The sequence below is a fragment of the Marinicrinis lubricantis genome (genome assembly GCF_042658665.1).
Lineage (GTDB): Bacteria > Bacillota > Bacilli > Paenibacillales > KCTC-33676 > Marinicrinis > Marinicrinis lubricantis.
Map to the genome: position 1 here is coordinate 1 of NZ_JBHSQV010000034.1, position 57,671 is coordinate 57,671.

Annotated in this window: 56 protein-coding genes, 1 tRNA gene, 2 riboswitches and 1 other annotated feature; of the genes, 39 read left to right on the forward strand and 18 right to left on the reverse strand. The window is 47.5% G+C overall.

Annotated elements, in window-relative coordinates:
- Positions 1-135: 135 nt before the first annotated feature.
- The 3 genes from ACFPXP_RS05615 to ACFPXP_RS05625 form a co-directional block, all read right to left on the reverse strand.
- On the reverse strand, positions 136-612 hold the full coding sequence (locus tag ACFPXP_RS05615) for an Hsp20/alpha crystallin family protein (RefSeq protein ID WP_379893204.1): 477 nt from the start codon (positions 610-612) through the stop codon (positions 136-138).
- Positions 613-870: 258 nt separating this feature from the next.
- The gene (locus ACFPXP_RS05620) at positions 871-1,113 is read right to left on the reverse strand and encodes a spore germination protein (RefSeq protein ID WP_379893205.1); all 243 of its coding nucleotides are present in this window, start codon (positions 1,111-1,113) and stop codon (positions 871-873) included.
- Positions 1,114-1,135: 22 nt separating this feature from the next.
- Positions 1,136-1,378 carry a spore germination protein gene (locus ACFPXP_RS05625; protein ID WP_379893206.1) on the reverse strand — a complete coding sequence of 81 codons (243 nt, stop codon included), beginning with the start codon at positions 1,376-1,378 and terminating at the stop codon, positions 1,136-1,138.
- 581 nt (positions 1,379-1,959) lie between these two features.
- Between ACFPXP_RS05625 and gltB the strand changes: the two genes are divergently transcribed.
- Both gltB and ACFPXP_RS05635 read left to right on the forward strand, forming a co-directional pair.
- Complete coding sequence (gltB, locus tag ACFPXP_RS05630) at positions 1,960-6,546, forward strand: glutamate synthase large subunit (RefSeq protein WP_379893208.1); 4,587 nt, start codon at positions 1,960-1,962, stop codon at positions 6,544-6,546.
- 20 nt (positions 6,547-6,566) lie between these two features.
- Positions 6,567-8,051: a glutamate synthase subunit beta gene (locus ACFPXP_RS05635; protein WP_379893209.1), complete on the forward strand. Its 1,485-nt coding sequence runs from the start codon at positions 6,567-6,569 to the stop codon at positions 8,049-8,051.
- 62 nt (positions 8,052-8,113) lie between these two features.
- Here the strand turns inward: ACFPXP_RS05635 and ACFPXP_RS05640 are convergent, their stop codons facing one another.
- Positions 8,114-8,947 (reverse strand): protein-glutamine gamma-glutamyltransferase, encoded by an 834-nt coding sequence (locus tag ACFPXP_RS05640; RefSeq protein WP_379893210.1) that lies wholly within the window; start codon positions 8,945-8,947, stop codon positions 8,114-8,116.
- Between the two features lie 36 nt (positions 8,948-8,983).
- Between ACFPXP_RS05640 and ACFPXP_RS05645 the strand changes: the two genes are divergently transcribed.
- Together ACFPXP_RS05645 and ACFPXP_RS05650 are read left to right on the forward strand one after the other, a co-directional pair.
- Entirely contained in the window at positions 8,984-9,166 is a 183-nt protein-coding gene (locus tag ACFPXP_RS05645) for a hypothetical protein (RefSeq protein WP_379893211.1), read from the forward strand.
- Positions 9,154-9,552: a hypothetical protein gene (locus ACFPXP_RS05650; RefSeq protein ID WP_379893212.1), complete on the forward strand. Its 399-nt coding sequence runs from the start codon at positions 9,154-9,156 to the stop codon at positions 9,550-9,552. Before ACFPXP_RS05645 ends, ACFPXP_RS05650 begins: the two co-directional genes overlap by 13 nt.
- 61 nt (positions 9,553-9,613) lie before the next feature.
- On the opposite strand, the gene ACFPXP_RS05655 is transcribed toward ACFPXP_RS05650, so the two are convergent.
- Entirely contained in the window at positions 9,614-10,303 is a 690-nt protein-coding gene (locus tag ACFPXP_RS05655; RefSeq protein WP_379893213.1) for an urease accessory protein UreF, read from the reverse strand.
- Positions 10,304-10,606: 303 nt separating this feature from the next.
- Between ACFPXP_RS05655 and pxpB the strand changes: the two genes are divergently transcribed.
- The 5 genes from pxpB to ACFPXP_RS05680 all read left to right on the forward strand — a co-directional run bounded on the left by pxpB (position 10,607) and on the right by ACFPXP_RS05680 (position 15,852).
- Positions 10,607-11,329, forward strand: a complete 723-nt coding sequence (pxpB, locus tag ACFPXP_RS05660) for a 5-oxoprolinase subunit PxpB (RefSeq protein ID WP_379893214.1) — start codon at positions 10,607-10,609, stop codon at positions 11,327-11,329.
- A gap of 1 nt (position 11,330) precedes the next feature.
- Positions 11,331-12,329 carry a 5-oxoprolinase subunit C family protein gene (locus tag ACFPXP_RS05665; RefSeq protein WP_379893215.1) on the forward strand — a complete coding sequence of 333 codons (999 nt, stop codon included), beginning with the start codon at positions 11,331-11,333 and terminating at the stop codon, positions 12,327-12,329.
- A complete protein-coding gene (locus tag ACFPXP_RS05670; RefSeq protein ID WP_379893280.1) occupies positions 12,329-13,102 on the forward strand; it encodes a LamB/YcsF family protein in 774 nt (257 codons plus the stop codon). Before ACFPXP_RS05665 ends, ACFPXP_RS05670 begins: the two co-directional genes overlap by 1 nt.
- A 49-nt stretch (positions 13,103-13,151) precedes the next feature.
- On the forward strand, positions 13,152-13,535 hold the full coding sequence (locus ACFPXP_RS05675; RefSeq protein ID WP_379893216.1) for a hypothetical protein: 384 nt from the start codon (positions 13,152-13,154) through the stop codon (positions 13,533-13,535).
- Between the two features lie 214 nt (positions 13,536-13,749).
- Positions 13,750-15,852 carry a HelD family protein gene (locus ACFPXP_RS05680; RefSeq protein ID WP_379893217.1) on the forward strand — a complete coding sequence of 701 codons (2,103 nt, stop codon included), beginning with the start codon at positions 13,750-13,752 and terminating at the stop codon, positions 15,850-15,852.
- A gap of 130 nt (positions 15,853-15,982) precedes the next feature.
- On the opposite strand, the gene metE is transcribed toward ACFPXP_RS05680, so the two are convergent.
- The gene (gene metE, locus ACFPXP_RS05685; protein WP_379893218.1) at positions 15,983-18,274 is read right to left on the reverse strand and encodes a 5-methyltetrahydropteroyltriglutamate--homocysteine S-methyltransferase; all 2,292 of its coding nucleotides are present in this window, start codon (positions 18,272-18,274) and stop codon (positions 15,983-15,985) included.
- Between the two features lie 146 nt (positions 18,275-18,420).
- Positions 18,421-18,663: riboswitch (cobalamin riboswitch) on the reverse strand.
- 200 nt (positions 18,664-18,863) lie between these two features.
- Here metE and ACFPXP_RS05690 point away from each other — a divergent pair.
- The 3 genes from ACFPXP_RS05690 to ACFPXP_RS05700 are packed head-to-tail and all read left to right on the forward strand — an operon-like array spanning position 18,864 to position 20,114.
- Positions 18,864-19,106 carry a hypothetical protein gene (locus ACFPXP_RS05690; RefSeq protein ID WP_379893219.1) on the forward strand — a complete coding sequence of 81 codons (243 nt, stop codon included), beginning with the start codon at positions 18,864-18,866 and terminating at the stop codon, positions 19,104-19,106.
- 20 nt (positions 19,107-19,126) lie between these two features.
- A complete protein-coding gene (locus ACFPXP_RS05695; RefSeq protein WP_379893220.1) occupies positions 19,127-19,525 on the forward strand; it encodes a DUF2203 domain-containing protein in 399 nt (132 codons plus the stop codon).
- Between the two features lie 19 nt (positions 19,526-19,544).
- Complete coding sequence (locus tag ACFPXP_RS05700; protein WP_379893221.1) at positions 19,545-20,114, forward strand: DNA-3-methyladenine glycosylase I; 570 nt, start codon at positions 19,545-19,547, stop codon at positions 20,112-20,114.
- A 54-nt stretch (positions 20,115-20,168) separates the two neighbouring features.
- Here the strand turns inward: ACFPXP_RS05700 and ACFPXP_RS05705 are convergent, their stop codons facing one another.
- Complete coding sequence (locus ACFPXP_RS05705) at positions 20,169-21,089, reverse strand: aldo/keto reductase (protein WP_379893222.1); 921 nt, start codon at positions 21,087-21,089, stop codon at positions 20,169-20,171.
- A gap of 108 nt (positions 21,090-21,197) precedes the next feature.
- On the opposite strand from ACFPXP_RS05705, the gene ACFPXP_RS05710 reads away from it, so the two are divergent.
- Positions 21,198-21,271 (forward strand) — tRNA-Gly (locus ACFPXP_RS05710).
- 266 nt (positions 21,272-21,537) lie between these two features.
- Here the strand turns inward: ACFPXP_RS05710 and ACFPXP_RS05715 are convergent.
- Positions 21,538-22,491: a hypothetical protein gene (locus ACFPXP_RS05715; RefSeq protein ID WP_379893223.1), complete on the reverse strand. Its 954-nt coding sequence runs from the start codon at positions 22,489-22,491 to the stop codon at positions 21,538-21,540.
- 287 nt (positions 22,492-22,778) lie between these two features.
- Here ACFPXP_RS05715 and ACFPXP_RS05720 point away from each other — a divergent pair, with 287 nt between their 5' ends.
- From ACFPXP_RS05720 to zapA, 7 genes are all read left to right on the forward strand, one after another.
- Positions 22,779-23,690: an ABC transporter ATP-binding protein gene (locus tag ACFPXP_RS05720; RefSeq protein WP_379893224.1), complete on the forward strand. Its 912-nt coding sequence runs from the start codon at positions 22,779-22,781 to the stop codon at positions 23,688-23,690.
- 1 nt (position 23,691) lies between these two features.
- A complete protein-coding gene (locus ACFPXP_RS05725; protein ID WP_379893225.1) occupies positions 23,692-24,435 on the forward strand; it encodes an ABC transporter permease in 744 nt (247 codons plus the stop codon).
- A 12-nt stretch (positions 24,436-24,447) separates the two neighbouring features.
- Entirely contained in the window at positions 24,448-25,578 is a 1,131-nt protein-coding gene (locus ACFPXP_RS05730) for a sensor histidine kinase (protein WP_379893226.1), read from the forward strand.
- Positions 25,575-26,177, forward strand: a complete 603-nt coding sequence (locus ACFPXP_RS05735; protein WP_379893227.1) for a response regulator transcription factor — start codon at positions 25,575-25,577, stop codon at positions 26,175-26,177. The genes ACFPXP_RS05730 and ACFPXP_RS05735 overlap by 4 nt, the downstream gene beginning before the upstream one ends.
- Before the next feature lie 73 nt (positions 26,178-26,250).
- Positions 26,251-26,509: a binding site (T-box leader), on the forward strand.
- A 74-nt stretch (positions 26,510-26,583) separates the two neighbouring features.
- Positions 26,584-27,618, forward strand: coding sequence for a phenylalanine--tRNA ligase subunit alpha (gene pheS, locus ACFPXP_RS05740; protein WP_379893228.1), 1,035 nt, complete (start codon positions 26,584-26,586; stop codon positions 27,616-27,618).
- Positions 27,619-27,645: 27 nt separating this feature from the next.
- The gene (gene pheT, locus ACFPXP_RS05745) at positions 27,646-30,084 is read left to right on the forward strand and encodes a phenylalanine--tRNA ligase subunit beta (RefSeq protein WP_379893229.1); all 2,439 of its coding nucleotides are present in this window, start codon (positions 27,646-27,648) and stop codon (positions 30,082-30,084) included.
- 164 nt (positions 30,085-30,248) lie between these two features.
- Entirely contained in the window at positions 30,249-30,830 is a 582-nt protein-coding gene (zapA, locus tag ACFPXP_RS05750; protein ID WP_379893230.1) for a cell division protein ZapA, read from the forward strand.
- Positions 30,831-31,018: 188 nt separating this feature from the next.
- On the opposite strand, the gene ACFPXP_RS05755 is transcribed toward zapA, so the two are convergent.
- Positions 31,019-31,396, reverse strand: a complete 378-nt coding sequence (locus ACFPXP_RS05755) for a cytochrome C oxidase subunit II (protein ID WP_379893231.1) — start codon at positions 31,394-31,396, stop codon at positions 31,019-31,021.
- 248 nt (positions 31,397-31,644) lie between these two features.
- Here ACFPXP_RS05755 and ACFPXP_RS05760 point away from each other — a divergent pair, with 248 nt between their 5' ends.
- A complete protein-coding gene (locus ACFPXP_RS05760) occupies positions 31,645-32,754 on the forward strand; it encodes a hypothetical protein (RefSeq protein ID WP_379893232.1) in 1,110 nt (369 codons plus the stop codon).
- Between the two features lie 64 nt (positions 32,755-32,818).
- On the opposite strand, the gene ACFPXP_RS05765 is transcribed toward ACFPXP_RS05760, so the two are convergent.
- Positions 32,819-33,184, reverse strand: coding sequence for a phage holin family protein (locus tag ACFPXP_RS05765; protein WP_379893233.1), 366 nt, complete (start codon positions 33,182-33,184; stop codon positions 32,819-32,821).
- Positions 33,185-33,341: 157 nt separating this feature from the next.
- Here ACFPXP_RS05765 and ACFPXP_RS05770 point away from each other — a divergent pair, with 157 nt between their 5' ends.
- From ACFPXP_RS05770 to ACFPXP_RS05845, 16 genes are all read left to right on the forward strand, one after another.
- Complete coding sequence (locus ACFPXP_RS05770) at positions 33,342-35,702, forward strand: endonuclease MutS2 (protein WP_379893234.1); 2,361 nt, start codon at positions 33,342-33,344, stop codon at positions 35,700-35,702.
- A gap of 55 nt (positions 35,703-35,757) precedes the next feature.
- Entirely contained in the window at positions 35,758-36,195 is a 438-nt protein-coding gene (locus ACFPXP_RS05775) for a DUF350 domain-containing protein (protein ID WP_379893235.1), read from the forward strand.
- A gap of 122 nt (positions 36,196-36,317) precedes the next feature.
- Positions 36,318-36,806: a hypothetical protein gene (locus tag ACFPXP_RS05780; RefSeq protein ID WP_379893236.1), complete on the forward strand. Its 489-nt coding sequence runs from the start codon at positions 36,318-36,320 to the stop codon at positions 36,804-36,806.
- 87 nt (positions 36,807-36,893) lie between these two features.
- Complete coding sequence (locus ACFPXP_RS05785; RefSeq protein ID WP_379893237.1) at positions 36,894-38,240, forward strand: MFS transporter; 1,347 nt, start codon at positions 36,894-36,896, stop codon at positions 38,238-38,240.
- 157 nt (positions 38,241-38,397) lie between these two features.
- On the forward strand, positions 38,398-38,889 hold the full coding sequence (locus ACFPXP_RS05790) for an Lrp/AsnC family transcriptional regulator (RefSeq protein WP_379893238.1): 492 nt from the start codon (positions 38,398-38,400) through the stop codon (positions 38,887-38,889).
- Between the two features lie 9 nt (positions 38,890-38,898).
- Positions 38,899-40,095 (forward strand): aminotransferase class I/II-fold pyridoxal phosphate-dependent enzyme, encoded by a 1,197-nt coding sequence (locus ACFPXP_RS05795; RefSeq protein WP_379893239.1) that lies wholly within the window; start codon positions 38,899-38,901, stop codon positions 40,093-40,095.
- Between the two features lie 307 nt (positions 40,096-40,402).
- Positions 40,403-40,519, forward strand: a complete 117-nt coding sequence (locus ACFPXP_RS05800; protein ID WP_379893240.1) for an aspartyl-phosphate phosphatase Spo0E family protein — start codon at positions 40,403-40,405, stop codon at positions 40,517-40,519.
- Between the two features lie 124 nt (positions 40,520-40,643).
- Positions 40,644-41,204: a hypothetical protein gene (locus ACFPXP_RS05805; protein WP_379893241.1), complete on the forward strand. Its 561-nt coding sequence runs from the start codon at positions 40,644-40,646 to the stop codon at positions 41,202-41,204.
- Positions 41,205-41,260: 56 nt separating this feature from the next.
- Positions 41,261-41,830 (forward strand): cob(I)yrinic acid a,c-diamide adenosyltransferase, encoded by a 570-nt coding sequence (locus ACFPXP_RS05810; RefSeq protein ID WP_379893242.1) that lies wholly within the window; start codon positions 41,261-41,263, stop codon positions 41,828-41,830.
- Positions 41,827-42,747 carry an RluA family pseudouridine synthase gene (locus ACFPXP_RS05815; RefSeq protein ID WP_379893243.1) on the forward strand — a complete coding sequence of 307 codons (921 nt, stop codon included), beginning with the start codon at positions 41,827-41,829 and terminating at the stop codon, positions 42,745-42,747. Before ACFPXP_RS05810 ends, ACFPXP_RS05815 begins: the two co-directional genes overlap by 4 nt.
- A gap of 20 nt (positions 42,748-42,767) precedes the next feature.
- Positions 42,768-43,124: an arsenate reductase family protein gene (locus tag ACFPXP_RS05820; protein ID WP_379893244.1), complete on the forward strand. Its 357-nt coding sequence runs from the start codon at positions 42,768-42,770 to the stop codon at positions 43,122-43,124.
- A gap of 20 nt (positions 43,125-43,144) precedes the next feature.
- The gene (locus ACFPXP_RS05825) at positions 43,145-44,218 is read left to right on the forward strand and encodes a site-2 protease family protein (RefSeq protein WP_379893245.1); all 1,074 of its coding nucleotides are present in this window, start codon (positions 43,145-43,147) and stop codon (positions 44,216-44,218) included.
- Positions 44,219-44,412: 194 nt separating this feature from the next.
- Complete coding sequence (locus ACFPXP_RS05830; protein WP_379893246.1) at positions 44,413-45,042, forward strand: chromate transporter; 630 nt, start codon at positions 44,413-44,415, stop codon at positions 45,040-45,042.
- A gap of 8 nt (positions 45,043-45,050) precedes the next feature.
- The gene (locus ACFPXP_RS05835) at positions 45,051-45,593 is read left to right on the forward strand and encodes a chromate transporter (protein ID WP_379893247.1); all 543 of its coding nucleotides are present in this window, start codon (positions 45,051-45,053) and stop codon (positions 45,591-45,593) included.
- Positions 45,594-45,674: 81 nt separating this feature from the next.
- Positions 45,675-46,877 carry an ROK family protein gene (locus ACFPXP_RS05840; protein ID WP_379893248.1) on the forward strand — a complete coding sequence of 401 codons (1,203 nt, stop codon included), beginning with the start codon at positions 45,675-45,677 and terminating at the stop codon, positions 46,875-46,877.
- A gap of 141 nt (positions 46,878-47,018) precedes the next feature.
- Complete coding sequence (locus ACFPXP_RS05845; RefSeq protein ID WP_379893249.1) at positions 47,019-47,921, forward strand: 5'-3' exonuclease; 903 nt, start codon at positions 47,019-47,021, stop codon at positions 47,919-47,921.
- A gap of 52 nt (positions 47,922-47,973) precedes the next feature.
- Here the strand turns inward: ACFPXP_RS05845 and ACFPXP_RS05850 are convergent, their stop codons facing one another.
- The gene (locus ACFPXP_RS05850; RefSeq protein WP_379893250.1) at positions 47,974-48,258 is read right to left on the reverse strand and encodes a hypothetical protein; all 285 of its coding nucleotides are present in this window, start codon (positions 48,256-48,258) and stop codon (positions 47,974-47,976) included.
- Positions 48,259-48,474: 216 nt separating this feature from the next.
- On the opposite strand from ACFPXP_RS05850, the gene ACFPXP_RS05855 reads away from it, so the two are divergent.
- Entirely contained in the window at positions 48,475-49,524 is a 1,050-nt protein-coding gene (locus ACFPXP_RS05855; RefSeq protein WP_379893251.1) for an AbrB family transcriptional regulator, read from the forward strand.
- A 75-nt stretch (positions 49,525-49,599) separates the two neighbouring features.
- On the opposite strand, the gene ACFPXP_RS05860 is transcribed toward ACFPXP_RS05855, so the two are convergent.
- Positions 49,600-49,896, reverse strand: coding sequence for a DUF3055 domain-containing protein (locus tag ACFPXP_RS05860; RefSeq protein ID WP_379893252.1), 297 nt, complete (start codon positions 49,894-49,896; stop codon positions 49,600-49,602).
- 310 nt (positions 49,897-50,206) lie between these two features.
- Here ACFPXP_RS05860 and ACFPXP_RS05865 point away from each other — a divergent pair, with 310 nt between their 5' ends.
- Positions 50,207-51,214, forward strand: coding sequence for an HRDC domain-containing protein (locus ACFPXP_RS05865; protein ID WP_379893253.1), 1,008 nt, complete (start codon positions 50,207-50,209; stop codon positions 51,212-51,214).
- 68 nt (positions 51,215-51,282) lie between these two features.
- On the opposite strand, the gene ehuA is transcribed toward ACFPXP_RS05865, so the two are convergent.
- The 6 genes from ehuA to mgtE form a co-directional block, all read right to left on the reverse strand.
- Complete coding sequence (gene ehuA / locus ACFPXP_RS05870; protein WP_379893254.1) at positions 51,283-52,086, reverse strand: ectoine/hydroxyectoine ABC transporter ATP-binding protein EhuA; 804 nt, start codon at positions 52,084-52,086, stop codon at positions 51,283-51,285.
- Positions 52,087-52,129: 43 nt separating this feature from the next.
- A complete protein-coding gene (ehuD, locus tag ACFPXP_RS05875) occupies positions 52,130-52,786 on the reverse strand; it encodes an ectoine/hydroxyectoine ABC transporter permease subunit EhuD (protein WP_379893255.1) in 657 nt (218 codons plus the stop codon).
- Between the two features lie 2 nt (positions 52,787-52,788).
- Positions 52,789-53,445 carry an ectoine/hydroxyectoine ABC transporter permease subunit EhuC gene (gene ehuC / locus ACFPXP_RS05880; protein WP_379893256.1) on the reverse strand — a complete coding sequence of 219 codons (657 nt, stop codon included), beginning with the start codon at positions 53,443-53,445 and terminating at the stop codon, positions 52,789-52,791.
- Positions 53,446-53,514: 69 nt separating this feature from the next.
- Positions 53,515-54,414, reverse strand: coding sequence for an ectoine/hydroxyectoine ABC transporter substrate-binding protein EhuB (gene ehuB / locus ACFPXP_RS05885; protein WP_379893257.1), 900 nt, complete (start codon positions 54,412-54,414; stop codon positions 53,515-53,517).
- A gap of 319 nt (positions 54,415-54,733) precedes the next feature.
- The gene (corA, locus tag ACFPXP_RS05890; protein ID WP_379893258.1) at positions 54,734-55,672 is read right to left on the reverse strand and encodes a magnesium/cobalt transporter CorA; all 939 of its coding nucleotides are present in this window, start codon (positions 55,670-55,672) and stop codon (positions 54,734-54,736) included.
- 253 nt (positions 55,673-55,925) lie between these two features.
- On the reverse strand, positions 55,926-57,290 hold the full coding sequence (gene mgtE / locus ACFPXP_RS05895; protein WP_379893259.1) for a magnesium transporter: 1,365 nt from the start codon (positions 57,288-57,290) through the stop codon (positions 55,926-55,928).
- A 142-nt stretch (positions 57,291-57,432) separates the two neighbouring features.
- A riboswitch (SAM riboswitch) is annotated at positions 57,433-57,556 on the forward strand.
- Positions 57,557-57,671 lie beyond the last annotated feature (115 nt).

Consider the following 57,671-nt stretch of genomic DNA (forward strand, 5'->3'; position numbering starts at 1 on the left):
TCGCCCTTGTTAAACAATCCTCAAACCATTGGCGTGTTTGTCAAGAGCGATTGCGGCGCATCTCCTTCCAGTAAATAGGAGAGAAGCTAACCCTTTAGGTAGTTTTCATAAATCTTTTGACACTACCGGAACAGCTTAGTCAATTGGAATGACAGCCGATTCCTGCTTAGCCCTCGGGTACTGGATCTCTAATAACCCATTATGATACCGGGCGGTAAATGTGTGCGCATTTGCGGGCTCAGGCAGCCGTATACTTCGTTCGAACGAGCCGTACTTTCTTTCTTCATGAATTTTGGTCATATTTCGAACATTAGAAGGCAGCGTCCCTTTAATGATCAACATATCGCCTTTTAAATAGATTTCCAGATCCTCTTTGTTTAGTCCCGGGACTTCAACGATGATGTAGATGTGGCTTTCGTTTTGATACAGATCAATCGGCGGAAAAACCTTGCTCTCACTGGTTTGTTCCGTTGAAGCTTTATTCTCAAATGGGAAAGAGGAATCGTCCATAAACGCTTTACCGTATTCTCCGTTAAAAACACTGTTCCAGAAATCGCCGCCCTGTACTTTCTGAGCAAACTCCATCCATTGTTTTAGTTTATCCATATCCATAAGGGGCCCCCCTTCCCGAAGAAACTCATTTTTCGTACAGGACTAATCAGATCCAATCCATTATGTTTATTTCGCATATGGATAAAACATACCCTCATGCGCTGCTTTGATGAGAGATCTTTATTACATAAATATTTATATCTCGTGGATTCATTCCTTATAAATGACCGTGCTGACATGAACAGTCACGGTCAGTGGAGGCAGAAGGGCGGCCAGCAAAGGGCCGCTTTTTTGCCGTATTTCACTGAAAAGGCGCAATTAAAACTGCAGGGGAGCTGGTGCAGAAGGGTTGGCGATTTGGTCTTGGTCACTGACATCGGTGTCAAGATTATTGTTCAGCATCAATGAATTCACCGCAGTAATGTCACCCCATGCCATATTGTTTCCGACGATTTTCGTATTAGCGGTATGCGAGTTTTGCACGCTCGCGCCGACGTCGATATTTCCATTCTGTGTAACTCCATTCGTTTTCATTTGCGTGATATTAATGATAAAAGGCATCTTGTGCAGACCCTCCATTTCATCAGGATTGTTTCGCGTTAACAGGAGCAGGGTTCGCAATTTCACCCATATCATTGAAATCGGGATCCACGAAAGTATTGTTCATCAGGGAACGAGGAGGGGAACTATCACCATAGGAAGAGTTGGAACCTTGAGCCTTCGTATTCGAGGTATGGGAGGTGTGGACTGCTTCCCCTATGTTAACAGAACCGTTATTGGAGATGCTGTTAATCTTGAGGTTATAAATGTTGATTACATGCGGCATATCATTCTCCTCCTCATGCAACGGATAGTCTACTATATGTAGGGATTCGCCTAGTCGTTCATAGGAGTTTTCGTTTTATCAAACAAGGAATTGTATAATTTGGAACATGCGGAAGAGAACTCGACTAGGGTATAATAGAATACGAACATTTATAAATTAATATATGTTTATCATTCGTATTTTTTGGATCATTGTGGTAACGATGAGCAGGCAGCTGTAAGGGTGTAAGAACGCAGCGGGCTAAAATGCAGTACGGATGGTTATCTGTATAAGATGATGAAGGATCGTATTTTTAAACTTAATTAATGTATTTTTATACGAACTCACGCTGTTTTTCGGTGCAAATATAATAACCCTTGATGAGTCGATAAACAAATGCTTTCACTTGGTATATCCACATGATTTGAAGTTAAGAACCTGATGGCCAATCGATTCCACGTACATCAAAGTGCAAATTATCAACAGTATAATGCATTCAAATGAAGGATCGCAGAATGCTACAATTTTTGAATAATAGGACATTAATCTCTAACGGGTCAGGTGCCATCTGCAACAAATTAATCATGAAAGGTGAATACAGGATGAATCATACGGGTTTACCTCCAAAGCAGGGCTTATACGATCCGCAGTTTGAACGCGATGCTTGCGGAATCGGTTTTGTTGCGAATTTAAAGGGGACAACGTCGCATGAAATTATTAAACAGGCGTTGACGATTCTTTGTAATATTGATCACCGCGGCGGCCAAGGTGCGGAAAGTAATACGGGCGACGGCGCAGGGATTTTAATGCAAATTCCACATACGTTTTTCAAAAGTGAACTGTCCAAGGAAGGCTTTACGCTGCCGCAGCAGGGCGATTATGGTGTCGGTATGCTGTTCCTGCCGCAGGACGATGCGCTTCGCAGTCAAAGTGAAGCAGCGATTGAGGCGGCGATCCGCGAAGCGGGGCAAAAGCTGATTGCCTGGAGAACACTCGATACGGACAACTCCACATTGGGCAAATCCGCGGTCAGCAGTCAGCCTTACGTGCGTCAAGTGTTTATTGAGCGCAGCGGCGTTCAGCAAGGGATTGATTTCGAACGGAAGCTGTACGTGATTCGAAAGATCGCGGAGAACAAGGCTCGTGAGCTGGCTGTGGACGGAAAGGATGCTTTCTATTTTGCCAGCATGTCCAGCCGTACGATTGTATACAAAGGGATGCTTACGCCGGAGCAGGTGGACACGTTCTATAAAGAACTGCAAAATCCGGAGATGGAAACGGCCATGGCGCTCGTTCACTCCCGTTTCAGTACGAATACGTTCCCAAGCTGGGAAAGAGCGCATCCTTACCGCTACATGATTCACAATGGGGAAATCAACACACTCCGCGGAAACGTGAACTGGATCAAAGCGCGTCAAGCGATGTGCGACACTGATGTATTCGGTGACGACTTCTCTAAAGTGCTTCCGATTGTCGACGAGAACGGCAGTGACTCACAAATTTTCGACAATACGCTGGAGTTTCTGATGCTTTCCGGACGTTCTTTGCCGCATGCCGCGATGATGATGATTCCTGAGCCGTGGCAGAAGCACGAGAACATGGATCCGGAAAGAAAAGCGTTCTACGAATACCACAGCTCTTTAATGGAGCCATGGGATGGACCGGCTGCGGTCTGCTTTACAGACGGATCGGTCATCGGCGCTTATCTGGACCGAAACGGACTTCGTCCTGCACGATACTATGTGACGAATGACGATATGGTGATTCTCTCGTCCGAAGTAGGCGTTCTAGAAGTACCTGCAGAACGCATTGTGAAGAAAGACCGTCTTCGTCCTGGTAAAATGCTGATGGTCGATACGGTCCAAGGTCGAATCATTAGTGATGAAGAGCTGAAAGGACAGATTGTAAGCGAACAGCCTTACAGCCAATGGTTGAAGGAGAATCTTCGTACGATTGACGAACTTCCGGAGGCGGGAGCGGAGCCAGCTCAGACAGAGGACCTGCTTCGTGCGCAAATGGCATTCGGTTATACCTTCGAGCATTTAACGAAGATTCTGCAGCCGATGGGATTGACGGCGATGGAGCCTACCGCTTCCATGGGGATTGACGTGCCGCCTGCTGTACTATCGGAGCGTCCACAGATGCTCTACAACTATTTCAAGCAGCTGTTCGCGCAGGTCACGAACCCGCCGATTGATGCGATTCGCGAAGAAATTATCACATCAACTTATACGAATATCGGACCGGAAAGAAACTTGATTCAGCCGGAAGCACTAAGCTGTAAGCAAATCAAGCTGGATACGCCCATTTTGAGTGGCAAGCAGCTCGCTAAGATTCGCGCTTACGGAGAGCAGGATGCTTACTTCAAATCGGCCGCGCTGTCTTTACTGTTCAAAGCTTCCGAGGGAAGCAAGGGCTTAGAGGACGCGCTGGATCGCATCTTTGCTGAGGCAGACCAAGCGATCGCGGACGGAGCAAGCTTGATTATCTTGTCTGATCGCGGCTTGAATAAAGAGTACGCGGCGATTCCTGCACTGCTGGCTACATCCGGACTGCATCACCACCTCATTCGAGAAGGTTCGCGAATGAAAGTCAGCATTCTGGTGGAGTCTGGCGAACCGAGAGAGGTTCATCATTTCGCTGTGCTTCTAGGATACGGAGCCAATGCGATCTACCCTTATCTTGCTTACGAGACGCTGCAGGACATGATCGGGCAGGGCATATTGAACAACGATTATGCTGAGGCGGAGAAAAATTATATCAAAGCGGCAACTAAAGGGATTGTTAAAATTTTATCCAAGATGGGAATTTCCACGATCCAAAGCTATCGCGGCGCGCAAATCTTCGAAGCGCTGGGGATTGCTCAGGACGTAATCGATAAATACTTTACTTGGACGCCGTCTCGTATTGGCGGAATTAATTTAGAAGCGATTGCCGAGGAACTGTTGACGAAGCATCGTCATGCATTCGCAGACCAGAAATACGATTCACTTGACGCCGGCGGAGAGCACATTTGGAGAAAAGAAGGCGAGAAGCATCTATTCACGCCGGAAACGATCCACTCTCTCCAGCAGTCTACGAAAACGAATAACTATGAGCTGTATAAGAAGTTCGCCAGCTTGGTGAATGAGCAGACGAAGCAGCAAATTACACTGCGCAGCATGCTCGAATTCAAATCCGGGCTCACACCAGTTCCTATTGAAGAGGTAGAGCCGGTAGAATCGATCGTGAAACGTTTTAAAACCGGCGCCATATCCTTCGGTGCGATCAGTAAAGAGACCCATGAGAGCATGGCTATTGCGATGAACCGCATTGGCGGTAAAAGCAATACGGGTGAGGGCGGCGAAGATCCGGAGCGCTTTACCCCGGATGAGAACGGCGACTTGCGCCGCAGTGCGATCAAGCAGGTTGCATCTGGACGCTTCGGTGTTACAGCGCAGTACTTGGTCAATGCGGATGAAATTCAAATTAAAATGGCTCAAGGCGCAAAGCCTGGTGAGGGCGGTCAGCTTCCTAGCAAGAAGGTTTATCCGTGGATTGCGGAAGTTCGGGGAACAACGGCCGGAGTTGGACTTATCTCGCCTCCGCCGCACCATGATATTTACTCCATTGAGGACTTAGCTGAGCTCATTCACGATTTGAAGAACGTTAATCCGACGGCACGCATTAACGTCAAGCTGGTGTCGGAAGTCGGCGTCGGGACGATTGCCGCAGGGGTTGCAAAAGGACGTGCAGATGTCATTCTGATCAGCGGCTATGACGGCGGTACCGGTGCTTCACCAAGAACCAGTCTGCAGCATGCTGGGCTGCCTTGGGAGCTTGGACTTGCGGAGACGCATCAGACGCTGCTGCTTAATAACCTTCGTGATCGCGTGAAGCTGGAGACAGACGGCAAGCTGCTGACAGGACGCGATGTGGTCATCGCTGCACTGCTCGGGGCTGAAGAATACGGATTCTCTACTTCACCAATGGTCGTGCTGGGCTGTGTGATGATGAGGGTTTGCCACTTGGATACGTGTCCGGTCGGTGTAGCGACCCAAAATCCAGAGCTGCGCAAAAACTTTACAGGCGATCCGGATCACCTCGTCAATTATATGCTGTTCATTGCCCGTCACGTTCGCGAAATTATGGCGGAATTGGGCTTCAGAACCATCGATGAAATGATCGGACGGACCGATGTACTGGAAGTGAAGAAAGCACGCGAGCATTTCAAGACGAAAGGTCTTGATCTAAGTCCTCTTCTGCACCAACCGGAGGTGCCGGAGGAAGTAGGCAGATACCACCGTATCATGCAGGATCATAAGCTGGACCAGTCACTTGATATGCAGAAGCTGCTTGATATTTGTAAGCCTGCGATTGACAACCAGGAGCATGTACACGCGATTTTGCCGATCCATAATACGAACCGCGTCGTCGGTACGATTGTCGGCGGTGAAATTACGAAGAAGTACGGTGCAGAGGGCTTGCCTCACGATACGATTCGACTTCACTTTAATGGATCTGCCGGTCAAAGCTTCGGTGCTTTCATTCCGAAAGGAATGACGCTTTCACTCGAAGGGGATGCCAATGACTATGTGGGGAAAGGATTGTCCGGAGGTAAGATCATTGTATTCCCGCCGTCACAGTCCACTTTCGTCCCAGAAGAAAATGTCATTCTCGGAAACGTGGCACTTTACGGTGCTACGAGCGGGGAAGCTTATTTCCGCGGCATTGCCGGTGAACGATTCGCGGTCAGAAACAGCGGCGTGAAGGCGGTTGTTGAGGGTGTGGGAGACCACGCATGCGAGTATATGACGGGAGGACGAGTCGTCATTCTCGGATCAACGGGCCGCAACTTTGCTGCAGGTATGTCCGGCGGTATCGCCTATGTGTATGATCAAGACGGTACATTTAAGAGCAAGGTGAATACCGAAATGGTGCTGCTCGAGCAGCTAGATGAAGAATACGAAGTGAACGAAGTCAAACAATTGATTCGCAACCATGTGAAGTTTACCGGCAGTGATGTAGGTCAACGTATTTTGAATGGTTGGGATGAGAATCAGTATAAATTTGTGAAAGTCATTCCGAGCGATTATAAGAGAATGTTTGAATCGATCGAAAGAGGAAAGAAGAATGGGCTGAGCAATGATGAAGCGATCATGGCAGCCTTCGTGGAAAATACAGCATCCCGTGTGGGCGGGAATCAATAAGCAGGATAGGAGGAACGAGGATGTCAACACCAACTGGATTTATGGAATACCGGCGAGAGCTTCCTGCGGACCGAGACCCGGCAGAACGGATTAAGGATTGGCAAGAGTTCCACCTTCACTTCAACGAAGAAAAGCTGCAGATTCAAGGTGCTCGCTGTATGGATTGCGGTATTCCTTTCTGCCATACGGGCGTTACCTTGAACGGGACGACATCAGGCTGTCCGGTGAACAATTTGATCCCGGAGTGGAATAACCTAGTCTATCGCGGTAAATGGAAGGAAGCGTTGGACCGCTTGCATATGACGAACAATTTTCCTGAATTTACGGGACGGGTTTGCCCCGCACCTTGCGAAGGCTCATGTACCGTAGGATTGCATGGAGATCCGGTTACAATCAAATCGATTGAACAGGCGATTATTGATAAAGGATTCGAAGAGGGCTGGGTTGTACCTAACCCGCCTCAATTCCGTACAGGCAAAAAGATTGCCGTGATCGGTTCTGGTCCGGCAGGACTTGCTTGCGCTGCACAATTGAACAAAGCGGGACATCTGGTGACGGTGTTCGAGAAATCGGATCGTCCCGGCGGTCTGTTGATGTACGGTATTCCGAATATGAAGCTGGATAAGAAAGTCGTAGAACGCCGCATTAACTTGTTGAAGGAAGAAGGCGTTGAATTTGTAACCAACTGTGAGGTCGGAAAGGATTACCCTGTCGATCAAATGAAAGCAGAATTCGATGCGATTGTACTATGCGGCGGTGCGCTTAAGGGCCGTGACGTGGAAGTGGAAGGCCGTAATTTAAAAGGCGTTCACTTCGCGATGGAATACCTGCATTTGAATCAAAAAAGCTTGCTGGATTCTAATCTGCAGGATGGAAAATTCATCAATGCCGAAGGCAAGGATGTTATCGTGATCGGCGGGGGAGACACAGGTACCGACTGTGTTGCGACGGCGCTGCGTCACAAATGCAACAGCGTGACCCAGTTCGTTATTTATCCTGAGGCGCTGCCGACACGTTCCAGCAGCAATCCTTGGCCGGAATTCCCGAACGTCTACAAACTAGACTACGGGCAGGAAGAAGCGCGAGCAATCTACGGAACGGACCCTAGAGCTTACAAAATCATGACGACAAAATTTGTAGGCGATGAGCATGGCAACGTGAAAGAAGTTCATACGGTAGAAGTTATGCGCACAAAGGATGAGCACGGTAATCGTCACAATCAAATTATCGAAGGTACAGAAAAAGTATGGAAAGCCGATCTTGTATTTCTTGCTTTGGGCTTTACGGGTCCAGAAGGAGATGTAATCGATCAGCTAGGCGTCGAAAGAGATCGTTGGACAGGTGCGAAGGCGAAATACGGCGAATACAAAACCAATGTTGAAGGCGTATTTGCAGCTGGAGATATGCGCAGAGGCGCGAGCCTTGTCGTGTGGGCGATTAATGAAGGTCGAGAAGCCGCCCGAGAGGTTGATAAATATTTAATGGGGCATTCCGAATTGCCTTAATACGAAGCGGCTGATATGGAAGCGGGAGAGAATCATTCATTCTCCCGCTTTTTCTCATGCCGTTATAAAATGGAGAGGCTTTGACCTACCTTGGCGGTAATATACTTTTCTATGAATGGCTGCAGTCTGGTGCTTTGATCCGGATGGGGCTTATAAAACTGAGATAAATATCTGTAACCAGGCCGTGTCGCTTGATCAAGCAAATAGGCGCTCTGTGTTGCGCCTGGATAGCGCAGCCGATTCAACATCTCAATCATTTCATCCAATCCGCGTATGCCGATGCCATGGCCATAATACATGTCAAATCCGAGATCTACAATGTTTTCTCCTTGCCATTCCGGCTTGCTGGGATCATGGTCGGGATTTTTAATATAATGAACGTCGCCTGGAAGGTAGAGCATATACTTGCGAGTCGTCAACCTTAAATCCTTATCATGCTGCCAATCTCGAAGGTACAGTCCAGCGAATAAGGTATCAAAAACGTTGTCTCCCAAAACAGTCTGGCAAGCCCGATAAAAAACGATCACGATCGCGGTGGCGCATTCGAAGCCATAGCTGTGTCCATTCATAAAAATATCAGCGATGGCAGCCGAAGGGGAAGCGCCGGGATTCAATTGAAATCCTCCGTTGGGCGTCCGTGTCCAGTAGACGGGATTGCAGCGGGAGTCAGCGAATACAGTGAAAGCAGCCCCGCTGCGATTTAGTTCATGGCTGGCTGAGACAATGGCATTTCTTAACAGAAGCTCGAATACAAGTTCGTCCATGTGGTTATAAATGACTATTTCCTGACTGTGCGTCATGCGCTCCAATATGTGAGCCTCGACCGGTGACAATGGTTTCAGAGCAGCTACATCAGCAGTTTGGATTGGCCGATCCGCCCCAAAAATTCTAATCATGCATAAACCTCCTTCAGTCCATAGGCGTTGATACTGATGACAGCATATTCATGGGCTGGCTGGAGAGTGCTTTGTATTATGGCGGATGAAGCTGCGAGAGAGGCGAAATGGGATGATATCTATAAAAAATGGTTCTATTTGTCTTTAAAAATACATATTCGTTACGAAAGCTATAGTGTACATGCGGTTTCGGAGGCGAGCCAAAGATGGAGCGGATGAAAGCCATATTCGGATTCAGGCATAAAGCGAAAAAGGGCGTATTCCGATCGCCCAAATATAGACTGAAGTATACGATGCTGTGGTTGTGGCTGTTGTTTGGTTTCGTTATTGCTGTATGGGTGTATCGTTTGAATGGCGGAGCATGGACAGGAGGAGGGATGATCGTTCATGATGTGGCTTTGGAAGACGGGCCAAGAACGCTGAAAATACAGACTGAAACGAGCGGTGACGAAACGGCCGTTAGTTTCGATATTCCTTACTTAGGATATTTCCTAGCGATGAGCCGTTCCAATGCAGGGTTTATGGTATTCGTAGTGCTGCCTCTAGTTATTATTTTTTGGTGCTTAGTCGTCCGATTGATTCGCCTCCTTCGAGTCAAGGATTGAAAGGCATGTTATTGAACCCATGCCTCTCATGATCCATAGCATTTCAGCAATCACTTGAGGGTCAAGATAAGAGTCGAGTGTATGCTTGGTGATTCATCGTCTCAGCAGCATAACGCTGCACCTGTGCAGAGCTGAATAATTGCTCAGGTTTCCGAGTCTCTGCTTTTTCCATCGTTTCCAATATGGATGGCATGAGCTTGCTCATGATTTTATTTTCTTCAGCAAGCATGACGGGTATTTGTCTTAGGGCACTGTTCACCATCATGTGAGCTAATGTATACAAGTAGCTTCTCATGGCTTGATTAGAGGAAATGCCAAGACGGTGAGCGGTAAAAGCATGAACGGCGGGAAGTGTGCCAGCGGAATACATGCGGGTGAACTGCTCCATTTCTTTTAAATCCATCCAAGGATAAATGGTTTTGGCGAGCTTTATATACTTTTTCCCCATTTGGTGTTCAGGCTCGTCAGAATGAAAAGACATTCGTTGTAAGTAAATCCATTCTCCATATCGGTAAAACCTCTTCATATCCGAGTCATTTAACGCTTCAAGCATCCCCTTTACGACAAGCCCTTCCGTGAAAAACAAGGAGGAACGAATCCAAGCATCGATGCTGCGAATCAGTTCATCCTCCTCCGAAATGCGCCTTCCTTTTATAAATTCGTTCAAACCGAAGGTGAATGAGAAAGTCCCTGCGGGAAGAGCTGAATCCAGCAGCTGAACGTAATACAAAAATTTGCTTTCCTTTTTCAAAGTATACACCTCATTTTCAATTCATATTTTATGTCACATATTTTAACATAAATATACTGATAAAAGAATGGTATATACGAAAAATTGTTTATTTTCAATGAAATAGCGAATTTTATGTTATATAAACTAACATATAGTTAACTGATAATTTGTTTTGTAGCGAATATGTGAGATCACCATGAATACGTGCTTTTCTGTACTCGGCTTTGTCCGTTGGGTATAATTTTCAGAAGAAGGCAGCAAAAGGAACGAAAATGGTGAAGTGCATTCTGTCTAATGAACGTCAAGATGGGAGAGAACCTGATGAAAAGCTTGAGTATTGAGCTGTTCCCGCTGGCGGAGAATGCTGCAGTCATCTATTTCAATTCGCAGCAGCAAGTGAATCTATTGCCGATGATGCAGCAGTTTCAAGCCAGGATCGAGCGCGAACCGTTCTATGGGTACGAGGAAATGACGACAGCCTATATGTCCGCTGCGTTATATTATGACCCGATGAAGGTATGGGATATTTCCAGAGGAGAGCTCCCATCTACATGGGTGATGAAATGGATCGATGAACGGTTTCGTTCGATGCACTTTCATGAAGGCGGTTCATCTAGTCGATTGATCGAGATTCCTGTATGCTATGGCGGAACATGGGGACCGGATTTGGAGGAAGCAGCGAATGGGCTCAGAATAGGCAGGCAGGAGCTCATTGAACGTCATTGCGGACCGACTTATACGGTGCAGATGATCGGCTTTGCGCCGGGGTTCCCATATTTGCAGGGGTTGGATCCGAGTCTGGCTGTTCCTCGTAAATCTGTGCCCCGTAAGACCGTTGCGGCAGGCAGTGTTGGCATCGGAGGCGGGCAGACTGGCATTTACCCGCTGGAACTGCCGGGCGGTTGGAATGTGATCGGTCGGACGCCATTGCGATTGTTCATGCCGGAGATGAATCCCCCTGTTTTGATTCAGGCCGGAGACCAAATTCGCTTCGTACCTATCGATGAAGCGCAATATTGGAAGCTGAAGCAGGGAGGCGAATGAATTGCAGATTGATGTAATGAAAGCCGGATTGTTCACAACCGTTCAAGATCGAGGCAGAGTCGGATGGATGAAATATGGCGTGCCTCGCGGTGGTGCCATGGACGATTGGTCTTATCGGATTGCAAACGAATTGGTCGGCAACGATCCTGCCGCGCCTGCACTCGAGGTCATCTCGCTGGGACCGCAGCTGCGGTTCAATTACGGCTGCTGGATTAGCCTGTGCGGCGGTGACATATCGGCATCTGCCGACGGAGTGCCGATTCCTTCTTGGCGACCGGTATGGATTCCAGAAGGCAGCGTACTAACGATGGGCGCCTTTCGTGAGGGCGCGATTGCATATTTGGCGATAAGAGGCGGAATAAAGTCGGAACCGTATATGGGAAGCAGCAGCACATACGTCCGGGGGAAGCTCCCGGGCTTGCTGGGTAGAAGCTTACAGGCAGGCGATCAGCTCGAAACGGGGGATTGGGCGATCGAATCCGTACCTGGGGCAGCGGTAAATCATGCTCTAGGCTGCAAGCTTTATTATCCACGATGGAGTGTGTCCCCACTTTCTATTTCTAAGCCTCAACAGGTGAGAGCCGTTCCCGGAAGAGAGTACGCCCACTTTGGAGAAGAAAGCGGGGAACGTTTTGCTCATTCGGTTTATCAGGTGACTTCTCGTTCAGACAGGATGGGCTATCGGTTAGAGGGATATACGTTATCTGTTATGCAGCCGCTGGAGATGCGCTCCGAGAGCGTTCTAAAGGGCACTGTGCAGGTCCCGCCGGATGGAAGACCGATTGTACTCATGTCCGATAGCCAGACGACGGGGGGATATCCGAGAATCGCTCAAGTCATCTCGGCAGACCTGCATTTGCTGTCGCAAGTTCCTCCCGGAGGAGAAGTGCGGTTTACTTTCATCACGCACGAGGAGGCGGAATATGCCTTATATAAGCGGGAGCAGGAGCTTCGGATGCTTAAGCGATTCATTCGCATGAAAGGGGAGCGGGACGGGTGATGAAGATTGATATCAATTGTGATATGGGAGAGAGCTTTGGTGTATATCGGCTAGGTGAGGATGAACAGATCGTGCAATGGATCAGCTCGGCAAATATCGCTTGCGGGTTTCACGCAGGAGATCCAAGCGTGATGAGAGCTGCGGTGGAGCTGTGCCTGCGGCACGATGTGGCCGTTGGAGCACACCCGGGACTGCCGGACAGGATGGGATTCGGGCGCAGAGAAATAAAAGTGTCGCCGGAGGAAGTATATGATCTAATGGTTTATCAGATCGGCGCCTTAACCGGCTTCGTACGGGCGATGGGAGGCCGGCTTCATCATGTTAAGCCGCACGGTGCGCTCTACAATATGGCTGCCAGAGACCGCGGCTTGGCCGATGCTATCGTCTGTTCCGTCATCGATTGTGATGACAGTTTGATTCTTTATGGGTTAGCTGGAAGCGAGCTGATTCGGGCTAGCGAGGAACGTGGGCTATCCTATGCAGAAGAAGTATTTGCCGATCGTACATATCAGAAGGATGGCAGTTTGACACCGCGCAGTCATCCGCAGGCGGTCATTGTGAGCGAGGTGGATGCGATCAAGCAGAGCTTGCACATGGCATCTGAGGGGGCGGTACAAGCCTTAACTGGAGAGAGGATTTTGCTGCGTGCAGATACGATTTGTGTACATGGCGATGGAGAACATGCGCTGAGCTTTGCGAAGAAGCTTCATCAAGCGCTGGTTCAAGCGGATATCGAGGTGAAAGCCGTTGGAGGAGATTCGGACAAAGAATAATCGAATTGAAGTCGGGCATGGAACCTGTGAAGTGTGAGTTTACGGCACATTGCTGCGCGGTGAAATCAATCATCATGTTGTGGAGCCCTATGTGAAAAGGCGGATGCCCGGTTCAGTCAAAGGGTGGCTATATGATGTTGGACCATATCGTGCGTTCGTTCCAAGCTTGGATGGGAAGCTTATCTATGGCGAATGTCCTTCATTGTTGCTGGGTCAGCGGGAGGAGCTTCGATTCGGCGAGAAAGCAGGAGGGCGGCTGGCAAAAGCCTTGTTCGTCTTGCTTGTAGGCAAGCTTCGCAGGTATCGTCCGATCACCGCACAGAACGCGGCAGCATCGATGGTGGCCTCTGCACAACGAAAGAAGCAGGGGGTTCACGTATATGAATCGGACGAGATGACAAGGATGGGACAAGGCAGTAGGCTTCATCGCTAAGCTGCATCAAGAAGGAATGAAAATGATAAAACAAAACAAAACAAAGCCTCGCTTCACAGCGAGGTCATTTTTATATCAATATGTAAAATATTGTTAAATTTAAAATAGGTAATCCTTAATCTACATCATACCAAAATGAAAAATTGCAGTCTACTATTTTTGTGAAGATTATGCCAAAATATTGAAGCGGTCACATGAGAAGGAGGAGAAGTTGATGCTGGATGCGGCGTTCTCGGATGAGCAGGAACGTTTAGAGCAGACGAGAAAGGAAATTGACAAGCAGCTTAGTTCGATAGGCCCGAGATATTTTGGCGATGATTATACGGAACAAGTGTTGGATGCCATCAGAGAAGAGCAGCGGATGCGGTTAACGGCATTATCGGCAGAACCTTATTTTGGAAGGATTGACTTTCAGGAGCCTGATCAGGATCAGCCGAAGCGGCTGTACATCGGAAAGCATGGACTGGAGGACACGGAAACCGGTGATCCTCGCATTATCGATTGGAGAGCGCCGGTAGCCAGCTTGTTTTACTCGTTTACCGGCGGGGATCAGCCGGTCATCTATGATTCCCCGGATGGAGAGATCGAGGGTACGATACATCTAAAACGAAATTTGGCAGTACGTCAGGGTGAACTGCTGCGAGTGGTGGACAGCTACGTCCGCGGCGGAGAGAATCTGGATGTTCGGGATGAGTTTCTGCTCTATAAGTTGGGGGAGAAGAAGGACAATCGGCTGCGGGATATTGTATCTACGATCCAAGCTGAACAGGATCGAATCATTCGTGCGCCCCGCAACAAAGCACTCATTATTCAAGGGGTGGCGGGGAGCGGGAAAACGACGGTAGCACTGCATCGGCTAGCCTATTTGATTTACCAATACCAAGAGCAGGTGCGAGCCGAACGTATGGTAATTTTTGCACCGAACACGATGTTTTTGGATTATATTTCGGATGTGCTTCCTGAACTGGGTGTAGGCGGGATTCAGCAGACGACGTTTACTGCATGGGCACTTGAACAGATCCAAGATGAGATTCACCTGACGAAGGAAGAGACGCAGCTCAGCCATTGGTTCAAGCCGGATCGGATCAGGCCGATCAGCAATCAGGTGCCCGGGCGTTTCAAAGGCTCGCTTCGTTACAAGAGGTGGCTGGACAGCTGTTTAAAAGTGTACGAGAAAAATAGCACGCCTATGGAGAATTTGGAGATTTGGGACGGAAAGGTGCTCGCTGCTTCGGAAATTCGCCGCTGGTATGACGAGGAATATCGTCATTATCCTTTGGCGAAAAGGAGGGAGCGGGTTATTGCCCGGATCAAACGATGGATGGAGATGGAATTGAGTTCACAGACACTCACCAATCCGAAGGAAAAAAGGAAGCTGGCGAGGCAGCGCTTCAGCTCCTATGTGAAAAAGTGGCCTGAACCGACACCGCTAAGCGTTTACGGGTGGTGCTATGGTTATGGCATGGGGAAGGTGCGTATCAGTGAATCGGAACCGATGTATCAGAAGCTGCCGGAAAAGCTCGTCAGCTGGACGAGAAAAAGATTGGAACGCGGAAAGGCCGATGCGGAGGATTTGACGGCACTTGCATATATCAGCCTTAAACTGTATGGAAGAAAGGGCAACATGCTGGATCATATCGTGATCGATGAGGCGCAGGATGTTTCTCCTTTCCAGATTGCACTGCTGAAGCAGTTCATGAGGGAGCCGTCGTTTACGATTCTTGGGGATGTGGCGCAGGGTATCCATGAATATAAGGGAATTCGGGGTTGGGGTGAATTCACAGAGCTGTTCGAACCGGAGCAGCTTTCATTTCACCAGCTGCTGCAGAGCTATCGTTCCACAACCGAAATTATTGAGTTTGCCAATCGGGTGTTAAAGCATGCCGGGGATGAGATGCCTGCGGCTGTTCCTGTATTTCGCAGCGGAGAACCGGTTCGTGTGACCGAATATGCAGCCCATCCAGAAAGGCTGGAGCAGATCATAGAGTTTCTCGAAGCATGCAGGGCATTTGATTCGATTGCTGTCATGGGAAGGACGTTGGAGGAGTGCAGAGAAATTCACGCAGAACTTACAGCAGGCGGCTGGGAACCGGTACTGATCGACGGAAATGAAACGAAATATCGAGGCGGTTTGTCAGTGCTGCCAGTTTATTTGTCTAAAGGCTTGGAGTTCGATGCGGCCTTGCTGCTGGACGTAGACGAAGCGCATTACCCTGCTACGACTCAAAACGCCAAGCTGCTTTATGTAGGATGTACGAGAGCGCTGCACAAGCTGCACCTCTTGTACGCCGGCACGCCTTCAACGCTTCTGCAGTAATCGAATGAATCCCGAAAAAATACAGCCATTTCCGTGAAAGGAAAGGCTGTATTTTTTGTGATGCTATTTTCTTCTTATGCTGGTGATAGATTCAATCTTCGCCATTGGATATGGTCGATTGCTTAAGTCATTACACCTTTACAGATAATTGCTTTCTTGCTTCTTTCGCCGCCTGCACCATGTTCGAGAGAGCGGCGGCGGTTTCTTCTTTGTTCCGTGTTTTCAACCCGCAATCTGGATTGACCCAGAATCGGTCTGGGGGCAGCACCTTTAAAGATTCCTCAATGATGTTCAGCATTTCCTGAACTTCAGGCACTCTCGGGCTGTGAATGTCATATACGCCAAGCCCAATGCCTTTTTCATACGGCTGCTCCTGGAAGGCATGGATCAGTTCCCCGTGGCTTCGAGACGTCTCAATGGAGATGACATCGGCGTCGAGTGCTTTAATGACATCGATGATTTGGTGGAATTCTGCATAACACATATGGGTATGAATCTGGGTTTCATCCTTCACATGGGAAGTGCACAGCTTGAACGCTTTGACCGCCCACTCGAAATAATCGTCCCATTCACTTCGCTTGAGCGGCGTCAATTCTCGAATGGCCGGTTCATCCACTTGAATAATATGAATTCCGCTCTGCTCCAGCAAAGAAACTTCCTCTCTAAGAGCGAGTGCAATTTGATAGGCGACGTCTCGTTCTGGAATGTCGTTGCGGACGAACGACCAAGCAAGTATCGTGACGGGACCGGTCAACATTCCTTTGATCGGCTTGTGTGTCAGCGACCTTGCGAATAGCGTTTCCTGCAGGGTCATCGCAGCGTCGTGCGAGACATCTCCATAAATGATAGGCGGTTTAGTGCACCTTGACCCGTAAGATTGCACCCATCCGTTCTGGGTAAAGGTAAATCCGGAAAGCCGCTCTCCGAAAAACTCAACCATGTCGTTACGTTCAAATTCGCCATGGACAAGGACGTCCAGTCCAAGGTTCTCCTGAATGTCGACCCATTCCCGTATCTGCTCCTGAATGAACGTTTGATACTGCGCCTCAGTCCATTGTCCATTCTTCCATTGCCGTCTCGCTTTCCGAACCTCCGCGGTTTGAGGAAAGCTGCCGATCGTCGTCGTTGGCAGAGGAGGAAGCTGCAGTTTTTTTAACTGCTTTTGGTAGCGCTCTTCGAAGGTGGTGGTTCGAGCCGTACTCAACTGATCAATGGCTTCCATCTGGTTGACTACTTCAGCGACGCGCCTGGAAGGGGATTGATTTAATCGAAGAAGTGCCGCGCGACTTGCGAAAGCAGCTTCCTCTGCGCTGGCATTTCCTGTATAGGCGCGTGACAGTACTACGACTTCCGCCAGTTTCTCATCGGCAAAGGCTAAAGCTTGCTGAATGATTGGATCCGGCAGTTGTTCGTATTTTACAGTGACAGGGACATGCAACAGACTGCAAGAAGGCTGTATGATCCAGCGATCTGGAGTGATGTATCCGGAGATTTCACGCAGCAGCTCTAGATCCGCCGCAAGATCGCTGCGCCATATGTTGCGCCCATCGATGATGCCGATCGCGAGCTTTTTGTCTTGTGGAAACAGTCTGGAGCGGAGCACCGCCATGTTTCCTTGACGGCCATGGACGAAATCAAGGCCGAATGCTTGAACGGGAAGCTCAAATACTTGTTCCGGCATATGAACCGAGTCGAAATACGTTTGCAGAATCAAATTCAAACCAGGCGCGGCTTCCGCCATTCGCTCATACGCGGCTTTGACCCAAACCAGCTCTTCTCGTTCCATCTCCAGAACTAAGGCCGGTTCATCCAGCTGTACCCATACAACGCCTGCCTGCTCCAGCTGCTTCAGCACTTCTCCATACAGCTCGGCAAAGGTCATGAGAAGAGACTGCAGCTCGGAAGAGGCGTAGCCTTTGGCGCATTTAAGAAACGTATACGGGCCAACCATGACCGGCTTACCTTCCAGACTAAGCTCCTCTTTCGCTTCCAAATAAGCTTCAAGTGGTCGATTGTGCGTGAGTTTAGGCTCTCTCTGCCCGATTTCAGGAACAATATAGTGATAATTCGTATTAAACCATTTGGTCATTTCACAAGCTGCGGCTTCCTTCGTTCCTCTGGCCATAGCGAAATAGGTGGCAAGATCTACTTTCCCTCCCGCATAGGGAAAACGTCCTGGCACAAGACCGAACATCGCGCTGAGATCAAGCATATGATCATAAGCGGTGAAATCACCTACAGGAACCAAGTCGATGCCGGCATCCCTTTGTTTTCTATAATAGGATAGCCGCATCTCTTTTAACTGCTTGTACAGCTCCTCCTCCGCTATTTGTCCTTTCCAGAAAGCCTCCAGCGCCTTTTTCCACTCTCGGTTTTCGCCGATGCGCGGATATCCTAGATTACTGGTTTGAATGGTTGTCATGGTTTCGTACCTCCTTCAAAATGGTTGTCAATCGAATCATCTGCACATAAAAAACGGCTTCTTCCCGAAAAAAAGAATAGGGAAAAAGCCGCTTCATGATCGTATTGAAACGCTGCTTTCACACCTCCCTATCTCCCGTAGGTTCACAGTGTATTTAGAAACAGGCAGGTCTCCTGACTCCAGAATCCTCATATCCGTCCGCCTTCCCAGTCCGGGGACCAGTGGCTGTTTCATTCTGACTGCGCTGAAAACCTTAATGCGTTCAACGCTGGACGGATACTCCTCTGTTACAGTGGCGGGACCGTGCCGGATTTTCACCGGACTTCCCTTTTCATCTTGAGTTCCCCTTCATACAGTGGGAATCAAGAACCTGCTTCCATATATGGTATTGAGTTGTACCGTATCATCATACGATATTTTGAAAAAGAATGTAAACTACAATTTACAAAAAGAGGACGTGATTTCATAGAATCCCCCTCTTTCATTGATCCAGATCAAATCATAAATTCATAGATTAGCCGAAGCACTTCGCTTTTGGAATGGGTGCACAAGGTGTTGTATACTAGAGCTATTCATGAGCAGGAGGGTTATGATGATTGTCATATTATTTAGATTGTTAGTGGTTATCGCGTTCATCTTGCTGGCGATTGGCATTTATAACGTGATGAAAGGTTATAAGCATATTGTGAAAACAGCGAAGCAGGGAGTTGAACGCTGTCCTGCCTGCGACCAGATCATCTCAGTGCCCCAGTCCGTTACGAATTGTCCGAAATGCAATGTGAAGCTCGGTCGGGGAGCGAATGGAAGTCTATTAATTCGAATTAATGATTAAGATGATGGTGGTGATACTTCGTGGATAAATATTTCACTTTAGAAGAAGCAGGCAAGCTGCTGCCTATACTGGAACAGGAATTAGACAAGCTTCAAGCACTCAAGAACCGGTTTGATGAACTGTACGCCTTTTTGAAAGAAATGCGGTATGAAGGGGCAGAGGAGCGGGCGCTGTTTCAAGTGGAGAGCGAATTGGAATTTTTACAGATTGAAGCAAAGCTGCATATTCAAAATATATTTAAGCAAGGCGTCCAATTAAAGAGCATTGAACTGGGTCTGCTGGATTTTCCTTCGAGGCTGGAAGGGGAGGAAGTGCTGCTTTGCTGGAAGCAGGGAGAGGACGGGATTACTCATTATCACGGAGTGAACGAGGGATTTATGGGTCGAAAAGTCATTCAAGACGAGGATCGATTTTATTGATGAGATGGAGGATGTCCGGATGGAAAAACAAAGGTGCGGATGGGTCAACCAAGAGTCGCTCTACATAGCGTATCACGATCAAGAGTGGGGCGTTCCGGTGCACGATGATCAGAAGCTGTTTGAAATGCTGATTCTCGAAGGGGCCCAGGCGGGATTAAGCTGGTGGACGATTTTGCAGAAGAGGGAGCATTATCGGCGTGTATTTGATGGGTTTCAGCCGGAGCGGGTAGCGGCGTATGACGAAGCGAAGCTTGAGGCTTTGTTGGAGGATCCGGGGATCGTGAGAAATCGATTGAAAATTGCAGCGGCTGTTCAAAACGCGAAGGCCTTCTTAGCTGTACAGCAGGAGTTTGGGAGTTTTGATGCATATATTTGGCAGTTCGTAGGCGGCGCTCCCCGTGTGAACGCTTGGAAGGAACTGAAGGATGTGCCGGTGACGACCGCGGAATCGGACGCGATGAGTAAGGATTTGAAGAAAAGAGGGTTTAAATTCGTCGGCTCGACGATTTGTTACTCGTTTATGCAGGCAGTAGGAATGGTGAATGATCATGTGTCAGATTGCTTTCGCCACAAGGAACTGATCGAATAAGGAAGGCGGGTCTCTTCACTTCGAAGGCCCGCCTTAAATATGTTGATGGCCTCTTTATTCCTTCCAAGCTTGCGGATGGCCGTCGCCAATATATTCAGCTGCTTTGGCATTCGCTTCAACTTGCTCTGGATTTTTGCATCCAGGAATGACACAAGTAACGGCATCATGTTTCAGACACCAGGTGAGTGCCCATGTAGCCATATTCATTCCCTGAGGAACTTCCTGTTCACGAATGTGCTGAACTTCTTCCAGTTTTCTTTTGACATCTTCCGCGTCTCTGCGTGAACGGACATCGTTGCCGGCAAAGGTTGCACCCGGCTTATATTTTCCGCTGAGGAAACCGCTGGCTAGGGGAACGCGAGCAAGTACGCCTAAATCCTGTTCAATACAGGATGGGAAAACTTCCTTCTCTGGTTGACGTTCAAGGCGGTTATAGACGACTTGAATGACATCCGCGCCGACTTTGCTTGCGGCAGACGTTTGATGGATGTTGTCATTCGCACCGATCGAGATGCCAAGGTATCTAACTTTTCCAGCCTGCTTGAGTTTATCCAGGGCAGTCCAAAGAGCATCATTGTCAAAATGTTCATTGGAGCCGGAATGGAACTGCAGCAGGTCTACATAGTCGGTCTGCAGTGCTTTCAGAGAAGCGTCCAATTGCTGAGCGACGCCATCGGGTGAATAATCGTTCGTCCGGTCGAACAAGCTGTTGAAGCGGTGGCCGAATTTCGTAGCGATCACCCAGTCGTCCCGCTTCTGGTTCTTCATATATTGTCCGATCAGTTGCTCCGATAGATGATCACCATAGCATTCAGCGGTATCGATTAGATTGATGCCCAGTTCCTTGGAGCGGTCTAAAATATCGGCTGCCTCTTGCGCAGTATATTCTTGACCCCATTCTCCGCCGAACTGCCATGTGCCTACGCCGATGACAGATACCTTGAGATTCGTGCGTCCTAATCTGCGATACTTCATTCTAAGTCACCCTCCTCAATATCATCTCCTGTCCAGTATAGAACCAACAAATGACAATTGCAATTTCCGAAAAAGGATGCTATACTACTTTTTGTCACTATTTCATATGCGGGTGTAGTTCAATGGTAGAACTCCAGCCTTCCAAGCTGGTAGCGTGGGTTCGATTCCCATCACCCGCTCCATACATAAAAAAGTAGAGCCGCAAGGCTCTTTTTTGTTGGGTGACGGGATGAGAAGCCACAAAGGGTTCGACCGTCCGTGAAGGCATCGAAGGGGAAGCGAAGTAGGACGCGCGTCAGCGTTAACCATAGTCGAGCCGTAAGGCTCCATTTCCAATAAAGGAACGCTGAGTATTCCCATCACCCGCTCCATACATAAAAAAAGAGCCGCCGGGCTCTTCTTTTAGAATATATTGTAATGGCGCCTACCGAGAATCATTCAACCATTATTACTCCAGCTCCGATTGTTCGATCCATGCTGTTCGTTTGGATTTCAATCCTTGAAGTGCGGATTCTGTGGAAGTATGCTCGGCTTGCAGTTTGAGAACGACGGTGCGAATTTGATCCAATGCTTCGAGGACTTGTTCTTGAGCATTCTTAATTCGTCCTTGAACGACCCAATCCGTAATCAGTCCATCAAACCAATAATCGGCCATTTTCAGCAGGCCATCGATTTCGACTTGAATGTGAAAGGAACGCTTTAAATCCTCTAATTCATCTTGGAAGGATTGAAGCAGGTGGTTGGCGTTATGGATATATTGCTTGGCGTCGTCGATGTGGTTATGCTTCAGATGTGTGCTGATCATTCCTCCACCGCCCCACATATCCCAATTCCCCCAATTCTCAGCCTTTTCCAAGCTGGCAGAAGCATCTTCAAGCGAGGCCATGACACGTTTGCCGGCAGACACCGCCTCGGCTAGCTCTTTGAGCATCACCGCATGATCTGCAATTTGCTCATCCATGTCTAACAAAAGATTGTTGGAGGCAGGGGCACTGCGCAGATATGCTTCCTTCTCGGCCAGCCATTCGCTGTATTCGTGCTCTGCATTCCGATAATTGAGCAGGTCGTCTCCGATGCTCTTCAAGTCATCGTTAAGATCCTCGAGCTCCTGTTTCGCTTCTTGAAGCTTGAGTGCAGCGGCCAAAGCCTGCTGGCGTTCCAGCTCCAGCTGTTCATCTTTACTGCGAAGGATCGTATGAAACAGGTTTGTCAGGGAAAGCCTCATCAGCTTCTCGACGTCGGCCTGTTCTGATTCGAGTTCCAGTTCCAAACGCATGACGACACGTTCCTGTTCCCTCAGTCTTTTCTGAAGACTTTCTCTGCGGGACTCCGCCCGGTGCAGCCGATGCATACGTTCCTTCGCATCCATCAAGCGGTGCTGCAGTTCTTCTAATGTCTTCACACTATTCTCCCCCCATGTTCGAAAACTGAAACACTGTCTTTAGTATTGTTTAACTACGAGAGAAGGAGTAGGACGGTTCCGTAATCACAAGATCCTCCCTCTGATTAAAATATTCCTTTTAATCCTAGTATATCCGATAATAGATAGCCTTGCTTGTAAAAAATGATGAGTGAACTGCATGTATTCGGAACATATGACATTTGTCATTAGAAAGTAATGACTCCTTAGACTTCAGTGACCGAGTCCTTCTGTTTTACGATAAAGCTATCAATTGCGGAGGTGAACGTATGAATGCAGTTACGGTTCGTCATGTAACCAAAACCTTCAAAGGTAAAAAAGCGGTGAACGACATTTCTTTTACGATAAAGGAAGGGTCTATCGTCTCGATCTTAGGACCGAACGGAGCTGGAAAGACGACGACGATGATGATGATGCTCGGCTTAATCCAGTGCACAGAAGGGATCATCCAAGTATTCGGCAAAGAACCGGGCCGTAAGGAAGTGCGTGAACGAATTGGCGCTATGCTGCAGGAGGTGAGCGTCCCGGACGGACTTACCGTCGGTGAAATCATTGACTTGTTTCGCAGCTATTATGTCAAGCCTTTGCCGAAGCAAGAACTGCTTAAGCTCGCTGGGCTTCAGGATGTAGTGAAGAAAAAAGCGGATAAGCTGTCCGGGGGGTTGAAGCGCAGGCTTAATTTTGCACTGGCGATCGTGGGAAATCCGGATCTTATTTTTCTAGACGAACCGACGGTCGGAATGGATATAGCAGCTCGGCGGCTGTTCTGGGACAGTATTCGCGCCATGGCGAAGCAGGGGAAGACCATCCTGTTCTCAACGCACTACTTGAAGGAAGCGGACGATATTTCAGATCGGATCATTCTGTTTCATCGAGGGACGATTGTTGCGGATGGAAGTCCTGAGGAAATGAAATCGATGCTTACAAGCCAAACTTTATCATTCATTCCGGAAGACTCGGCGCTTCTGGCGGAATTATCTCAATTAAACGGCATTATGGGATCCCGTGCAGAGGGGCAGCGGTTGTTTATCGAGACGAGGCAGGTAGAAGAAGTGCTGGCTTTCATATTTCAGAATGGATATAAAATAAAAGGACTGCGGATCGACCAAGGAAGTCTGGATGACGCATTTGAACAACTGACTGCGGATGATGCGGAAGAGTCCGAACAGGAGGCGGTGTAGCATGAACATGCTGTGGATGCAAAGTGTAATGGACGTAAGGCGTATACTGCGGAATAAGTATTATGTGATTTCTTCATTGACGATGCCGATTCTGTTTTACGTAATCTTCACGAGGCTGGTACAGGGCGGAAGTGAAGGGATGGATGCGGGGGAATGGCAGGCGCGTTATCTCATGTCCATGACGACTTTCAGCATCATGGGAACGGCGATTCTGCAGCTAGGCATTCGAAATGTAGAAGAACGTTCCAAGGGCTGGGCATTGTTTATGCGTATTACCCCATTGCCGGCGAGCATCTATTTTTTGTCCAAAATGATTGCACAATCGGTCATTCATCTGTTGTCGATCGTTGTTATTTTCATCGCAGGTATGCTCATCAATGATATACAGCTGTCTTGGGCGACTTGGCTGTTCAGCGGATGCTGGATATTTCTAGCTGCATTTCCGTTCTTGGCACTCGGCACGCTGCTGGGTACGATGAAACGGGTCGATACGGCGGCGGGTGTTGGCAATCTGTTTTATTTTGCGTTAGCTATCACGGGGGGCATGTGGATGCCGATCGAAATGTTCCCCGATATTATGCAGGCTATCGGCAAATGGCTTCCATCTTACAGCTTCGGATCAGGTGCTTGGGATTTAGTAAGCGGTGAAGCGCCGAAGTGGCGGGATGCGGCCATTCTGATCGGTTATATGGTCCTGTTTATGGTATTATCAAGCTATATTCGAAAAAAACAGGAAGCGGTGTAAGCGGTTTTGAAGGTGCGATCATTCAAGTTCCAGGTTTTTCCTGAACGGTTTGGATTTTTCCCTTTTATTTTTACGGTCTATCTGCTGATGCCAATCTATTACGTTCATCAAACCAGCGGGTGGAAAATGGCTTTCGGTTACGGACTTATTCTACTTTTCGCTGTGACCTATAGGCAGCTTTATTGGACGATGGACAGAAAGAGCTACTCGATATGGCTCGCCGTTCAGATGGGGATTATTGTGCTGATGTCCTTATTTTATGGTTTATATCATGTTTTCATGGGCTTCTTTCCTGCTCATTTTATCGGATGGTATAAGGAGAAAAAGTCGTTCTACCTAGCTCTTGGGGCATTCTTTTTGGTCATAGCCGTTCCATTGGCGTTCAGCCTAAATCAGATCGAGGCGTCAGACTTGTTCTTTACGTTTCCGTTTATCGTAATTATGCTGATGTCGCCGTTCGGCATTCGTTCGATGAACAGCCGGATGGAGCTGGAGCAAAAGCTGGAGGAAGCGAATGAGCATATTAAACAGCTGGTGAAACGGGAAGAGCGGATGCGGATTGCTAGGGATCTTCACGATACATTAGGCCATACGCTTTCGCTGATTACATTGAAAAGCCAATTGATAGGAAAGCTGGCAGTCAAAGACCCAGACCGAGCCGTGATGGAAGCCAAAGAAATCGAGAATACGTCACGGGCGGCATTAAAGCAGGTGAGGGAGCTTGTCTCCGATATGCGTGCGTTAAAATTGAACGATGCGATTCATGAGGCGAGAAGTATTCTGGAAGCCGCGGGGATCCGGTTTTATTTTGACGGCGATACCCGGTATACGAATATTTCCGATTTGAACCAAAATATTTTAAGCCTCTGCATAAAAGAAGCAGTGACGAACGTCGTCAAGCACAGCGGCGCTTCCCAGTGTGGGATTCGAATACGTTGCGACAGCAGCGAGCTGCACATTACGGTTCATGATAATGGACGCTGGAGCAAGAATTCCAGCGCTCAGCAAGGCAACGGCTTGAAGGGCATTTCCGAACGCTTGTCCCTGATTGAAGGCTTCGCTGAAGTAACGCATCAGGATGGAACGTTCGTACGGATGACCGCACCTGTTATCGTGAGGCAAAGTCAGGAAGGTGTTATATGATCAGAATCATCATAGCGGAGGATCAACGGATGCTGCGAGGGGCGCTGGGTCAGCTGCTTGATTTGGAGGACGACATGGAGGTTGTTGGGCAGGCATCGGACGGTATCGAAGCGCTTCGATTAATTGAAAGCGAAGTGCCCGACGTTTGCCTGCTTGATATCGAGATGCCTCGCAAGAGCGGCTTAGAGGTGGCAGAAGAGCTGAAGAGATCCGGATCGAAGTGTCGGGTCGTCATTTTAACGACCTTCGCTCGTCCAGGCTATTTCGAACGGGCCGTTGATGCCGGAGTATACGGCTATTTGCTGAAGGACGGCCCGATTGAGGAGCTGGCCGAAGCTATTCGCGATGTCATGACAGGCAAGCGCAGAGTTGCCGAAGAATTGATATTTGAAGTGAGAAAAGAAACAAATCCGCTGTCGGAACGGGAACGTGAAGTACTGAGGCTGGTCGCAGGCGGCAAGAGCATTAAGGAGATCGCAGCCGATCTGTATTTAAGTACGGGCACCGTACGCAATTATATGTCTGACATGATTTCCAAGCTTGAAGTGAAAAACCGAATTGAAGCGATCAATAAGGCGCAAAAGCATGGGTGGATATAATTTTTAACGATTGTACCTTGATCCGACTTGCATCGACGAGCGGAATTCAATATAATACACAGTAATCAATGTATCAAATGCATAGATGGAGAAAAGTAGACAGTGCTTCCCTACAGGGATCGGCCGCCGGAGACTGAGAGCGGCTGAAGCGGAATCAGGCTGTTGAAGTTCACTCCGGAGCAGTCCTCTGAAACCGTGGAATTAGACAACCGGCAAGTAGGAGGTACCGGCTGCAGACCGTTATCTGAATGAGTGAGAATGCGAAGCGCTGCTGCAGGCTGCGAACTTAGTATTCTAATTAGGGTGGTACCACGAGCTCCCACGTCCCTATGATGGACTTGGGAGTTTTTTTATTGTAAAGAACATGTGAAAACAGGAAACAGACCATGAACGAGGAGGTTCTTCCATGAAGGATAAACTGCTGGCATTACAAGACGAAGCGCTGAAGCTGCTGGAGCAGGCGGATTCTCTGAGTGCGTTGAATGATTTGCGAGTGAAATATTTAGGAAAGAAAGGTCCTTTGACCGAAATTTTAAGAGGTATGGGTGCACTCAGTGCGGAGGAAAGACCGGTGATCGGTCAGGTTGCGAATGAAGTACGGTCCGCGATTGAGAATGCCGTACAGAGCAAACAGGAAGCTTTGGAAGCAGCGGAAACGCAAAAACGGTTGATGTCTGAAACGATTGATGTCACGCTTCCTGGGCGTGCGCCAGGAAAAGGCGCGGTGCATCCGCTGAATAAGGTAATCGAGGAGATCGAAGATATTTTCCTGGGCATGGGCTTCAAGGTCGCGGAAGGTCCTGAGGTAGAACAGGACTATTACAATTTCGAAGCATTGAATTTGCCGCAAAATCACCCTGCGCGGGATATGCAGGATTCCTTCTATGTCACGGAGGAAATCTTGATGCGGACACATACGTCACCGGTACAGGTTCGTACGATGGAGTCCATGAAGGGCGAGGTGCCGGTCAAAATTATTTGTCCTGGCCGGGTATATCGTAGAGACGATGACGATGCGACCCACTCTCACATGTTTACCCAAATCGAAGGACTCGTCATCGACAAGCATATTCGCATGAGCGATTTAAAAGGGACTCTGCTCCAATTCGTACAGGAGATGTTCGGACCGGAAACGCGCATTCGGATGCGTCCAAGTTTCTTCCCGTTTACCGAGCCAAGCGCCGAGGTTGATGTGTCCTGCATGATGTGTAAAGGCAGCGGCTGCAGAGTATGCAAGCAGACGGGATGGCTTGAGATTCTAGGAAGCGGCATGGTGCATCCTCGCGTGCTGGAGATGTCCGGCTACGATCCGAAAGTATACAGCGGATTCGCTTTCGGTATGGGTGTCGAACGGATTGCGATGCTGAAGTATGGGATTGACGATATTCGTCATTTCTATACGAACGATATTCGTTTTCTCAAGCAGTTCGTGCATATTTAATGACAGGAATAAAGGAGTGAGACATAGATGAAGGTTTCCTACGAATGGTTATCTCAGTATATTGATTTGTCCGGCTACACCGCTGAGGAGCTTGCCGAGAAGCTCACTCGCAGCGGGATCGAGGTAGATATTGTTGAGCATCGGAATAAAGGCATCAGCGGCGTAACGGTAGGATATGTGAAATCAAAGGAGAAGCATCCCGATGCGGATAAACTGAATGTCTGTACGGTGGATGCAGGACAAGGACAAGATTTGCAAATTGTGTGCGGGGCGAAAAATGTGGACGCCGGCCAAAAGGTGCCTGTGGCACTTATCGGCGCAGTGCTTCCCGGTGATTTCAAAATTAAAAAGGCGAAGCTGAGAGGCGTTGAATCGCAGGGAATGATCTGCTCTGCCAAAGAGCTGGGCATGAACGACAAATTGCTGCCGAAAGAACAGCAGGAAGGCATCCTGGTGCTGCCGGAACAAACGGAAATCGGACAAGACATTTTGCCGGTGTTGGGTTTATCCGACGCTGTCATGGAGCTGGACTTAACGCCGAACCGCTCCGATTGCTTGAGCATGATCGGGACAGCTTACGAGATCGGTGCCATTCTAGGCAGAGAAGTGAAGCTGCCGGATAACGATGTTCCTGAGCAGGACGTTGCTGCATCACAGTACGTTAAGGTAAAGATCGATGCGCCTGGGCAATGCACTCATTATGCGGCCAGATACGTTGAAGAAGTGAAAATCGGCCCTTCGCCTTTATGGCTTCAAAATCGGCTCATGGGAGCAGGCATTCGACCCATTAATAATGTTGTCGACATTACGAACTATGTCATGTTGGAATACGGACAGCCGCTTCATGCGTTCGATGCGGATAAACTCGACAACGGTCAGATCGTTGTTCGTCAGGCGGAGCCAGGCGAGCAGATCGTTACATTGGACGGCCAGACCCGTTCTCTCGATGAGGAGATGCTTCTCATTACGGACGGCGTCAAGCCTATCGCGATTGCAGGTGTGATGGGTGGTGCCAATTCGGAAGTGACCGAAGCAACAACACGGATCGTTCTTGAATCGGCCAAATTCGCAGGAAGCTCCGTTCGCAAAACGTCCAGAAAGCTGGGACTTCGTTCGGAAGCAAGCCTTCGCTTCGAGAAAGAAGTGGATCCAGCCGGTGTTGTTCCGGCATTGAACAGAGCAGCTCAATTGCTTGCAGCCTATGCAAGCGGCCAGGTAGCCGGCGGGATCGTCGAGGAGATGAAGCTGGCTCCGGAGCCGGTGAAGATCGCTTTAAGTCTGGAGCGGGTGAACCACTATCTGGGAACGGAAATGAGCATGGATGATTTGAAGGAAGTATTCAGCCGGCTGCAGTTTGCTTTCGAAGCGGAAGGAACGACCTTGTTCATTACCGCTCCGACTCGCAGAGGAGATATTACGCGTGACGTTGATCTCATCGAGGAGGCAGCTCGTCTATATGGGTATGATCATATTCCGACCACGTTAATGACAGGAGTTACTACGCCGGGTTCGTTAACGAAGGATCAAAAAATCCGTCGTCTGATTCGGAGACAGCTCACAGAGAGTGGGCTTCACGAGGTCATTAACTATTCATTTACACATCCGGAATGGATCAATGAACTGCCGGGCGCTTATTCACCAAGCGTCCCCGTACAATTAGCCATGCCGATGAGCGAGGAGCGAAGTGTGCTGCGAACGAGCTTAATTCCACATTTGTTGGAAACGGCGCAGTACAATCGGAATCGCAGTTTGAATGACGTCGCCGTTTTCGAGATTGGCACGGTATTTGTGAGTGAAGAAGAGCGAATCAGTAAACTGCCGGAAGAGAAGCAGCTGCTGGCCGTGCTTTGGACCGGAAATAAGCAGCAGGCGCACTGGTCCGGTAAATCTGCCAAAGTGGATTTCTATGATTTGAAAGGCATTGCGGAGCAGTTGTTTGCTTATTTGGGTTTAGGTTCCTTGGTTCGTTTTGCACCATCTCAGTTCGAGGGATACCACCCTGGCAGGACCGCAGAGATTCAGCTTCACAGCGGAAGCGAATGGATCGAGATTGGGAGAATCGGTCAGCTGCATCCAGAACTTCAGCATCGGAAGGATTTGGATGATACGTATGCGATGGAGATGGAGCTGGCACAGGTTTACGAGATGGCCGATACGCAGATTTCCTATCGGATGCTGCCGAAGTTCCCAGCTATGACAAGAGATATCGCTGTCGTCGTTGAAGATGCTGTCCGAGTCGGTGATATGTTGAAGGAAATTGAACACCATGCCGGTGAACTTCTTGAGTCCCTGCAAGTATTCGATATTTTCAAAGGAGATCGGCTGGGCCAAGGCAAGAAAAGTGTAGCGCTCTCTTTAGTGTACCGCCATCATGAGCGGACGCTGACAGATGATGAGGTAACAGCCGTTCATCAGAAGGTCGTGGACAGATTGGAGCAATCTTTCGGGGCCGAACTTCGTAAGTAGCAGCAGGAAATAAGCCGAATTCATCGAATGTATTTTCATAGCCCGGTGAATTCGGCTTTATTGTGGAACCATACTACATGATGATCGGATGAGTAACCGCGGTGCAGCTGCAAGACCCTTGTCTGTTACAAATAAGGGGGAGAGGAATACTAGGAGGATTTACAATGAATTCCGAAGCAAAGACCAGAGTTACGGTTGATATATATGGGACGAATTATACCATCATGGGTGGATCGGATACGTCTGTAGAGCATATCAAACAAGTTGCAAAGCTGCTCGACGAGCAAATGAAACAAATTGCCCGGGCCAATCCGAAGCTGGATATGCCGAGAATCGCGGTACTGTCTGCAGTCAACGTCATGGACGATGCAATCAGAGCGAAGGAAGCGCTCAAACAAATGCAGCAGAAGCAGGAGATTAATCGGGAAATCCAATCGGAGGAAATCAATCAACTTCGGGAAGCGAACGCACGGCTGAAACAAGAACATTCCGAGATCAACCAGCAGTTGGAGCGTGAGCGTCAGCAGGTGCAGAGTGTTCGCGAGCAGCTGTCCCATTTGCAAAAAGAAGTCGATCAATTGAAAGAGGAAAAGCGTCAGACGGAGCTGCAGGTGAAGCAGCAGGAGCAGAAGAACGATTCCTTTGAGTCGGAATATCACAAGTTAAAAGAGGAATACGGCAAGCTGCAAACCGAATTTAATGAATGGCTTCGGCTGATGGAACAAGACCCGGAATCGAAGAAATAATCATCCTATGAATGAAATACGAAAGAAGCTCTCTAATTGGCGTAGGCCGGTGGAGAGTTTTTTTGTGGAAAGGCTGAGTTTCAATGTCGAGGGTCGTTTTGCCACAGGGAGAGGGGAATCGGAAACTTCCGGGATTTAAAAAGGCCATCCCTAGCGTATAAAATGCTGTCTAGGGATGGCCATGATTCTTATTGCACGATGAGTGTGGCCTTCATTTCACTATGGCCTGCTCCGCAAATGATATTGCATACAATTTCGTATTCACCAGCTTCGGTAATTTTGTACTGCTTTTTGTTATCTTTCTCCAGCTCAATGCCTAAGCCCTTTATTTTCACACCGTGATAGCCTTCCTGGCTGTCCAGAACGAAATCAATAGGTGTATCTTTGCTGATGGTATACGTTTCTTGATCGAACTGCCAGTTGGTCGCGATAATTTTTAGTTCAGTCGCGCCGGATTCATTCGTTTCTACCGCAGCATTGCTCGTATCCGAATCTCCGTTTCCACCGCATGCGGCTAAAGAGAACACTAAAGTAAAGGCGATGATAAGCCCCATCCATTTTTTCATTGGTTTGCCCCCCAAATTAGATTGAAAATGATATACCTTCGTACCAGAAACATCATAGCGCTTTTATTACGAAAAGTCTGTAGCAACTTCTTGAAGTCTTTCTTACATTTTGATGAATGTTTTAGTACGTGAGAGGCTCTTCCATATTTATATATTTTTCCTTAATTTGCTGGAGAGGGGAACAGGACGGGCGGGCTATAGCATAGTATACATTGGCCTATTAAAGAAGAAAAGGAGAGTCTACTCTCATGGAGAAAAAGCAAAGAAAAAAACAATTGAAGCCCGTTCAAACGGATTCCTCGAAGTTATTACACCGCAATGAAGAGCAGGCTGCTGAAGCGCCGTCTGTCAATCTACAGACACCGATGTACGAACTGCCGGCAGCTGAACAGCCAAATCCAAATGTGGGCATGATGCCGAATATGCCCGTGTATGAATCACCTGCAGGGATGATGCCGAATGTGCCTATGTTTGAAGCGCCTGCGTCTCATATGATGCCGAATGCGCCTATGTTTGAAGCGCCTGCGTCTCATATGATGCCGAATGCGCCTATGTTTGAAGCGCCTGCGTCCCATATGATGCCGAATGTGCCTATGTTTGAAGCACCTGTGTCCCATATGATGCCGATGCACCATGCCAATCCTAAGCCATATGAAGGTTGTCACCCGTGCCAGCAGCATGCGATGATGCATCCGCACATGACAATGCCGTTAAGTGTATTCCCAGGTGTAAACCCGGCACCTGTTCAAACGGCACCGATTATGCATGAACCAAACCCGAACCCGAATATAAATCCATACCCATCATTTGTTGCTCCTGCATCGATGAATCCAGCGCCAATGAATGCTTTACCACAGCAAGTGCTGCCGATAGCGAACGCGAACCATATGCCGCCTCAACTTGCTATGCCTTACTCTGGAAATGCTCCAGCGAATATGTATCCTCAATATACATCACCCATCACGAACATGCCGAATGAACCCGAATATACACTTCCATTGATGGAAAACAATAAACCGATGATGAGTTCCCCTTATGAGATTCCGCTTGAGAACGAAAATGCATACGAATTGCCATTCGCCAATGCTTTTCCACATACCGAAAATGTTGAACCGGATCAGGTATTGCCGCTGGCCGAGAACAATAAACCTAATCCAACGATGCCTGAAGTGACTTTTACAGAAGCATCGAAAAAAGTGAAGCCGTGGGTGGACCGCGGGATTGAGGAGAGTCATTCCGTGAGTTATCCTCAGGTTCTGACGGAAGTTTCGATGAAATCATACCTTACCGGAATCGGCTATGATGACGAAACGGTAGCAAATATCGTGGAAGCATGGAAAAAAGAAGACCGTTTTTAACGAGCTGACAGAAATACAATGAAGACACCGCGGTGTGCGGTGTCTTCAGCATTTTATTTCGTTATTAATCCCTTTTATCTTTGCCGCCAGCATAGTCAAACGGCGTTGCGACTGGAATGAACAAATCGATTATGCCAATCACTAGAGCGGCGAGTAAGGAGCCGATAATGCTGGCCTCAACATCTCCTACAATAAATTGAGCAAAATAAATGACCGCAGCGCTGATTAAAAAGCCGACCAAACCTCGGCCAAAAGGAGTCACCTTTTGACCAAATATGCCTTCAACAATCCAACCGATTGCGGCGATCACAAGAGCTAAAATTAAGGCGCTGACGAATCCACCTACCGAGAAACCCGGTACCAGGAAGCCAACGACCATTAATACAATAGCGGAAACAACGAACCGAACGACATGGCCCAAAATAGTCAAGTTCATCCCTCCTGTAGCAAGTATGTTTTTTAACGGTGTACTTCTCTTATCTTTTCCGGAACCAGCTTAAGTATGCATCTGAGCCATTTTAGTCTCGGCAGCATGGCGATTCCAATATGATTCCGCTATAATGTAAACAGCAAGGAGGTACGTGAATTTGGATACCAAAATATTTCATACCCTGGAATTTACGAAAATTCGATATAAATTAGCGGATCAAGCAGCCACTGCCTTAGGCAAGGAGGCAGCTGCCGTACTTACTCCTTCTTCTGAGCTTCCGGAAGTTACTCACCGGCTGCAGGCCACTTACGAGGCCAGTGAAGTCATTCGTTTGAAGGGGCCGGCCCCGTTTGGCGGTATTAAGAAGCTAAGCGCTTCTTTACAGCGAACGAAAGTCGGAGGTGTGCTGAATGCGCTTGAGCTCACCGACATCGGTAATACCGTTTACGGTACTAGGCGGTTAAAGCAGCATATCATGCAGGTTCACGAGAATCGTCCGCTCGATATTTTGGTTCGGCTTAGCGAACAGATTGAGGAATGCAGAGAGCTGGAGAGAGAAATTAAAGATTGCATCGACGACCAAGCGGAAGTAATGGATCAGGCTTCTCCCGAGCTTGCGCGCATTCGGCGAGAATTGCGGTCTGGGGAAAGCCGTATTCGGGAAAAATTGGAGCAGATGATTAAGTCTCCTTCGACACTCAAGAAGCTGCAGGAAGGTCTCGTCACCATTCGCAATGACCGTTATGTCATTCCCGTCAAGCAGGAATACCGTTCACATTTCGGCGGTATCGTTCATGATCAATCGGCTTCCGGCGCGACGCTGTTTATTGAACCAGAAGCGATCGTCACGATGAACAATAGGCTGAGAGAGCTGAAACTGCAGGAAGAAAGAGAAATCGAGAAAATTTTGACACGCTTATCAAGTCTCGTTGCGGAGCAGCACGATGCATTGGCTTTAAACCAAGATGTGGTAATGCAGCTAGATTTTCATTTTGCTAAAGCTGCATTAGCTTACGAGATGAAAGCATCGCTTCCGAAAATGAATCAGGATGGTTATATTCGGTTGAAAAAAGGAAGGCATCCACTGATTGATCCAAGCGTTGTCGTCCCGCTCGATATCGAGATCGGAAAGCAGTTTACTTCAGTGATTATTACCGGACCCAACACCGGAGGAAAAACCGTTACCTTGAAGACGCTAGGCCTGCTAAGCCTGATGGCGATGTCCGGCTTGTTCGTCCCTGCGGAGGACGGCAGTGAAATGTGCGTCTTTGATGGAGTGTATGCTGATATCGGTGACGAGCAGAGCATTGAGCAGAACTTGAGTACGTTTTCGAGCCATCTGACGAATATCATTCGAATCTTGAACGAAATGACGCCTAACAGCCTTGTCCTTCTTGATGAAGTAGGAGCTGGGACTGATCCCGCAGAGGGGTCGGCTTTGGCTATTTCTATCCTTGAGCATATTCATAGAACGGGATGTCGTCTTGTCGCTACGACGCATTACAGCGAGCTAAAGGCGTATGCGTACAATCGGGAAGGGGTTTTAAATGCGAGCATGGAGTTCGATGTTCAGTCCTTAAGCCCAACGTACCGACTTCTGCTCGGCATTCCAGGACGAAGCAACGCCTTTGCTATTGCGAAACGGTTAGGTCTCCACGCGTCGATCATTGAGAAGGCGCAGGGGCAAATAGGCGAAGAAGATCAGAAGGTGGACACCATGATCGCATCACTCGAGGCGAATCGGATTCGCGCGGAATCGGAACGTGATCAGGCGGAGCAGCTTCGTATCGAGGCTGACCGTCTACGTTCGGATCTTGAGCAGCAGCGCCAAAGGCTTGAGGAGCAAAAGGCCAAATTGATGGAAAAAGCGCAGCAGGAAGCGCAGCAGGCCGTTGCCAAAGCGAAGAAGGAAGCGGATGAGATCATTGCAGAGCTGAGGTCTCTAGCGATGGAGGAGCAGGCTTCCATCAAAGAACATAAGCTGATCGATGCCAAAACGCGGTTGGATCGGGCGGTTCCGTCGCTTCCAAAGTCGGCTCCAAGGAAAAAGGCAGCAGACACTGCAGAGGTAGAACCAGGTGATGAAGTGTATGTTCACAGCTTTGGACAGAAGGGACATGTCGTCGAGGAGTCCGGCAAGAATGAAGTGATCGTCCAGCTTGGTATTATGAAAATGAAAGTGAAGCGCAGCGATCTTGAGCTTGTGAAGAAGTCGGCCTCCGAGCAAAAACAGGTTCATGTGTCTCCGACCGTAAAGCGAAGCAAAGGGGAGCAGGTAAGTACGGAGCTCGACCTGCGCGGAGCGACGTTGGAAGAGGCGCTTATGGAAGTGGACCGTTTTATCGATGAAAGCTTACTGGCCAACTTAACGCAAATCTATATTATTCATGGCAAAGGAACCGGGGCCCTTCGTTCGGGTGTTCAAGAGTTTCTGAAGAAGCACAAGCATGTTGCGAACTTTAGATTAGGCAATTACGGGGAAGGCGGTACCGGCATCACTGTAGCGGAACTGAAATAAATTAGGCGCTGACCGGCCTGAGAAGATGATGTGTTTCCATGGGGAGGAGAAACCGATGGATCAAGAAATGTTAAGCAAGCAGCTGGACCAATTGCTGCAAAATACCTATATTGAAACATTGGCTTACTTTTCGGTAGCTGTACTTGCTTTAGTGTTGTTTTTAGCCTTGTTCGAATGGGTCACTCGCTACCGTGCATGGGATCAAATTAGGCAGGGAAACGTGGCCGTCGCCATGGCCGTCGGAGGTAAAATATTCGGAATTTGCAACATCTTTCGGTTTGCCATGCAAAATCGCGCGGGTTCCTTATATGATTCGTTCATATGGGCGGGGTTTGGCTTTCTGTTACTGTTAGCGGCATACTTTATTTTTGAGTTTTTAACGCCTGTGTTCAAAGTGGATGAACAATTGGAAAAAGGCAATCAAGCCGTGGGCCTAGTTTCCCTCGCGATTTCAGTTGCGTTGTCTTATGTCATTGGTGCAAGTATTCGATAAACACGTTTGGCCAAATGGGGTGAAACCGTATGAAATACTTATGGGGGACGCTGCTTGTATTTGCGGCACTGTTTATTATTTTTGGTCTGGTTTATTTTTTCAACGGATAGGAGGAAGGCGGCATGGAAAGGCAAATTTGCCCTTGGTGTGATAGTGAAATTGTATGGGATGAGGAAATCGGACCGGAGGAGACTTGTCCGTTTTGCGAAAACGAACTAAAGGGTTACCGAACGATTCAAGTCGGCCCGGATGATGAAGAGGAAACGGAAAAGGAAGCCTTTGGAACGGTGGACGAAGATGAAGCATTTGACGAGGAGACGCTGCAGCTGTTGGAGCAGCTGGAACATGGCGAAACCTCGGAACAGGTATATGAATTTGAGCAAAAGGTTGAACAATACATTCAGCAGCAGGAGGAAACGCTGCTATGCAGCAGTTGTCAGGGAGAGATGATTTTTACCGGTCAGCAGCATGTGGATACAGAGCATTTTCAGCCGATTCAAGGCAAAAACAGTTTCCTTTGCGCTCCTTTTACGCTCGATCTTCATGTATGTCCGCACTGTTTTGAAATAAAGACGGTTCTTTCTCGAGAAGATCGCTTGAAATGTTTGTAAGGTTTGGTTTGGGAACGATTGGGGAAGGTTAATGGAGGTCTAAGAATCATTTCGATGATATAGAACCTTCAAATGGAAAAGGTGAAAATGATGGCAACCGATTCCAAAAACAAAAAAACGTTTCCCCGTCTTACGATTCAACGTCATACGATGCCCGGGATTCCATATGCCGTTCGATCGAAAAAACAGGAGGAAAAGGAGCCTGGGAACAAAACAAAAGCGGCACTGGATCGTCAGTCCATTTTACTGTTAACGGTACAGGGGCTGCACGGGGCTGCAACGGCTCTTTCCATTCTATTCGTCAATGTGTTTATTTTTAAGCAAAGCAGAGACTTCGGGCTGATTGGCTGGTTTGCTCTTTTCCAGCATCTAGGCGGAACGCTGACTTTTTATTTCGCGGGTAAGTGGGTAAAGGAACACAATAAAATGATCACCTTGCGAATTGGCATATCGCTCTCCGCAGTGATGTACCTGGTCATCCTGTTTTTGGATGGACAGGCGGCTCGCTTTGCTTTACTGTTAGGCACACTGCAAGGTATTTCATCCGGATTGTTCTGGTTAGCTTTTAATGTGGTTTATTTCGAAATTACGGGACCGCACAACCGTGACCGTTTCAACGGCATTGCCGGTTTGCTGGGTTCCCTGTCTGGTATGCTTGCCCCATGGCTATCCGGTTTCATCATTGGACAGCTAGGTGATGGCAAGGGCTATCCGGTGATCTTCAGCACCTCGCTTGCTGTATTTATCGTCGCGGTCGTGTTCAGCTTCTTCTTGAAGAAACGGAAGGTGGACGGCAAGTACGAGTGGTTTTATGCGTTCAAGCATTTGGCCGATCATAAGAATCCATGGAGGAAGGCTTTTACCGGACTAGTGTTTCAAGGGATCCGCGAAGGGATCTTTTTCTTTCTTGTCGGCCTATTGGTGTATGAAGTGACGCAAAACGAATTTCGCCTCGGTACGTATTCCTTTATTACGTCCGCGGTGGGGCTGCTTAGTTTTTGGCTCATTGGGCGGTGGATGAAGCCAAAACGCAGACTGAAATTTATGCTGGTCGGCACCATTGCGCTGCTGGTCTTCATTTTGCCGTTTTTCGTACAGCTGAGCTATCCGACATTGCTGATCTTTGGAATCGGAACCTCTTTGTTCTTCCCTATGTTCGCGATACCGATGACATCTTCTGTCTTTGACTTAATCGGCAAGGATCAAAAAGCGGTAGAGCACAGGGTCGAGTATGTTGTGCTGAGAGAGACAGGGCTAAATGTTGGGCGCATACTGGGAAATTTGTTGTTTATCGCTTTTGTCACATGGATTGGAATCGAGCAGAGGATTCCATTTATCATTTTTCTCGTCGTCATCGGAAGCTCTCCGATTATCTCCTGGATTTTCATGCGCAAAATGGTCGGTGAACAGCGGGATGTGATGACGAATAAATAAAGTGCCGATGCGGCGAAAACAAGGACGAGCGTACTGTGTTGAATAGGAAACTGCCGACAGATCCCTCCGTTTGGCAGTTTTCTTTTTTGCAGACCTTCACAATTCGTTGTAATATAAAGTATAATGCATTAAACTACTGGGCGCGGAGGTGTCCCTCATGAATGATTTGAAGTTTAAGATATTGGAAATTATGAAGGAAGATGCGAGAAAAGGCATTGACGTACTGGCGGCCATGCTAGATGAATCAGAAGAAGCGATCCAAGCCGCTATTGAGGAAATGGAGCGAGATAAGGTCATCGTCAAATATGCGCCAATTATTAATTGGAGCAAGGTTGATTCTGATAAAGTGACAGCCTTGATCGAAGTGCAAATTACACCGGAACGCGGCAGAGGATTTGACGCGATCGCAGAGCGCATTTATTTATATCCGGAAGTGAAGGCGGTATATTTAATGTCCGGTGCTTACGATCTGCAGGTGGAAATTGAAGGGAAATCTCTGCGAGATGTAGCTTCCTTCGTATCGAATAAGTTATCTACATTAGACTCTGTGCTTTCCACCAAAACGCATTTCATTTTGAAGAAATACAAGCAGGATGGGTTTATCTTTGAGGACCATCAAGATGATCACCGAATGCTTGTGAGCCCGTAGGTGAATGAAATGACGACGCATAGAGAGCTGACCAAGAAAAGTATGCAGGATTACATTACTCCGTCGGTTCGGAATATTCCACCTTCCGGAATTCGGAGGTTTTTTGATTTAGTTAGTGGAAGCAAGGATATTATTTCACTCGGTGTCGGCGAGCCTGACTTTATTACACCGTGGCACGTTCGAGAGGCTTGTGTGTATTCTCTGGAGCAGGGCAAGACCGCCTATACGCCGAATGCCGGTTTGTTGGAGCTAAGAGAAGAGATTGGTAAGTATTTATACGAACAATTTCAGGTTCATTATGAGCCTTCCAATCAGATTTTGGTCACCGTAGGCGGCAGCGAAGCGATTGATTTGGCGCTGCGTACCTTGATATCACCTGGAGACGAAATTTTGGTGCCGGAGCCAAGCTATATTTCTTATTCACCGATCGGTACGATTACCGGCGGTACAGCTGTTCCGATTGAAACATTCGCAAAGGATCAATTCAAGCTGACGGCGGAATCGCTCGAAGCAGCCATTACACCGAAGTCCAAGGTCCTTATTCTTTGTTATCCAAGCAACCCTACGGGTGCGAAAATGTCTTATGAAGACTGGCTTCCGATTGCACAGCTTGTGGAAAAACACGATTTGATTGTCATTTCGGATGAAATCTATGCTGAGCTGACCTACGGTTCAAAGCATGTCAGCTTTGCATCGCTTCCAGGCATGAAGGATCGGACCATCTTGGTGAGCGGCTTTTCGAAGGCGTTCGCGATGACAGGATGGCGGATGGGATATGCATGCGGTCATCCAGATCTCATTGCCGCCATGCTGAAAATTCACCAATATACGGTCATGTGCGCACCAGTTATGGGACAAATTGCCGCTCTAGAGGCGCTGCGCAACGGAATGGAAGAAATGGGGAAAATGATGGAATCCTATAACCAGAGAAGAAGATTGGTTGTCAAAGGATTCCGGGAGATCGGTCTCGATTGTCATGAACCACAGGGAGCATTTTATGCATTCCCTTCGATTCAAAAGACCGGACTCAGCTCCGAACAATTTGCCCAACAATTGCTGAAGGAAGGCAAAGTGGCGGTTGTTCCCGGACACGTGTTCGGTCTAGGCGGGGAAGGTTTCGTTCGCTGTTCTTATGCGACATCCGTAAATCAGTTGACGGAAGCCATTGATCGGATTGGAAAATTTGTCAAGCCTATATTAAATTGATGGATCGGTTCATCCGAAATTACGCGAAACGCGGATTCGGTATTCAGATGCTGGACAACACAATCAGATTATCTTATAATGCAATTGAATAACTTTACAATTGTTAACAGATTATCCTTTGTTTGTTTTGTTCATCATATGGTAAAGGAGGGGCCGATCTGATCGCAATAGATAATCATCGTTTCATTCATTACTTGGAATCGATCATGGATGAGCGCAGTCGTTATAAAACGAGTGATACCCCTTCAATATCTCGAACTTCCAGCACAGTCATGACACTGGAGGAAGAGATTATCTCCGAACTAAGATGGAGCAAGCCGTGAACGAACAAAAATCGTTTACTTCAGAAATCGTCATTCAACTCAGCTGTATGTTGGATCGTAAAATTAACGAATATATGCGTATCAAAAGAGGCCGGGATTAATTCACCCGCCTCTTTTGCTGTTTCATTTGATCATCGTACGTAATATATTTTCACTTGCTTAGGGAATTTGCTATGATAATAGGGTATAGCTTCAGATACAGGAAAAGGGTGCGAGGTGGGGAGAGTGAAAAAAGGATTATTGTTGATTATCGTTCTGCTGCTTGCGATCACTGCAGGCTGCGGAGGGGATGGTGACAATGCGGATGTCAAGATTAGTATTTACCCAAGGGGCGGACAGCCCGAAGACTTTGCGCAAAATTTGCAGGATGTACTCCAAAAGGAACCGGCTTTGGATGGAATATCGATTTCCGTTTGGGGAAACAGCCTGTATAATGCGAGCAAACTGATGGTTGATATGGCCGCTTCCGATTACAGCATTTATATTCTAAGTAAAGATGATTTTGTCAATTATATGCGCCAAGGCGGGGGCATTGAGCTGGAGGAATGGTACAGTCCCGACGATTATCCAAGCGGTGTTGTGGAGCTCGTGGACTTTGGTAAAGGGAATGAGATCATATATACCGGAGAGAAACATCTGTATGGTCTACCCGTAAACAACAGCCGGGCTGTTAAAGAAGCGGGCTTTGAACCGCAAGAGGAATGGTTCGCAGTGATTCACCCGGGTGCTGATGATATGGAGAAGACGAGAAAAGTGCTGGATGTGCTGGCTCAGCCTTCTTCTTAATGGATCGGAGCCCCATTAGAAATGGAATGAAATGCACCTTTTAAGGAGCGATGGGTATGAAAATCTATACGCGAACTGGTGATGAAGGAAAAACATCGGTGATCGGCGGCAGAGTGTTTAAAGATGATGTGAGAGTAGAAGCATACGGAACGATCGATGAGTTGAACAGCTTCGTGGGTTCATCGGTGAGTCTAATGGAAGATGCGATGTTCTCCGATATGAAAAAGGATTTGACCGAAATACAGCACGAGCTGTTCGATTGTGGTTCGGATCTTTCAGCCCTGAAGCCAGGTCCGAAGGGGTATAAGGTAAATGCCATAATGGTTGAAAGATTGGAACAGTGGATTGATCGTTATGATCAGGAAACGAAAGATTTGACACGGTTTATATTGCCGGGAGGAACTCTCCTTTCTTCTTCCCTGCACATATGCCGTACCGTATGCCGGAGAGCGGAACGAAGAGTTGTCACGTTGGCTGCACAGGCGGATATCAATGAACATGTCAGAACGTATGTCAATCGTTTATCTGATTTGTTCTTTACCCTGGCGAGAGTTTCGAACCAAAGGTTGGGCGAGCCGGATGTTGAATATGTGCGCAGTGCAGAGGTGTTTAAGAATAGACCATGACAATGACGTATTATGAACCACTCCAGTATACGATAACGGAAGCAGAAGATGGATGGTATTTGCGAACCGTCCTGCGCAGCCGAATGAACTTGTCTAGAAAATTAGTGTCGAGATTGAAATTCACGGAAGAAGGAATTACGGTCAACGGCAAAAGGGCCTTTACCAGCATGATCGTGCACCAAGGGGATTTGGTGGAGGTTCGGATGGAGCAAGAATCATCCGACGATATTCTCCCTCAACCGATTCCCATTGATATCATATTCGAGGATGAGCACCTGCTGATCGTGAACAAGCCTGCGGGTTTAATTGTTCATCCTACATTGGGCCATTATCAGAATACACTGGCTAATGGAGTCGTACACTACTGGCAGAGCAAAGGAGTCAAGTTTCGTTTTCGCCCTATTCATCGTCTTGATCAGGAGACATCGGGCGTCATGTGTATCGCAAAAAATCCTTTTGTACAGCAGCGGATTTTCGAACAGAAGGACCGTGTGCTTAAGGAGTACCAGGCAATTGTTATCGGTCATCCTGATCCGAGCGAGGGAGTCATTGACGCTCCGATCGATCGGGATCCAGAAAACCCCCATTATCGTATGGTCATTAAAGAAGGGTACCCTGCGAGAACTCACTATCAGGTGCTCGAAACGTATCAAGAAGCATCAAAGGTCAGGCTTAGGTTAGAAACTGGGCGAACGCATCAGATCAGAGTACATATGACGTTTAAAGGCCACCCTCTCATCGGTGACAGTCGTTATGGAGATGAAGCAGTGAATGCGCGATATCCAATAGGAAGGCAGGCATTACATGCAGCCAAACTTGGATTTGCTCATCCTGTTACTGGCGAGGAGATGGTGTTCGAAGCACCGTTCCCGGAAGATATGCTGATTCTGGAGCAAGAGTTAAGACGTACAATATAAAGAGATTGAGGGTTGCATCTATGAAATTAACAATATACCACTATCCGCAGTGCGGGACGTGCCGCAGCGCGATCAAATGGCTTGAACAGAGGGGACATGAGCTTGAAAAAAAACATATTGTTGAGCAGACGCCTACGAAAGAAGAGTTAAAGGGATATTTGAAATCCGGCGTCGAACTGAAGAAGCTGTTTAATACCGCTGGCCAGGTGTATCGTGAGATGGACTTGAAAAATCAACTGCCGGATATGACCGAAGAAGAACAGTTGGAACTGCTGTCTTCCAACGGAATGCTGCTGAAAAGACCGATCGTAACGGATGGTAAGAAGGTGACGGTAGGCTTCAAAGAGGACGTATATCAGCAGCAGTGGGGGGCGTAATCTCGGAAGGGAGGATATGCATGCCTCAACCTGAGAAACGAAAAAACTGGTGGATCTTCGGGGCGGTTGCGATATTTATTGCCACGAAGCTGAAGTCGATATTGGCGCTGCTCAAGACGGCCAAGTTCGCCGGACCGCTGATCAGTATGCTGATTACGATCGGCACTTATGCCATTTGGTATCCGTTAGGTTTTTCTATTGGTTTAGTCACGATGATATTCATTCACGAAATGGGGCATTTGATCGCGGCGAAGCTTAAAGGTCTTCCGGTCAGTGCACCGTATTTCATCCCATTCATTGGTGCCTTCATTGCACTTAAGAAGCATCCTCGGGACGCTGCAACCGAAGCCTATGTTGCATACGGAGGTCCGCTATTAGGTACAGCAGGTGCTGTCTGTACATTACTGATCGGGATATGGATAGAGGATCCGCTGTGGCTGGTCATCGCCAACATCGGATTTTTTCTTAATCTGATCAATTTAATCCCGGTCCATCCATTAGATGGAGGACGAATTTCGACAGCAGTGACACGTTGGCTGTGGCTGATTGGTCTTGTTTTAGGCTTAGGACTGGCGATATATTTAAATAGCTTTATATTTATTTTGATCTGGGCTTTGTTTGCCTGGGAGCTGCTTCAAAAATATGTGTTGAAGAAAGATCGCAAGAGGAAGGAACGATTTTCAACGCGGTGCGAGGTGCCCTTGGATTCGCTCGCCATGTGGGGGGATTCACTTCCCGGTGAATACCACCGACGAGAGCTGGAATTCACGACGTACTCCACTTTGGATGGCGAGCAGCTGCTGGAGGTATGTTGGGAAGCGATGAATATACGTGAAGTGATTCATATTCCGCAGCAGTCGATCATTCATCGTGTTGAAACGAGCGGCGTGATTCAAGTTCCAGCAGAACAGCCGACATATGCTGAAATCAAAATAAATATAGAATTAGTACAGTTTGAGAATGACAAGTATTACGATGTCCCGTCGATGGTTCGCCTAAAGTTCGGAGCTGCTTATGCGGGATTAGCTGTATTTTTAGGTTATATGCTGTATTACACACAAAACAGCTCGTATTATCCCATTGTGGGTTCATAATCCTCGACAAATTTCCCGGGAAATGGGATGTATCGCTGGAGACGGTCTGAATGAACAGACTGTCTTTTTCTATTCTTATAAAGATCAATTGAAATCAATCAAATATCCATAATCTTTTGCCCAAAATGAAAAGAAGTTGTTTTATAATGATATAGAAGAACAGGAATGAATGACGGATTAAGAGGGGTCGCAGCATGGATTCAAACAGGAAATGGCTTGTTTTGTTTCAATTGTTTCTATCGTTTCTGAAAATCGGTCCGATAAGTTTTGGGGGCGGATATTCGGTCATGCCATTGATCGAAAGAGAAGTCGTCAAGCGGAGAGGATGGATGAAGGAAGAAGAGATGGGTGAAGTATTTGTGGTCGCTCAAACCGTACCCGGTGCAATTGCCATCAACTCTGCGGCATTTATCGGATATCGATTGAGCGGTGTGTTGGGGGCCATAGCAGCTGCATTGGGAATGTTGGTTCCAACGTTTGTGATTGTGATGGCGCTGAGCATATTTTATATCCAATTTGAGCATATCGCCGCGGTTCAGGCCGCATTTAAGGGAATCGGTGCATCTGTCGTCGCCATGATTACGTTCGCGGCTTACCGAATGAGCAGAACCTCCTTTCTAGATAAAACGACAATCGGTATTGCTGCATTGGCTGTACTATGTTTGCTTTGGCTGCACGTACATCCGATATTTGTCATTGCCGGAGGGTGTGTGCTCGGTATGATCACGGTGAAAATTCGGGACAAAGCCGGCAGATACACAAGGTTGGAAAATGAAGAATTACAATATAAATCGCACGACTATTTCATCGGGGACGGCATTTAGGAGGCATTATGATCTTTCTTCAGTTATTTGTTGCTTTCCTGTTGATCGGATTTTTCTCCTTTGGAGGGGGATATGCTATGATACCGATCATAGAGGAAGAAGTCGTCGAACGATTTCATTGGATGAGCGCCAATGAGTTTACGGAGGTTATCGCCGTAGCCGGAATGGCACCAGGTCCTGTAGCGACGAACAGTGCTGTATTTATCGGATATCATACAGCGGGACTTCCGGGTGCGATTATTGCAGCCTTCGCGATGACGCTGCCTTCGTTGCTCTTAGTGATCTCGATCAGTATGTTCTTGTACCGGTACATTAGGTACAGATCGGTCAAGTGCGCCTTTTATGGATTAAGGCCGGTCATTACCGGTTTTATTATTTATGCTGCACTCAGCTTTGCCATGAGAAGCGGTATGATCGGTTCGGCAAGTTTAGAACAGATAGGGCTGATTGCGATATTTGCCGGCTCGCTGTTTCTCTTAATGAAATATCGGCTGCATCCGCTAGCTGTGATCGGACTTTCCGGGGTGGCAGGAATTGTGATTTACTTGTAGAAATGATATTTAATCAAAGGCTATGCAGTAGCTGCGGCCTTTTTATTTTGTTTCAGAACAATAAAGGATTGAGGAATGGTCATGATTCAGATCGAACAGCGGATACCAAATCCGAAAAGCAAGCAGATCTATGGCTTGCTGAGAAAGCAGGGTGTCGTTTCTAAGCTGCAGCTGTTGGAACAAAGCGGTCTGACGGGATCGACACTGACCCGAGTGCTGGATGAATTACTTTCCGAAGGCTGGATTGAAGAAGTAGGTTTCGGTGAATCGACCGGAGGCAGAAGACCTATTTTATACCGCACTTCTCCCCGCAAAGGATATGCATTCGGTCTGGATATTTCTCGTATTCACTCTAAGCTTGTACTGTGTGACCTGCATTTTAATAAATACGATACGTACACCTGGGCGATGACCGCTTCGATGACGCCGGAACGATTTGAAGAAAATGTCGTCGGTGCCGTAGAACATATGTTAAGCAAACATCATATTTCCCGTTCAGAGCTGCTGGGACTTGGCATTGGTGCGGTCGGTCCATTAGATCAAAGCAGGGGGATCATTTTAGAGCCATTGTATTTCCCAGCTGGAGGATGGTCTCAGGTACCCATAGTCGATGTACTGCGCAAGGCGCTTCAATTTCCGGTCTTATTAGACAATGGAGCCAATGCGGCACTGCTTGCCGAGTATTGGTGCAATTCTGGGCACAAGGCAAAGCATATGCTGTATGTGCATGTCGGGACCGGTCTTCGCTTTTCTGTGCTCTCGGATGATCATATTATTTATGGCGCCGTCAATCGTGAGGATTCCATCGGTCAGATGATCATTCAGAGCGACGGCATATCGCCCCGCGATCCGAAAGGCAATTACGGATGTCTCGAATCGTACGCATCGATTTATGCGATTGAGAGGCAGGCGCGCAGTAAAATGAAGCAGGGGCGTAAAAGCGTTATGAGTGAATGGGTCAATCGCCTGGAGCAGCTACATTTTGCTCATATTATAGAGGCTTTGAAATTGGAAGATTCGCTTGCTAAGGAGCTTGTCACCGAAGCGGGTGTTTATTTTGGTATCGGTCTTGCCAATTTGATTAACATTCTGCATCCGGAACGGGTTATATTAGGCGGTCCGCTCGTCACTCGTCATGACCTTTTTTTCGAAACCGCCGCGGAGACCGCACAGCAGAAGATTTATGATCCTGTCGATTATGAGGTGGAATTCAGCCGCAGTATGCTTGGAGACGAAGGGCTGGCAACCGGAGGTGCGGTGCTTGTGGTGAATCAGCTTACCTAATCTAAGGGAGAAAGCCTGCACAATTCATGTGAAGGTGTTGGAAGATCATACTTGTATTCGGATTCCCCTCGAAGCAACTAAGTATGGTACACTTGTACGGTTGAATAGATCGTTGCATTTGAAATGGAAAGGATGAATAGGATGACGATTCCCCAGGAGAAGCAGCAGCCGTCTTTACTGATCATTGATAGTTTCGCGCTGTTGTTTAGAGGATTTTTCTCGATGGCGATGACCGGCAATTATATGCGTACCTCTTATGGTCTATGTACGAATGGTATTTATCAATTTACGAAATATATGCTGCACGCGGTAGAGACATTCCAGCCGACCCATGTAGTATGTGCTTTTGATATGGGATCGCAGACATTTCGCAATGAAATGTACGATTTATATAAAGCGAATCGGGATGCTCCTCCGGAAGAGCTCGTACCGCAATTTGACAAGCTGCGTGATCTAGTCGAAGCATTCGATATTCCCTGTGTTGGGGTAAAAGGATACGAGGCGGACGATGTAATCGGCACGTTGGCAGCGCGTTTTTCGAAGCAGGGAGTGCCTGTGAACATTTTGACCGGAGACGGCGATACGCTTCAGCTCATTGATGAGCATGTTCAGGTCACATTGATGAAAAAAGGCTTTGGCAACTATGAGACGATTCATCTGGGTAACCTTGAGGAGATTCGAGGCTTGAAGCATCCATTTCAAGTGGTAGAAATGAAGGCGCTGATGGGAGATACTGCGGATAATATACCGGGTTGTCCGAACGTCGGTCCTAAAACCGCATTAAAGCTGATCGATGCATATGAAACCGTAGACGGAGTTTATGCGCATTTGGATGAGATCAAAGGAAAGCTGAAGGAACGTCTGACTCAGCATAAGGAGCAAATTTACTTATCTCGGCAGCTGGCAACGATCGTTAGGGATGTTCCGGTTGACTGTGAACTAGAGGAATGTCGATACGAAATTAATAAACCGAAGCTTCTGAGAACGTTGGAGGAGTTCGAGTTTAAGTCCTTGATTCGTACAATCGAAAAACAAGTGATCTAGAGATAGAAGCCATCTCATACATGTAAGTATGGATGGCTTTTTTTCTGGATTTTTAAACGTCCTGACTTCCATTCTCATCATATTCCGTATTCGTATCGTGCGAGGGAGGATATTGCCTTGGCAGGTCGGCGTGAAGCTGGCGGTTTTCGTAGCTATAACTGTTCGGCGGTCGTTGATCCTCTCGCCAGGGTGTACTTTTGCCTAAAGATTCAACAGGAAGGCTGGAGCCGTAAGGTCCTTCTGGAAATTCTTCTGCAATCAGATCATTACGCTGTGATTCCACGCTAGAAACATCGGTATAGTCACTTCTTCGTTCCTCCATAAATTCGTCTGCCATGATTCTACATCCTCTCCTTTCATCCTCTTGCGCTGCTAAGTCGGGCCATACCGTTTGATATGATCCTGCTGTGCTTTCATTTTCAATGCAGGGAAAATCGATACTGTTTCGTTATTTTGCGGTAAGCCCTGTTCGTTTATGTGTTACAATCATGGAAGTAAAGGGAAAATATGAGCCCCAGTAAGAGGGCGATCGGATGGAAGTGGTAAAAGAAAGATGTGGACACAGCTCGGACTATACACGATGGCGGTACTGGGAGGTTGGCTGTTTCACTCGATACATTTTCCGCTGCCTTGGATATTAGGGCCGCTGAGCGTGCTGCTTACGGTGAAGGCGTGGAAGAAAAAGCAGCCGAAGCTTCCGTCTTTGTTCAGGAATACGGCTTATGTTGCTTTAGGCTGCCATTTTGGACTTTCTCTAAGCTTAGGAACGTTTCAGAAAACAGCTCCGCTTTTGCTGCCCTATATGGCATGTTTGCTGCTGTTGATTGCAGCCGCTGCAGGGATGGGGGCGGTACTCGCACGAATGATGCGTGAAAAACCAATAACGGGTGTATTAGGGGCAGTACCCGGAGGATTAGCGGAGATGGTAGCTGCAAGTGAAAATTTGAAAGCCAATACATCGCAGATCGCGTTAATGCATACGGTGAGACTGCTGGCGGTTGTGTTTACGGTTCCTTCGGTGATATCCTGGTGGTTCGTGGCAGATTTTCAGGGCGTTCATTCGCAAACAGCCGCAGTGGATGGAGCGTGGTATACGATCCTTGGATACGTGATTGCCGGTTTGCTTGGCTGGCTGATGAACCGCTGGCTGCCTGTTGCTTTTATTATCGTGCCCATGCTTGTTGTCGCTGCGGGGGGGGCTGTAGGAATCGATTGGTTAGTCCTTCCCGAGCAAATCATCTTCGCGTCGCAGCTTGTCATTGGGATTCACCTGACACGGACGACCTCAATCGAGGATATTGTGAAAGGGGCGAAATATTTAGGATGGTACATCCTGCTTTCACTCCTTGTCATCGCTGCATCATTTGGGCTTGGCATCTTATTCTCCTACATGACCCATATTCCTGTTCAGACCGCCATCTTGTGTTTCGCACCGGGAGGATTACCGGAAATGGTCATTACAGGCACGGCTGTAGGTGGAGATCCGGAACTGATTACGGCATTTCAATTTGTAAGGCTGCTCACCATTATTATTGGCGTTCCTTTGGGTCTCAAATGGCTGCAGCATAGAGGCATGGTGCGGGGAGAAGTAACGGCTTCGTAGGGGCTGATGGAGCAAAGAATCTGAAACTGACGTTGCTATTCAATGAAATGAAACGCTCTGCTTACCACCGTGATCTTACAAATCACTGAAATGGACGGGGCCTACGACGAGAAGGAGAAACTGGTACAGCTCGTTTGCTTCGTCCTCCTTAAGCTGGTATACGTGCTGAAGATATCCTTCCTCCTCCAGATCATCAGGACCAAGGATGGCTGTGCGCCCAGACTGAAGATCTGTGACGAGCTTTTTACCGTAAAAACGATCTGTCGTCGTAATGGCCAAGTCAAAACGGTGCAGGCTCTCTTCACCGATAAAGCAAACAAATCGTGTTGAGGTTTGCTCAGTGGAATCGGATAAGAAATCAAATTGGGACATATGTGTGCACTCCTTGCAGCAGGTCTTTTTTAAGGATTAAAGATGAATGAGAACATTTCTTTCCTAAGAAAGGATAAAAGGATTTTACTGTGCAACTTGAGAAATCGGTCATTCTGAAACATATACGATCGAATTTTTTTTATTCTAGATACATTATAACCGCAGCAAGCATGAAATGGGGGATTGAAATTTTGAGCGGATACAGGTATAATATAGCTTGAATTATACATAGGGGAAGCACCTCTCTTGCTGAACAAGCAAGGGGGGTGCTTTTTTTTATCCCTTAATCATGTAAAGGAGTGTTTGCGCCATGCAGCTGTTGTTTTTAATGACGTTTGAAAAGAAAGGATTGGACGGCACCGCATATCCTGCCCAACTGTCAGTTTCCGAAGAAAAAGGAAAGCTGACGGTGACATGGACGGAACAAGAACATCAAAAGCGGGCATTGCAGGAGCAGTGGTATGAAGGAAGCGACATGGAGGAAATGGAATACAGCATGAAATGCGGGACAGCTGCTAAACTGCTTGCTGGATATCAGGCTTGGGTGAGCAGCTTTATGCCGAAGGAGCTGCTTTCTACGACACCATCGGATCCATCCATGGATTTAATTGATTATTATTGTGAGAATGAACATGATTCATCGTACTACAGCAAGCTTGTTGAGTGGCGAAGAGCGAAAGCAAAGGAAAAGGGGATGTCGCCGTTCTTTATCGCTTCCAATCGCCTGTTAAAGCGGCTGTGCACGTTTTTTCCGCGCACTCAGGAACAATTCCTGCTTATTCCAGGATTCGGTTTGGGCAAGTGGAACCAATATGGACAGGAGCTGGCTGAGATTTTGGCAGAAAGTGATACGGAAGAAACCCGTTTTCCTCTGGATTGGATCGTAGGTTCTATAGATTTAGACGCCTATCGGAGCTGGCAGCTGAATCAAAGGATACAGCAATGGCAGCAGGAAAGAGAGAGGTTAACTGGACACAAAAAGCTGCTTCTTGGCATTCAGCAGCTTCTTCCGCTGGAGCAAATTGCGTCTCTCTTATCATGCACGGAAAGTGAGGCCGTGAAGCAGGTCGAAAAGCTTTCAAAAGAGGGTTATGATATCACACCGTGGGCGGAGAAACAGCTGGAGCAGCTGGACAATAAAGAAAAAGAAAAGATTGTGAAAGCTTTCAAGCGGCACGGGACGCGATTTTTGAAGCCTGTATTGACACAAGTCTACACCGAAGAGGAGCAATCCAGCAGAGGATTGGATGCGCTGTATACGATCATTCGCTTATTGCGAATGGTATATCTAAGCGAGGGAGAAGAGGCTGCGGTGTAGCCTGATGCTTTAGATAAAAAGAGCGCCCCTTTTATAGAGGCGCTCTTACATGCGGTACTTCTATGCGGTTAGGCAGTGCCATAGCTGCTGCTGCCTTCACGGAAGCGGCTGATGAAGGACTGAAGGCGTTCACTCTGTGGATTTTCGAAAATTTGCTGCGGAGGACCTTCCTCGATGATATTTCCGCCATCCGTAAAGATGACGCGGTCCGCCACCTCATAGGCGAAGTCCATTTCGTGGGTGATGAGGAGCATCGCCATGCTGCCTTCTTTGGCAATATCCTTAATGACATTCAGCACCTCGCCCACCAGCTCAGGGTCTAACGCAGAAGTCGGCTCGTCGAAAATCATGACCTTCGGGTGCATGACGAGCGCTCTAGCAATAGCGACACGCTGCTTCTGTCCGCCGGACAACTGGGAAGGGTAATTGTCGACTTTATCAGCCATACCTACTTTATCCAGCATCTCAAGCGCTTCTGCTTCCGCTTCTTTCCTCGATTTCCCAAGTACACGTATTGGTGCTTCGGTTACATTTTTCATAATCGTCATATGGGGAAACAAATTAAAATGCTGAAACACCATACCGATGCTCCCCCGAACTTTATGAAGATGCTTTTCGCTGGCACGGACCAGCTTGCCCTTCACCTCTTGATGCCACAGCATCTCTCCGTCAACTTCAATCGTGCCTGAGGTCGGTTCCTCCAACGTCATCAGCAGTCGCCCCAGCGTGGTTTTACCGGATCCGCTCGGACCAATGACGGCTACTTTCTCAGCAGGCATAATATCTAAATCGATGGAATGGAGTACCTCCAAATCACCGAAGCATTTTCGAATATTGCGATAGCTTACAACGGGTTTAACCTTTTCGTTCATAGGTTCACTTCCTTGTTTTGTTGGTTGATTGTCATTTCTTGTATTATGTTTGTCCCCGGTTTAATCGCTTCTCCAAATAACTGACAAGCAGAGAGGATGGATAGCTGAGAAGCAGGAACAGAATACCGACAATCGTGATAGGTTCTAAATAACGCCAGCTTTCAGAGCCAATTTCCTCTGCAGTAGCCAAAATTTCCATTAAAGTAATGGCTGCGAGGATAGGCGTCTCTTTAAACATCGTGATGAGGTAATTTCCAAGAACCGGAATGATTGGCGGTATGGCTTGCGGTAAAATAATACGGATCCAAGTTTGTGACTTGGAAAAGTTCAGTGCTTGTGCCGCTTCCCATTGTCCTTTTTGGACCGCATCAATGCCGGAACGATACACCTCGGATAAATAGGTGCTGTAATGTAAACCTAGCGCAATGACACCTGCGGTGAATGCGGAAAAAGTAATGCCGTACAGCGGCAATACAAAGAACAAAATAATGGCTTGGACGAGAATCGGTGTACTTCGTATAAATTCAATAACAGCTGCTGCTGGCCAAGAGAGCCACTTCGATTTGCTTCGTCTTAACAGTGCAAGCACTAAGCCGCCTGCTAATGCTAGCGCAAAGGATACGAAAGTGACTGTAACCGTAATTTTTAATGCAGCAAGAATTTCAGGCAGCACTTCAAATGCGTAGTTCCAATCCCACATCGTTACAACCTCCCTGCTGACATGCGTTTTTCAAGCGCTCGCATACCCAGGGTCATAGCGTAAGCTAAAATAAAATAAATGACGAGCAGCAGAGCAAATATCATGCCTTGTTCTGAATAGTAATGGTTTCTTAAGGTCATGGCCTCGTAGGTCAAATCTGCTAACGTAATAAAGGATACTAGAGAAGTTCCTTTTAAAAGCTCGATCAGGAGATTGCCGAAAGGTGGAATCATTCGGATGAAAGCTTGAGGAATGATCAGCCTCATCATAATTTGTATCGGGGATAAATTTAAAGCGATTCCTGCTTCCCTTTGACCACTCGGCACGGCCTTGATGGAGCTGCGAACAATTTCCGATCCGTAAGCCCCGTAGTTGAGTCCAATGGCCACTATACCGGTCAAAAGCTCGTTGAATGAAATACCGAAAAACGGCAGGACATAATACAACCAAAAGAGCTGAACCATGAGTGACGTACCGCGAATAAATTCAACGACAACATAACAAATTCCATTGATCAGCTTCCATCTTGAAAGTCGTCCTAATCCGAATAGAAATGCCACGAAAAAGGCGACAATGGCCGATAAAAAGGTAACCTGGACCGTTATCCATGTCCCCCTTAACATTTCGGGTAAGTAACTTGCGATAGAAATAAATCCCAACTCCTCTCCTCCGTGACAATGACCCTGTCGCGGCCAAGGGGCTGCACAGGGTCAAAGCCACAAAGTTGTTTATTTACCTTCCGCAGATTCCAGAATCGATTTTAATGACATCGATGTCATCGTAACGGCATCTGCGCGTCCAGATTGTACAGCGTTCAAAGCCGCTGCTTGATCCGGAACTTTAACAATTTGGTCATCCTTTACACCAACCTGCTCCAAATAGCCGATTTCAATGGCTCCCTGCATCACTGCTATTTTGGCGTCAGGATTGTTTGCGATATCTTCATAGCTGTGCAGATCCTTCGGATTGCCTTCAATGACTCCCAGCGCTTCACCAATGCTGTACTCCGGTTCAGCAAAGACGACTTGTTCACAGCGATCAGGTGTAATGTACATTCCTGCCGTGATGACATCAAAGCGTCCTGCCTGCAGTCCAGGAATCAGGCTTCCGAATTCAACAAGCTTGCCTTCAATCTCCTCGATCCCCATATTTTTGAAGACGGCGGTTGCAACACTAATAGCTTCACCCTTCAATTCGCCGTTTTCATCCTGATAGGCATAAGGCTTTTCATTCGCGAATCCGACGACGACCTTTCCTTCGGATTTAATTTTCTCAAGCGTATTACCGCCGCTTCCTTCTTGGAAGCTAGGTCCGCATAACGCTTTCATTGACTGGTCTCCAGGAAGCTCAGCTTCGGAGAAACCATTCTCCTCCAACAAGGTTAATAAATCGCCGGATTCTTTTAATTTCGCTAACTCCGTATTAAAAGCATCTCTGAGTGCAACATCCTCGCTGCGGAACGCGGCCGCACCGTATCCTCTGACTCCTTCGATGTCGGGCTGTTCAAAATCTTCAACCATGACCACTTTTCCGCCTTTACTTCCATTGTTGTTACCACAGCCGATGACAGCTGCCACCAAGGTCAACAAGACGAAAAATAACAAAAACTTTTTTGAAATTAACTTCATTTAACAAAGACTCCCCCTTCATTCATTCCCATCAAATTTCCAAAAGGATGATTACAGTTACTAATGGTAACATGAATCGCTAAAAGAGCTCACCCTTGCTGAGCTGGGCTCAGAGAGAGTATCTCATGCTCAACTTATGTAAGCATAGATTACACAGAGATAACTGCCTATTTTGGTCAGATCCTCCAGAATCCTGCGGAGGACGTCACACTTTAGACAAGATTAGCCAGGAATCGGGTTGATCTTATGAAATTTTTCAATGATTGAAAGAATGTGAATCCGCATTTTACATAAAAAAAGAAGCCCAGGCGGGCTTCCCTCACAACCAATCTTTCTTTTTAAACAATAAAAACATCAAGCTGCCGATCGTAACCATGGCCCCTAATACAAAGTAATAGCCGTTTGACATGTGCAGCTCGGGAATATGATCAAAGTTCATACCATAGATACCAGTAATGACGGTAAGCGGCATAAATATGGTTGTAATCGCCGTAAATACCCTCATGATTTCGTTGGCCCTGTTCGCCACACTGGATTGATAAGCTTCTCTAAGGTTGCCCATCAAGTCTCTGAACGTATCAAAGGTTTCCGATATTTTCACGGAGTTCTCGTAGATGTCGCTGAAATACTTCTGCAGTTCATCATCGATGAGTCTGAGTTCCTTGCGGTTCAAGGTCGCGATGAGCTCTTTTTGCGGACCCAGCGCTTTTTTTAACCACAATATCTCACTGCGAAGACCAATAATTTCATTCAGATGCGATTTGCGGGTATGCATTAAAATATCTTCTTCTAGATTTTCAATTTTGGCTTCAATCCGATCACTGACGGTAAAGTAATTATCGATGACTAAATCAATGAGATGATACAAGAAGCGATCGGCTTGATTTACTTTTTCCTCTAATAGCAATGGTTTGATTAAACGAAGTTCATTGATTTTTTGCTGTGTGACGGTAATAATGAAATGCCTGCCCAGAAAAATGTTTAAGGAACGAAGAAATATTTCCTCATCATCAAATCGAATGCTATTAATCACGATAAAATAATGTCCTGCATCATAAATTTCCAGTTTCGGCCGCTGTTCTTCCTCGTTCATGCAGTCTTCCACAGCCAAATCATGTAGATTGAAAATATGCTGAAGCTCTTGCAAGTCTTCGGTAGAAGCGTCGATCCAGTAAAATCCGCTTTCGGGCGGATGAAGCGCCTCCGTAACCTGCTCGACTTCTTCAAATACGCCGTCAACGACTAAACGTACCTTCATCTTGTCACTCCCTTTCAGCGACAGGAGAACAAAGGTACGCCTGATCAGTCGAGTTTAAGAATGCTGCGCGGTTCTAGGGTACCTTTGTTTCCCATCATATTCTGCTTTTTGCATGCTGGCACGTTGTCCCTCGGTCGGTCCCCGTCCATACGCTGATTCACCTCGTACAATGATCTTGTAATGCTCAAAATCCTCATTTAGTATAAACCGATTGCTGCTTGTCAGCAAGAGTGAAATGCCGCTTCCATTCCACCTATAATTGGTTAATGAATAAAGTCGCAAGACCAAAGTAAACAAACAGTGAAAATAAATCGTTCAATGTTGTAATAAGAGGTCCTGAGGCGATGGCAGGATCGATCTTTAGTTTATAAAGCAGCAGGGGAATTAGTGTTCCAGCGAGCGTGCCGATTACCAGCGTTAGCAGAAGGGAAAGACTGACGACAAAACTAAGCATGACGCTCCCTTGCCAAATGTAAGCAATGATGCCGATGAGTATCCCGCAAATAAGGCCTAAGACAAGCCCTACTCCGAAATCTCTGGAGATGAGTCTGATCAGCGCTCCTTTATGGAGCCGCTCTGTTCCAAGTCCTCGAATGACGATAGCTAACGATTGTGTTCCCGTATTTCCTGTCATGCCAGCGATCATGGGCATGAAGAAGGTGAGCGCTACGACGCGTTCCAGCGTTTCTTCGAATCTGGCGATCATGCTTCCGGACAGCATGCCAAGCAGCAGAAGAAGCAGCAGCCAGGGCAATCGTCTGGCTGACGCTGAAATCACGCTCGTCTGAAAATCGATCCCTTTCTTACCGGCTCCTGTTGCGGAGAGCTTCTGTATATCTTCAGCCGCTTCATGAACGATGACGTCGATCACATCATCGACCGTTACGATCCCCAGCAAATGCTTGTCGCTATCAACAACCGGGACAGATATGAAATTGTACCTTTCAATCGTACGTGCAACTTCCTCCTGATCGGTGTCGACATGAACACTAATGACACGTCTATACATGATTTCATCAATACGGTCGTCAAGATGGGCCAGCAGCAGATCACGGTACGAAACAACGCCAACCAAAACCTTGTTTTCGTCAAGGACATACATATAGAACAAATTTTCCGCATAGGCTGCAAAAGCTTTCAGCTTATCGACCGCTTCGCGAACCGTATAATGGTTTCGTATCCAGACGAATCGGTTCGTCATTATACCGCCGGCAGTTTCCGGATCATATTTCATTAAATGCTGTACGTATTCCGACTCTTCCTTCTGCATGGAAGAAAGAAAAGCCTCCATTTCTTTAAACGACAGTTCCTTCAATAGATCGGCCAAGTCGTCATTGTCCATCCGGTCCAGCACATCGGGCGAACGTTCAAAGCCAATATAATGCAGAACCTCCATCTGGAGTTCAAGATCGAGCTCTTGTATCATCATGGCCAGCTGTCTCGAGTCAAGTTGAAGTACAAATTTAGGTTTGGATGGAGCAGGAAGCAGTTCATAAATTTCCGCAAAGTCGAATGGCTGCAGCTCACCCAGCAGCGCATGAAGCTCCTTAAGCTTGGATTGCTCCAGCAATTGGTGGATTTCGAATACGATGGTATCGGTATGGGCTGTCGTATGCATTGTAATCACCTTTTTGTTTGTCATCTGGAATGATGAGGTTTGGTGTCCGGTATGACTTACTCGTCGCGTGAAGCGTTTATTTTATTCTTGACGCAGCGGCTTTCTTTGATTACAGTAGTATTAACCGAATAATCGTTTCGAACTCTTATCAAGAGCAGGTGGAGGGACTAGCCCGATGATACCCGGCAACCGACATTTTCGTGAAAGCGTAAATGCACGGTGCTAAATCTTGCAGGGGCGTGATATGCGTTTCTGAGAGATGAGAGAGGCCATTGAACGGAACAAATAAGTGGACCTTTCTTGCTTTTAATGTAAGAAGGTTTTTTTATTTTTTACCGGGCTCTTATAAGAGTATGAGCTTCTAACGAAATTGACTATACA

Bases quoted from the DNA above. Each gene is read 5' to 3' on its own strand.
- gltB (WP_379893208.1), top strand. From the start codon at position 1,960: ATGAATCATACGGGTTTACCTCCAAAGCAGGGCTTATACGATCCGCAG.
- mgtE (WP_379893259.1), bottom strand. From the start codon at position 57,290: ATGCATACGACAGCCCATACCGATACCATCGTATTCGAAATCCACCAA.
- ACFPXP_RS05825 (WP_379893245.1), top strand. From the start codon at position 43,145: ATGCCTCAACCTGAGAAACGAAAAAACTGGTGGATCTTCGGGGCGGTT.
- ehuB (WP_379893257.1), bottom strand. From the start codon at position 54,414: ATGAAGTTAATTTCAAAAAAGTTTTTGTTATTTTTCGTCTTGTTGACC.
- ACFPXP_RS05635 (WP_379893209.1), top strand. From the start codon at position 6,567: ATGTCAACACCAACTGGATTTATGGAATACCGGCGAGAGCTTCCTGCG.
- ACFPXP_RS05640 (WP_379893210.1), bottom strand. From the start codon at position 8,947: ATGATTAGAATTTTTGGGGCGGATCGGCCAATCCAAACTGCTGATGTA.
- zapA (WP_379893230.1), top strand. From the start codon at position 30,249: ATGAATTCCGAAGCAAAGACCAGAGTTACGGTTGATATATATGGGACG.
- ACFPXP_RS05840 (WP_379893248.1), top strand. From the start codon at position 45,675: ATGATTCAGATCGAACAGCGGATACCAAATCCGAAAAGCAAGCAGATC.
- ACFPXP_RS05755 (WP_379893231.1), bottom strand. From the start codon at position 31,396: ATGAAAAAATGGATGGGGCTTATCATCGCCTTTACTTTAGTGTTCTCT.
- ACFPXP_RS05850 (WP_379893250.1), bottom strand. From the start codon at position 48,258: ATGGCAGACGAATTTATGGAGGAACGAAGAAGTGACTATACCGATGTT.
- ACFPXP_RS05690 (WP_379893219.1), top strand. From the start codon at position 18,864: ATGATGATTGTCATATTATTTAGATTGTTAGTGGTTATCGCGTTCATC.
- ACFPXP_RS05845 (WP_379893249.1), top strand. From the start codon at position 47,019: ATGACGATTCCCCAGGAGAAGCAGCAGCCGTCTTTACTGATCATTGAT.
- ACFPXP_RS05625 (WP_379893206.1), bottom strand. From the start codon at position 1,378: ATGCCGCATGTAATCAACATTTATAACCTCAAGATTAACAGCATCTCC.
- ACFPXP_RS05820 (WP_379893244.1), top strand. From the start codon at position 42,768: ATGAAATTAACAATATACCACTATCCGCAGTGCGGGACGTGCCGCAGC.
- ACFPXP_RS05795 (WP_379893239.1), top strand. From the start codon at position 38,899: ATGACGACGCATAGAGAGCTGACCAAGAAAAGTATGCAGGATTACATT.
- ehuA (WP_379893254.1), bottom strand. From the start codon at position 52,086: ATGAACGAAAAGGTTAAACCCGTTGTAAGCTATCGCAATATTCGAAAA.
- ACFPXP_RS05860 (WP_379893252.1), bottom strand. From the start codon at position 49,896: ATGTCCCAATTTGATTTCTTATCCGATTCCACTGAGCAAACCTCAACA.
- ACFPXP_RS05830 (WP_379893246.1), top strand. From the start codon at position 44,413: ATGGATTCAAACAGGAAATGGCTTGTTTTGTTTCAATTGTTTCTATCG.
- ACFPXP_RS05720 (WP_379893224.1), top strand. From the start codon at position 22,779: ATGAATGCAGTTACGGTTCGTCATGTAACCAAAACCTTCAAAGGTAAA.
- corA (WP_379893258.1), bottom strand. From the start codon at position 55,672: ATGAAGGTACGTTTAGTCGTTGACGGCGTATTTGAAGAAGTCGAGCAG.
- ACFPXP_RS05620 (WP_379893205.1), bottom strand. From the start codon at position 1,113: ATGCCTTTTATCATTAATATCACGCAAATGAAAACGAATGGAGTTACA.
- pheS (WP_379893228.1), top strand. From the start codon at position 26,584: ATGAAGGATAAACTGCTGGCATTACAAGACGAAGCGCTGAAGCTGCTG.
- ACFPXP_RS05700 (WP_379893221.1), top strand. From the start codon at position 19,545: ATGGAAAAACAAAGGTGCGGATGGGTCAACCAAGAGTCGCTCTACATA.
- ACFPXP_RS05810 (WP_379893242.1), top strand. From the start codon at position 41,261: ATGAAAATCTATACGCGAACTGGTGATGAAGGAAAAACATCGGTGATC.
- ACFPXP_RS05800 (WP_379893240.1), top strand. From the start codon at position 40,403: ATGGAGCAAGCCGTGAACGAACAAAAATCGTTTACTTCAGAAATCGTC.
- ACFPXP_RS05780 (WP_379893236.1), top strand. From the start codon at position 36,318: ATGGAAAGGCAAATTTGCCCTTGGTGTGATAGTGAAATTGTATGGGAT.
- pheT (WP_379893229.1), top strand. From the start codon at position 27,646: ATGAAGGTTTCCTACGAATGGTTATCTCAGTATATTGATTTGTCCGGC.
- ACFPXP_RS05790 (WP_379893238.1), top strand. From the start codon at position 38,398: ATGAATGATTTGAAGTTTAAGATATTGGAAATTATGAAGGAAGATGCG.
- ACFPXP_RS05725 (WP_379893225.1), top strand. From the start codon at position 23,692: ATGAACATGCTGTGGATGCAAAGTGTAATGGACGTAAGGCGTATACTG.
- ACFPXP_RS05760 (WP_379893232.1), top strand. From the start codon at position 31,645: ATGGAGAAAAAGCAAAGAAAAAAACAATTGAAGCCCGTTCAAACGGAT.
- ACFPXP_RS05785 (WP_379893237.1), top strand. From the start codon at position 36,894: ATGATGGCAACCGATTCCAAAAACAAAAAAACGTTTCCCCGTCTTACG.
- ACFPXP_RS05670 (WP_379893280.1), top strand. From the start codon at position 12,329: ATGAAGATTGATATCAATTGTGATATGGGAGAGAGCTTTGGTGTATAT.
- ACFPXP_RS05735 (WP_379893227.1), top strand. From the start codon at position 25,575: ATGATCAGAATCATCATAGCGGAGGATCAACGGATGCTGCGAGGGGCG.
- metE (WP_379893218.1), bottom strand. From the start codon at position 18,274: ATGACAACCATTCAAACCAGTAATCTAGGATATCCGCGCATCGGCGAA.
- ACFPXP_RS05815 (WP_379893243.1), top strand. From the start codon at position 41,827: ATGACAATGACGTATTATGAACCACTCCAGTATACGATAACGGAAGCA.
- ACFPXP_RS05650 (WP_379893212.1), top strand. From the start codon at position 9,154: ATGGAGCGGATGAAAGCCATATTCGGATTCAGGCATAAAGCGAAAAAG.
- ACFPXP_RS05645 (WP_379893211.1), top strand. From the start codon at position 8,984: ATGACAGCATATTCATGGGCTGGCTGGAGAGTGCTTTGTATTATGGCG.
- ACFPXP_RS05680 (WP_379893217.1), top strand. From the start codon at position 13,750: ATGCTGGATGCGGCGTTCTCGGATGAGCAGGAACGTTTAGAGCAGACG.
- ACFPXP_RS05835 (WP_379893247.1), top strand. From the start codon at position 45,051: ATGATCTTTCTTCAGTTATTTGTTGCTTTCCTGTTGATCGGATTTTTC.
- ehuD (WP_379893255.1), bottom strand. From the start codon at position 52,786: ATGTGGGATTGGAACTACGCATTTGAAGTGCTGCCTGAAATTCTTGCT.
- ACFPXP_RS05865 (WP_379893253.1), top strand. From the start codon at position 50,207: ATGCAGCTGTTGTTTTTAATGACGTTTGAAAAGAAAGGATTGGACGGC.
- ACFPXP_RS05855 (WP_379893251.1), top strand. From the start codon at position 48,475: ATGTGGACACAGCTCGGACTATACACGATGGCGGTACTGGGAGGTTGG.
- ACFPXP_RS05615 (WP_379893204.1), bottom strand. From the start codon at position 612: ATGGATATGGATAAACTAAAACAATGGATGGAGTTTGCTCAGAAAGTA.
- pxpB (WP_379893214.1), top strand. From the start codon at position 10,607: ATGAAAAGCTTGAGTATTGAGCTGTTCCCGCTGGCGGAGAATGCTGCA.
- ACFPXP_RS05705 (WP_379893222.1), bottom strand. From the start codon at position 21,089: ATGAAGTATCGCAGATTAGGACGCACGAATCTCAAGGTATCTGTCATC.
- ACFPXP_RS05775 (WP_379893235.1), top strand. From the start codon at position 35,758: ATGGATCAAGAAATGTTAAGCAAGCAGCTGGACCAATTGCTGCAAAAT.